The sequence below is a fragment of the Arthrobacter globiformis genome, assembly GCF_030817195.1.
GTDB lineage: Bacteria > Actinomycetota > Actinomycetes > Actinomycetales > Micrococcaceae > Arthrobacter > Arthrobacter globiformis_D.
Genome location: NZ_JAUSYZ010000001.1, coordinates 284956 through 342626 on the forward strand (window position 1 = coordinate 284956; position 57671 = coordinate 342626).

The window sequence follows — 57671 nt, forward strand, 5'->3', positions numbered from 1 at the left end:
GAGAAGGTCAGAGTGATCCTCCGGCGGCACCGGCTATCGGCTCGTGATGCCACCATCCCTCCCAAGGAGATGATGAGATAGTGCCGGCGGGGAACCTTTCATCGCGACGATGAATCACGCGCTCCTGATCGCAGTCGTTAAAGCCGACAGGGACGTCGAGGAACGTATTCAGGATGCTCAAAAAAACTCTCATGACTGCTGTCTCCCGGTGTGGGTTCGACGGTCTCCGATGATCGTCGATGGTTTTCACCTTGTTGTCGGGTCCGGGTCACTTCCCAGCCTCAGTACAGCAAGGCCTGTCTTGTGTGCACGCTGGTCAGCGGGTAAGCAAAGTAGAACTGACGAACAGAAGGGGTACGTGGTCGGATCCTGACATGACCAAAGTCTCCCTCCCTTAGTTAGATACCAAGGAATACGTCAGATAAACTAACTATCTTGATTCTAAGTTACTTATCACTAAGCTGCAATGGTTAATGCACGCCGGTTCGCCGCCGGCTTGGACACGAGCTCCGCCTGCCCTCGCTGTTCGTGCTGTTCGAAGCTGCGCTCGTAACGGCAGGATCACACCACGCTGCCGCCAGCCCCCGGAAGCTGAACTCGGTTCAAGCCTAAGCAACCGTTTCAGTTGCCGGTATCAGATGCGAGCCTGAACTGTTGGTTACCTGTCGTCTTGGACGCCAAACCATAAAGCCGTCCTTTCCGCGAAAATAGCCGGCGACCTGCGCCGCCCGCCAGATGAAGCCAAAGGACTAGACCGTCTTTAGTCCTGGCATCAACTTGGCCGGAAGATTCGCGTTGCGCCTCGCTTTGAACAAGAACAATGTCTCCAGATGTCCATCTGATGCTTGGCACTAAAGGGGTGGCGAGGATTGCTTCAGCTCACCCTGAACTTCGTTGATGTGATGCCCCGATGAAGCCCCTGGGCAGCGAAGGCGATTCATCTGCTGCTTCGCGCATTAGCCGGGAAGATGTCGGGGTTGGCGATGCCGATGTATTGGGTGGTGGTGTATTCGGCGATGCCTTCGGAGCCGCCTTCGCGTCCGAGCCCGGACTGCTTGACTCCGCCGAAGGGTGCTGCGGCGTTGGAGATGACGCCGGCGTTGAAGCCGACCATGCCGAAGTCGATTTGTTCGGCCACGCGCAGGAGGCGGTTGAAGTCGCGGCTGTAGAGGTAGGAGGCGAGGCCGTATTCACTGGCGTTCCCTAGCCGGATCGCGTCCTCCTCGGTGGTGAAGGTGGTGACGGGGGCGACGGGTCCGAAGATTTCCTGGCCGAGGATCGCCGCGTTGTTGGGGACGTTGTGAGGACGGTGGGCTGGTAGAAGTAGCCGGGCCCGTCCACGGGGGCACCGCCGGTGAGGGCGGTGGCTCCGGCGTCGACGGCGGCGGCCACGAGGGCGTGCACGTCGTCGCGGGCGCCGGCGTCGATCAGGGGGCCGACCTGGGTGCCGGGGTTGGTGCCGCGGCCGGTGGTCAGGGCGGCCATGGCGGCGGCGAACTTGGCGGTGAACTCTGTGGCGACGGTTTCCTGGACGAGGAACCGGTTGGCGGCGGTGCAGGCTTCGCCCATGTTCCGCATTTTGGCCGCCATGGCCCCTTCGACGGCCTTGTCGAGATCGGCGTCCTCGAACACGATGAACGGGGCGTTCCCGCCCAGTTCCATCGAGGTGCGCAACACGTTCTGCGCGGCGTCGGCCATCAGGCGCTTGCCGACCGGGGTGGAGCCGGTGAAGGAGACCTTCCGCAGCCGCGGGTCCTTGAGTAGCGGCCCGGAGATCCCGGAGGCGCTGGCGGATGAGACGACGTTGAGGACGCCGGCGGGCAGGCCGGCGTCGAGCATGGTCTGCGCGAACAGCTGCGCCGTCAATGGTGTGAGCTTGGCCGGTTTCAGAACCATGGTGCAGCCGGCCGCGACGGCGGGGGCGACCTTGCGGGTGGCCATCGCGAGCGGGAAGTTCCACGGCGTGATCAGCAGGCAGGGCCGACGGGTTTGTGCTGGACGAGGATCTTGTTCTTGCCCTCGGGGGTGGTGAGGTAGCGGCCGTAGTCGCGGACGGTTTCTTCGGAGAACCAGCGCAGGAACTCGGCGCCGTAGGTGACTTCGCCGCGGGCTTCGGCCAGCGGTTTGCCCATCTCCAGGGTCATCAGGAGCGCGAAGTCCTCGGCCCGCTCGGTGACCAGGTCAAAGGCCCGGCGCAGGATCTCCGCCCGCACCCTGGGCGCGGTCCGCGCCCAGGACGCCTGGGCGGCGTCGGCGGCGTCCAAAGCGGCAACGGCGTCGTCACTGGTGGCCGAGGCGAGGGTTGCGAGCACCCCACCTGTGGCGGGATCGTGCACATCGAATGTGCCGCCGTCGGATGACTCGCGCCACTGCCCTCCAATCAGCAGGCCCGTAGGGACGCTATTGAGCAGTTCAGGCTCGGTAAGTGTGGGGACAGTCAATTTTTTCCGTTCATTGAGCAGCACCGGCGATGCGGCGGGGATTAATGCCTGCGGCAGGGCCAAAGGCGACCTAGTAGGCCTTGACTCTTTGCTCGACCACTAGATGGATGAGCGCAAAGATACGGTCTTCATCGATAGCGTTCAGTGCCGCTGCAATTGCGGCTGGGATGTCATCATCGCGGTCGACTTTGATGCCGAACCCACCGAAGGCTTGCGCCATGAGCGCGAATTCAGGGTTCTTCAACTGGGTTCCGGACACTCGTTCCGGGTAGTGCCGTTCCTGGTGGGTGCGGATGGTTCCATATTCCTGATTGTCCATGACGATGACCAAGGGGGTGGCGCCGTATTGGGCGGCGGTGGCCAGTTCCTGGCCGTTCATGAGGAATTCGCCATCCCCTGCGATGGTCACGATGCGCCGGCCTGGGTATTCCAGGGATGCGGCGATGGCGGAGGGGACGGAGTAGCCCATGGAGCCGTTTCGGGCACTGATCATGGACGCGTAGCGCTGGGTGGGGAAGTAGCGGTGTGCCCAGTTGGTGTGCTCGCCGGCGCCGAGGGTGACTATCGCGTCATGGGGGAGGGTTGGCACGAGGTTGGCCATCAAGGTGTCCATTCGGGCATGGCCGAGGGTAGGCCTCGCTTGGGGGAGCGCGGCGAAGGATTCCTGCTCGGTGCGCATCCGTGCCGTCCAGGCTTTCCATTCGTCCTTGACTGGGAGTTCGATCTTTGCGAGGTCGCGGATGAACACGTCGGGCTTGGCGACGATCTGGTAGGAGACTGGCCCTGACCTGCCTCGGAGCGAGGGGTCGATCGTGACAAGAAAGTTCTTCTTGGCCCAGTCCTGCCGGCACAGGAAGCCGTCGGTGATGACATCACCTGGGACGGTACCGACAAAGATCAGCAGGTCCGTCTCTTCGAGCAGGTCATAAGTGGGACGAGGGCGACCGTAACCGATGGGACCGACGTAGGACGGGGAACTGAACGGAACAGTCCCTTGGGTCCGCCATTCCGCCGCTGCTGGAATATGGTGCTTTTCCAACCAGGCGGTGAGCTGTTCGGCACCCTCCTGGGTCCAGTCGTTTCCACCGGTGACGAACAGTGGCTTGGTCGATGCTGCCAGGGCCGAGGACAGGGCGTCGGAGTCCACTGTAGTCATGCCTCCGGTGGCCACAGGGATTGGCGGGTGAAGTTCGGCAGGGATCTGTTGCCTGATGACGTCCTCGGGCAGCCCGATAACGACGGGGCCGGGCCGGCCGTTCATGGCTGCGAACATGGCCTCGGCGACGATCTCGGAAGCGCGCTCTGCGTGATCCAGAACCATGACGCGCTTAGCTCCGGTATCGAACCAGGCTTTGATGTCGAATTCCTGGAAAGCTTCACGGTCCCGGCGTGCGAAAGGAATCAGACCCACGAACAGCACCATCGGCGTTGAATCCTGCCACGCCGTGTGCAGTCCGACATGTGCGTTGGCCGCACCCGGGCCTCGGGTCACCATGGCAATGCCAGGCATCTGGTTCATTTTGCCGTCAGCTTCGGCCATGTAGGTGGCCCCGCCCTCGTGGCGGCAGACGATGGTCTCGATCGTCGAGTCGTGAAGCCCGTCAAGTACATCCAGGAAGCTCTCGCCGGGGACAACGTGTGCCCGCCTGATGCCGTGTGCGACAAGCGAATCAACAATGACGTGTCCTGCTGATTTATGGGTTTGCCCGTCCTGGCTGACTGGGGGCGTTTCCACTGCCGCGGTCACTTACTCACCGCCTCGTTCTGGAGGACAGCGATTGCCCTCCCTGGGTGGCGTGCTGGTTGGCATGGGGGAAGTGGATTGGCCAATGTCGACTCCATCGTCATGCAGCTGATGCTGCTGCTCAATTTCACAAACGAAAATAATGTCTTCTGCTGGTACCTGACAGATGCACCAAGAAGCGCGGGTGCCAGCTCCAGCTGGTACCCGCGCTTCTTGGAGGAACACTTCTAGCGAGTGACTCCGTGCATCTCGGAGGTCGGCGGGTAGAAGGGAATCTCCGGCTTTTTCGCACCGATGATTACGCAGATCAGCGCGTCGTCTTCGCTGACAGTGCGAAGGCTCCGCGGCACGCCTGCAGGAACACGAATGAGGTCGCGGTAGCCCAAAACACGGCTGGCCTTCTTGGTGCCGTCCTCGACATCGTGGACGCTGAACTCCACCTGTCCCTCGAGGACAAAGAATACTTCTTCGACGTCAGGGTGAGTGTGCTCAGGTCCTACGCATCCGGCAGGCAGAACCATGTTGGAGAACGTGAAGTGTTCGGCCTGCAGGATGTTGTTGTCATCCGAGTGGTCCCCGGTCGCTCCGGAGCCGATGTAGCGGACCTGGCCACGCCGGAATTTGTCTCCCATTTTCGTCTGGAACTTCAGAGTGTCGAAGTCAACGACGCGGCTCTCACGGGACGCGATAGACGAATCGATGAGCTCTTCAAGATCTGTTGTCGGTGCACTTACGGTTTCGCTCATTGTTAAACCTCTCGGACTGGGGCGATGTAAACCAAGAACTGGTAGCAAGGCTAGGGAGCAAGTCCCTCAACTCTAACTATCTCAACACTAAGGTAGATTCCACCAAGTAACAAGACTTTGAGTGAAATTAGACTGAGTTAATTGATTGCTGGAAAGCTCAGTGTTAAGATGCACTATCCACATGTAAAGGACAGGGCCATGTCTGACGAAACAACTGAAGCTGACGCTATCGACCGCATCTTGGCGGATTGGCTGCGTGAACGGCCGGACTTGGACGCGAGCTCCATCGGCGTCCTCGGGCGGCTCATGCGGCTGGCCAATCAGATCCGCGCTGTCGAAAGTTCCTACTTTGATGAGTACGGGCTGACACTTGCGTCCTTCGACGTCCTGGCCAACCTGCGCCGCTCCGGGCCACCTCATCGGAAGACTGCCGGGGAGCTCGCAACCTCGTCCATGCTCACGACCGGTGGCATTACTTTCCGGTTGGACAGGATGGAGGAGCAAAACCTCATCGAGAGAGTTCGAACCCGCGAAGACCGCCGGGTTGTCTACGCCCAGCTCACCGCTCATGGCAAGGCAGTTATCGATGAGGCATTCGGCAAGCACCTGGACAAGCAACGTCAGATGTTGAGCGGCCTGACGTCGTCGGAACTCGACCAACTCGCAGCGTTGCTTAAGAAGACAGAGGCATCGGTGGTCGCATTTGATCTCAATGCGCTGGAAGCGGTTGGCCCAAACTCCTGAAACTCCCTTTTTCGTTGCGTCAGGGTTTGGTTGGTGGCATCCTTGGCCTTCACGGACGCCGCGTATGCCTGGAGGAGAGGGAACTGCGCGAAGGTCACTTTGCATTGGGCCTGAGGTGTAACGGAGCCTGATTTGCCGCTGCTCCTGGCGCGCTTCTGACCGGAAGGATCGCAGATGCGCAGGGGCGGCTTAACGCCCGACGCGACGCCGGGGTCAGCAGTTCGGTGCCGTTGCTGTGCTCATATCAGTCCGCCCCGGCCCCCGATAACGGATTCCAGAGATCGTAGTACCGCGAACGGCACTACTCCGCTCGTCCTCGGATTGTCCTCAGAAGGCTTGTTGCGGATTTCAAATCGGTATTCTCCGATGTTTCCAGAGGCTTCAATGACGTGGCTGGTGAGTTCCGCTGCGGGGTCTGCCCTTACTCTGACTGTCACAGCGTCCCAGTTGTTAACAGCGATAGCGACGGCGGCGCCGGCGTTTAGGGACTTCGGGAACAACATTGCCGCTTCAGCGGCCGATCCTTCATAAACGTCCAGTGGGCCACGGGCGTTGCGTATCTCCTCAACCAAAGCCTCGTTCATCCAAGGCTGGACAAGGGAGCCCGGCAACTTCGTCGTCGTAATCGTGACCTTGTCATAGCCATCCGCACGGGCACCTGAGGACAAAAGGTCAAGACCCCCGACTGCGCCGGATGTCAGGAAGAGCCGGCCTGGCCCGGCGGCGTGGAGCCGTTCTGCGAATTCTCTATCTGCCAGGGCGCCAATAGAGGTCACGAGCAGGTCAACACCTGCCCGGAGCACGTCCTCAGCGTGCTCGACGAGTGCTTCCTGACCTGCACATTCGACCAGTAAGTCGCAGCGTTCCAGAGCCTCCGCCAGGTCCAGCTGTTTCACCGGAACATTAGTGAGCGGGCTTCGGGAAATAATTCCTTCCAAGACAGCCCCTGCGACCCGTCCCGCACTGATCCCAGCGACGACGGGTACGCCGATGGCGCCGTAACCGATAACTCCGACCCGGCAGGTGGGTGTTGACTTCATGATGTCCTTCGAGTCTTGATTAGGTAGTTGGTTCCGCTCGCGCATGTGGTTTACGAAGCGCAGTGTGGAGCACATTCTCGCCACGTTCAAACGCACTTGTGTTCGCTCGAACACCACTCTGAACTGCGGGGCGATTTCACACGCTACTCAGCGCTTGGTGGGGGGAAGGTTGGTTTCCCTCCGAAAGCCGGAATTGCTGACGGTAGTCCGGCTTTCGGAGAGTCAGAACTGGAATAGACGTATCTAGCAAGCCCGTGTACCTAGGGCACCCTGGCACTAATCCCGCTGGTGAGCAGCCCCGACAAGCCTTGTGCTTCGATTTCCACCGTTAGCCCCGTCTTCGACGAGACGGCTAACCTCCACCAGGGTGGACGGTCAGCAGCATCGGGTCATCCATTTACAGCCCGTCTCCTCTGAGGATGGCGGCCTGCTTTTCTGCGTCGGCTTCGTAGACGCGCCTGATCCGTGCGACGCCGAGGTCGTGCTGGTAGAGGTGTTCGTCTTTGTCAGCGTCGCCGGCGAGTGCTTCGAGTACTTCCCGGTCCTGTTCCAGGACTGCCCAGTGTTTTTCTTCAAGGATCGTCTTGTACATGAACCGCCAGACGTCGCGCTCCCAGTCCGAGACGGTGCGGGTGCGCCAGTGGAAAATCGCCGAGTTGTTTGCATCAATGGGAGTGGCCATGCCGACGATGCCAAAAGTCCCGCCGGGTCCTGCGGACTCGGCATAGGGGATTTCCAGATCGACGTAGTCCATGGCCTCGCGGCAGTATTCGACCCAGTCGAAGTTCACGCCCCGCTGGTCCGTCTTTTCAAAGAAGAAGCCTCGGTCAGTTTCGCGGATTCGGAAGCGGGCGCTGGTGTCTCCACCGAACATGGAGTGTGAGTCGCGGTGGAGGAAAGCACCGTGCATCGGATCCAGGACGTTGTCCATGTAGAAGCGCCAGGGCCCCTTCCATTCGGCGAAGTTCGAGAACCAGGAAACGTCCGGATTGTCCAGGCGGTCCGGCAGCTTGAACTCCGTTACCTCGGAGTCAGCTGTCAGTGGCATGAACGCGAAGATGGTGTCGGCTGCTTCTGCAACTGCCAGCGAGGTGGTAACGGTTCGGCCCTCGAGGGCACATCCGGGCATGCCGGGAACGGAGACGACCATGCCGTCTCCATCGACCTGTACACCGTGATATTTGCAGGCAACACGGTCTCCGAGGTGCTGACCGACGGAGAGGGGGGCACTGCGGTGGGGGCAGCGGTCCTCGAGCATGCGAATACGTCCGGTGGCGTCGCGGAACAGCAGCCAGTCCACACCCAGGCGCTTAACCTTGACCATGTCCCCAACGCCGACGAAGCGGGAGGGGTAGATGGGGTACCAGCGGTCCCGCAGCCCCATGGCTGCCAGTTCTTTGGCATCGACTTCGTGGCGGACGCCGACGACGTTTTTTGTCTTGCTCTTCCCGCTGGCGGGACGTGCGGTTTGTGTTGTGGTTGTCATTTCTTATTCTCCCAGTCGTCGCATTTCGGCGCGGAAACGGGCTTCGTCCCACGGGTTGCCATCCGGAGCATTGAGACCAAGGCCATTCAGACCTGTAACCACCCCTGGCAGATCTTTTGTGCCGCCGGCGAACACCTCGCTCAGTGCCCCGGCGAGTTTCTTCTCGTAGGGAGTTGCAGGCCTGGTCAAAGCCTGGTTCGGTTCTAGGTACTGTTCAGGCATGGAAGTCCTCCTCGGGTTCGGCGAAGGTGTGCAGGCCTTCGGCGATGTTCATGAATGATGTGGCCCACTCGTTGAAAGAGTCAGCCCGTGTTCGGTGTGCGGGGACGGCGGTGTTTTCGATGATGACGAAGACGCCGTTGTCGATTCCTCCGGCGATGCTTTGCGGCTCGGCAATGTCGGTGTCTGCCTGCGGCACGGCGGCGATAACCAGCGATGGTGCCTGAACGAGCTGGAGCGAATGTGCATAGCCCTCGATGGAGGTGTCAACCTCCGGGTCTCCAAGAATCAGGCTTTTGACCAGCTCGGGATAACGGCCGGCGAGCACGATTGTGCCGTAGGCGGCACGGCCGGAGGCCACAAGGTGTACCGGGGTGACCCCGCCGTCCCGGAGCGCTGCCGCAGCAGCTGAGACCCACTCTTCAAGCTGGTCTTCCGTGACGGTGGCTCCTAGAAAGGCGCCGTCGAAGTTTTCCCAGCTTTGTGCATCGTAGGCAGCCACCTGCCGGCTGTACCAGTCCCCGGCTCCGGTGCCATTGTGAAGGCAGACGACCCGATGCCGGATTTGCCCTGTGTCCGGTTGTGGACTGTCCAAAATCAGTGGTTCTGTCAGTGCCATTTTTTCCTCGTCCCTCTAGTGGTTCCGGCTGGGGATATGCACCGGCGGCACAAACGGTCCCGGCGCCGGGTCCAGAGCTGTGACCTCGATTTCGATGACAGCCGGTCCCCGGACCGCCAACGCTTCTGCCAGGGCCTGATCGAATTGTCCGGAGCCGGGGACCCGCCAGAACGGCAGGTGCAGTGATTGGGCCAACAGGTCAAAGTCCGGTGTGTAAAGGTTCACGCCGGCTTCGGCGAAGCCGTTGGCTTTTTGCATGTTCCGAAGGACCCCGTAACCGCTGTCGTTGAAGACCAGCACCACGCACCAGGCGCCCGAACCGCCCAGCGAGGCAAGCTCACCGAGGTGGACCGCCAGTCCGCCGTCACCGACGATCACCGCCGTGGGGACCCCGGGCCGCGCGCAGGCGGCGCCGATGCCCATCGCCAGTCCCTGGCCGATGCCGCCGCCGAGCGGGAAAATGTTCGTTTCCCGCGAGTAGATTTCCAGCAGGCGGTTACCCCATTGGCTGGAGGGGATCGTCACGTCCCGGGCGATCACTGATTCGCGGTCAAGCCGCCGACGAAGGTTTTCGCAGATCTCGGCATACCCGCCGATGTATTCGGTCAGGGCGGCCCGGACGTTGCGTCGGGTCGCGCGCACCCGCTCGGTCCAGCCGGCCTCGGCACCGGGGGCGGGGAGTTTCGCGACGATCTGCTCGAGCAGAATCCGGGAATCACCCTCCAGCCCGACATCGGCCGGGTAGACGCGGCCGATGGCTGCAGGGTCGATATCAAGCTGGATGTGTGTCCTGGGCAGTGCCATGGAGTAGTGCTTCGTTTCGTTGGAACGGAAATGTGTTCCAACACTCAGCAGCACGTCCGCGTCTGCGAGGAGGGCCGCAGCCTCAGGCGTGGTAGCGAAGTTTCCGATCACCTGATCATCATCTTCGGGTACGACGCCTCTGCCTGAATTGCTGGTCAGCAGCCCTGCGCCGAGGCGGTGCAGCAGCTCAGCCAGGGCTGTACCGGCGCCCGCGGCTCCACCGCCTGCCCAGATGAGGGGCCTTTTGGCCTGCGAGAGCAGTTCAACGGCTTTGGCCACGGCTTCCTCGTCGATGGAGGCTTCGGGCTGGCTGGGGGTGTCCGCCGGGCGCTGCTCCTCGGGCAGGGCCAGGTACTGCAGGTCGATGGGCCATTCCAGGCTGGACGGTGTATGCGGGACGGTCAGCAGGTGCGCGATAGCTTCTTCCAGATCCGCTTCTGCATCTTTGGCGTTGAAGATGGTCCGTGCGTAACCCGATACTGACTGAAGCATCTGCAGCTGTCGTGGGACCTCATGGATCACTCCGCGGTTGCTTCCGAGGAATTCACTGTCAATTTGGCCGGTGATATGCAGCACGCGGCTGCCTGCCGTCAGTGCCTCCACCATGGACCCGGCAGCATTGCCGGCACCTGTTCCGGTGCTGGTCAGGGCAACTCCGAACTTGCCCGAAGCGCGTGCGTAAGCGTCAGCCGCGTTTACGGCCGCGCGCTTCGTGGCGGACGGCGACGAAGTTCAGTTCCCGATCCACGGCCTCGATGAGGGGAAGGTTGTGGATGCTGATCACCCCGAAGGCGGTGTCAATGCCGTGCCTGCGCATTACCCGGACGAGGATGTCACCGCCGGTTGGGTTTTGGGGCATTGTCGTTCCTTGTTCCATGGACATGTCTTATCTCTCTCGTAGATCAGGGCCGGGCGTGCCATTGAGCGTTAGCCCCGTGGCAGGCGCCTTACACATAGCGGCCTACACCGCCGCCGACGTCGATCGTGGCTCCTGTGGTGTAGCCGCTGAGCGGGGATAGAAGGGTGAGAATGTGGAAGGCGACTTCTTCGGCTGTGCCGAAGCGGCCCAGCTTTACCCCCCGGTCCTTGGTGATCTCGGCGCTCCACTCGGTGAAGTCCAGGCCGCTGCCTGATTGCTCGAATCGCCGGCGCCACTGGCCGGTGTCGACCAGGCCGAGCAGCACCGAGTTGACCCGGATACCGTCCGCGGCGAGATCTTCGGACAATGAGTGGCTCAGGTTCAACAACCCCGCACGCGCGGCTGAAGTAGCGGCCAGGCGCAGCTCAGGCTGGCGGGACAGGATCGCATTGACGTTGACCACTGAGCCGTGAGGTGACGCGGCCAGCGCAGCCCGCGCCGAGCGTACGATATTCAACACCCCGAAGATCTTGAGGTCGAATTCTTCGCGGAACTGCTCGTCGGACGTCTCATCCAACGTGGCCATGAGGGAGCGTCCGGCATTGCACACCAGCCCGTCAACGGCCCCGAAGCTTTCCAAAGTCCCGGCAACGAACGCGTCGGTGGCTTTGCGGTCGGTCACGTCGCAGGTGGCCAGGTGGATGGAGTTTTTATCAGCCCAGGCAAACTGATCGAAAGCCGCCGCGAGGCGCCCGGCATCACGGGCGCAGGCAGCTACCTTGGCGCCTTCTGCGAGCAGGTAACGGGCGGTGGCCAGGCCGACGCCGGAACTCGCTCCTGTCACAACGACGGTGCGGTCCTTTAATTGCAGATCCATCTGGTGGTCTCCTTGATCATCAGCCGGAGCCCGGCGTCCTGGGGGTAATTTTCGAGAATGGGCGATGTTGTGGGTGGTGTTAGGCGGCTCAGTGCCCCATGACAAAGCCGCCGTCCACGATGACGTTTTGGCCGGTGATGTACGCGGCCGCGTCCGAGAGCAGGAACTGGACGACCCCGGAGATATCCTCGGGCACCTGGTCCCTTTCCAACACCCTGGTCTCTTCGTAGAGCCGGTAGCGGGAGGCCGGCACGGACTCGGTTGCCTCGACCCTGGTAAGGCCCGGGGATACAGCATTTACACGGACCCCGGCCGCTCCCGCATCCCGGGCCATGGTCCGGGTCATTGCCAGGACTGCGCCTTTGGAGCTGACATAGTGGACCAGGCGCGGCGAGCCGTACAGTGCTGCGTCTGAAGCGACGTTGACGATGGCGGCAGTCTGCTTTTGTGCCAGCTGGGGATAGAGGTACTTGCTCACCAGCCAGGTACCGAAGGCGTTCACAGTCATGACCCGCTGGAAGAAGTCCTCTTCAAGGTCCCAGAAGGTGTCCCCGCCAACGCTGTCGGCAAGAGCTGCATTGTTGACCAGGCCGTCTGCCCCGCCCAGTTCCCGGACGGCATCGGCCAAAGCCGCAACGGAGTCCTTGTCCGCAATATCGGTGATGATTGCCGTGGCATCGAAGCCGCGTTCCCGCAGCGTGGCTGCTGCTCGTTCTGCAATGTCGGCGTTTTTCTCAGCGATAACGATGCGGTCGCCTCCGGCTGCCAGCCGTTCGGCGATACTGAATCCCAGTCCACGTCCAGAGCCGGTGACTACTATCAACCGTGTCACGGAAGCCTCTTCCAAAACTCTAGAATCGATGACGCCATCTCTGCCGGCTTCTCCTGCACTGCGGCATGGCCTGCACAGGGAATGATCTTGAAGGAAGCGTCTGTTATGGATTCGGCGAGGATCCTGGATTCATCAACGCCGGTGACTACATCGTCTTCACCGACCAGGACCAGTGATGGTACCTGCAGAGTCGGTAGCACATTCGATGTGTCGGTAGCTGCCATCATGGTCGCTGCGGCTTTGTAACCGGGCAGCCGGACCGCGGCCATTTCGGACCTGACCGCCGTGGCCGTCGCAGCATCCGCTGCTGGCGAGAGCAGTCTGGAAGCCCGCCGGTCGGCGAAGGCTTCTGGCCCCAGTTCGGTCAGTTCGGGGACGCGTGCAAGCATCCGGTCCGCTGACTCCCCGGTAACGGCCGAACCTCTGGTGCTGTCCGCTAGCACCAGGGAGCGGACAGCACCCGGTGCCTGCGCTGCCGCTCGGGTGGCGATAACTCCTCCCCACGAGGTCCCGATCAGGTGTGCGGGTCCAAGGGCGAGGGAAGCCAGAATCTGCAGGACGAGCCCGGGATGGTCGACCGGACCCAGCGGATCCGGGGACTCCCCGTACCCTGGCGCATCCCAGCAGAACGTGCGGTAGCCGGCCTCACTGAGCAGCTGTGCCAGCGCCCCGCACGATGAGGCATTACCCCCGATGCCGTGCATCAGGAAGACAGGCGCTCCTTCACCACGAACTACCAGCGATACGCCGTGGAGGGAAATACGGCTGCCCCGGCTTCGGGTGGCGGGAGCTGCCTCAGTGGGCAGCTGCATGACTTGCCGAATCTGCCGACGGAACAGTGAAGTAGTCGGCGCTGCCCGGGACAACGAGGGAGCGGTAGCCGTCATCGGGGATTCCGGCCATAGCAGTGCGAACGTTAACTGTGGGTGGCCCGGCCGTTCCCCACTGGTCCGACAGTTCCGGGGTCCGCTTCCACGTGCGGCACAGCCAGCTGTCTTCGTCAACCTGTGCCACTTCCGAGGTGTACTCACAAACCAGGCCTGCAGGGTCGGTGAAGTAGGAGAAAGTGTTATCCCCGGGACCGTGGCGTCCCGGGCCCCACTGCGGGGCAATACCGTGGGTTTTGAGGGACCCAATACCGCGCATGAAGTGGTCGATGCTCTGCATTTCGTACGCCACATGGTTGACTGCTGTCCATGGGGCCTGGTTGAAGGCGATGACATGGTGCTCAGAATTGCACCGAAGGAAGGACATCTGGTGCTCGGACCAGTCCGAGACCCGCATGCCCAGGACCTGGGTATAGAAGGCTGTAGCCCGGTCAATGTCAATCGTGTTCAACACGACATGGGCAATTTTGCGCGGGATTGCCCGGCGCCCGGAAGGCTCCTGGCTGACGACGGCGTGAACATCCGCGGACAGCTCTACGAGCCTGCCCTCGGGGTCAACCAGCTGCAGGCCGTATCCGCCGGCAGCGTCGTCCAGTGGGCCGGGTTCACGGAAGAGGGGAATACCCAAAGCAGCGAGCTTGAGGGCGGCCTGGTCCACGTCCTGGGGCGTAGCGAGGGCGAAGGCCACGCCGCCAAGCGCGTTCTGCTGGCCCTTTTCCAGCTTTAGAATGTGGTGCTCGGAGCCGGTTCCGCGGAGCCAGAAGCGGTCGCTGTCCTCCTCGACGGTGGAAAGGCCCCAGACCTCGTGGTAGAAATCCTTGGCACGCGCCGTTTCCGGCACTTTCAGGGATACCGACCGAAGAGATCGCAACTTACAGACAGGCTCTGCTGCAAAGAAATTCAAGGGGCTACCTTCTTACTTTTCGAGGGTTTAGAGATCAAGAATCAGTTCGGCCGAGCGGCAACGCGAGACGCAGACGAACATGGATTTGTTTGCAGCCTGCTCGGCCTGGGTGAGGAGAAAATCACGGTGCTCCACGTCGCCGCTGATGACGCGTGTTTCGCAGGTGCCGCAGATTCCTTCCGCGCAGGAGCTGGGAACGTCGATGCCCGCGTTGTTGAGGGCATCAAGCACAGACACGTCAGGCCCGACGGGGATCCGTTGGCCGGTGCTGTTGCACACCACGTCAAACGCTGATTCGCTCTCCACCGGGACGTCAACTTTTTCTGGTGCCTTGAACCGCTCGATTCGAAGCTGCGATTCGTCCTCCATGGCCCCGGCAACAGCCTTCAGCAGCGGTTCCGGACCACAGGCGTAAACCAGCGCATCCGGGCTCAGGTCTCCGACAGCGGCCGCCAGGTCAGGGTAGCTGCCGTTGGCTTCGTCATCGGCGTGGATGGTGATCCGGTCCTGGGGCAGGGTGCCGATCTCGGGAAGAAAGGCCATAGTGGCGCGGGACCGGCCTGTGTAGAGCAGCGACCAGTCCGCACCGGCTGCCTGCAGTTGCCGCGCCATGGAGATGATCGGGGTGATGCCGATTCCACCGGCGACCAGCACGTAGCGTCCGGCGTCTTCGAGCGCGAAGTTATTACGCGGGCCTTCTACGGTGAGGAGCGCGCCCACCGATAGGCCGTCATGGACGTGTTGGCTGCCGCCGCGTGAGTCGGGAGTCCGGAGCACAGCTACCGTCCAGCTCGTCGAATCCAGCGGATCGGAGCATAGCGAGTACTCGCGTATGAGCCCGTTGGGCAGGTGAAGGCTCAGATGGGAACCGGGCTGCCATTGGGGAAGCTGTGCTCCGGACGGGTCAGCAAAGGTAACGCTGGTTACCCCGTCCGATTCCCACGTTTTTTGCTGGACCCTCAGGGTCCGTGCGGTGGGCTCCCCGGTCGCTGCCCGGTCAGTGACCGGATTCTGCCGGGGTGATTCTTCCGGTCCCCGTGTGTTCAAAGTGACGGTAGTCATGATTCACTCCTGGCCCCGGTGGGCAATGGCTTCAATCTCCACCGTGGCACCGTACGGCAGCGCAGAAACTTCCACGAACGTCCTGGCCGGCCGGGGAGCGCTGAAGAGCTGCTCATAGTGGCTGTTGGCCTCTTCGCGCAAGGTCAGGTCCGTGACGAAGTAGGTGGTCTTGACGATGTCCTGCATCGACATGCCGATGGTCGCCAACCGTTCCGAGAGCCTGGTTGTAGCGGCCGCGATGGCCTCTGTTCGGCCACTGACGGGGATGTAGTTTTCGTCAACGGACAACGCCCCGGATACGAAGCCGAAACCCCCGGCCTGGTATGCCGGACTGTAGGGGTGAGCACTCACTGACTTGCCTTTCGTGGGGGATGGATTGGAAGATGCTGCGGATTTCATGCGCCGGCCCAAGGCAATGGGGCGCCGGAAAGATCGACGTATATGCTCTTTTGGCGCATGTAGGAGCGGATACCGTCCCTGCCTTTTTCGGTACCGAGCCCGCTTTCTTTGATGCCGCTGAAAGGGGTGGCGATGCTGAATTGCTTGTACGTGTTGATCCAGACGGTGCCCGCAGCAACGGCGCGCGCGATGCGCCAGGCCCGCCGGTAGTCCGCTGTCCAGATGCCGCAGGCCAGACCAAACACACTGTCGTTGGCCTGGGCCAGCAGGTCTGTTTCATCATCAAAGGGAAGCACCACAGCCACGGGACCGAAGATCTCCTCCTGGCAGATCAGGTCGGAGTTGGCCACGCCGGCAATGATGGTGGGCAGGTAATATGCGCCCTGCTGCAGTTCCGGCTCCGTTGGCCGTGTTCCGCCGCACAGGATTTGCGCTCCGGCTGCCTGCGCATCTTCAACCATTTTTTCAACGGAGTCCCTGTGGGCATGGGCAACAAGAGGTGCCACCTGTGTGCCAGGGTCGGTGCCTGGACCCACCCGCAGGGCTGTGGCTCCTTCGACCAGGCGTGCCAGCACGGTGTCATAGATGGCCCGCTGGATGAATACCCGCGAACCGGCGATGCAGCTTTGGCCGCTGGAGGAGAAGATTCCGTAAAGCACCCCGGCAACTGCTTGCTCGATGTCCGCGTCCGAAAAGATGATGGTTGGTGATTTTCCGCCCAGTTCCAGCGTGATTGGCATGATTTTCTCGGCTGCGATGCGGCCCAGCTGCCGCCCGGTGGAGGTGCCGCCGGTGAAGGAAACCTTGCCGACATCCCTGTGCCGTGCCAAAGCGTCACCGACCGTCCTTCCCGGGCCGGGAAGCACCGAAAGCAAGCCCGAAGGCAGTCCAGCCTCGTCACAGATCCGTGCCAGCAGCAGCGACACCCAGGGTGCCCAGACCGGCGGTTTAATGACGACGGCGTTGCCCGCGGCAAGGGCCGGAGCAACCTTTTGTGCGTCGCTGGCAATGGGGGAGTTCCAGGGCGTAATGGCAGCCACCACACCGACGTGCTCATAGGTGGAGATACTCAGGTAGTCACCCCGCGGCGGGGTCAGCGCATCCTCCATCGTCTCAAGGGCCGATGCGGTGAACCGGAACGTGGCCGCGGCGCTCATGGCCAACGCCCGGGTTTCCTTGAGCGTCTTTCCAGTGTCCAGGGTTTGAAGAACAGCGATACGGTCAGCGTTGGCTTCAATAGCCGAACCGATCCTGTGCAAAACAGCAGCGCGTTCGTGGGGCAGCTTGCGGGACCAGCCCGACTCCTCAATGGCCGCCAGGCCTGCCGCGACCGCCACATCAACATCGTCAACAGTGGCACCATGAAGCGTCGCGAAGACCTCAGAAGTAGCGGGATTAACGGACTCGATCAGTGCTCCCGCACCCCGGGCCCAGACCCCGCCAACATAAATCTCATCCAGAGTATCGATGCTTGGTTCAAAGGCGTGGGAGGTGACGGGCCCTTCAGAGTCCGTACCGGCCGGCCGGTCTACGATGCCCGCGCTGCTTTGCGTTGTCATCCTCAGGGTCCACCAATCTTTATAGTCACTCAGGCCGCCGCCGACGTTGTTCGCGGCTGTCCCGCAGTGGCGGAAGCAACCTGAATGTGAACTAGGTCATGCCAAAGATATAACAGTACTAAGATACTTTGTGTCAAGGCAGTGGGGTCTTGATCTTTAAGCGCTAAGGAGATAGAACTAACACAGTGCCATGATCTTCACCACACTTGAGCCCCTCGCCCGCCCCATCTACATGCATGGCGGACGGCCGGGAGAACAGTGTCGTGCGTGAACGAAGAAACCGTCATGACGTAGCCGGCGACGCTGGCGGCTCGTCCATGGCCTTGGCTCGTCGAGCCACCGATGACCGGTGGCATGCCCACCGCTTCGCGACTGTATTCGAAGCCCTCACAACCTTAAGGATGTCCAATGGACACGATGAGCGAACCTAAAAAGCAGGAAGAGACCAGACCGAACTGGTGGGTACTTTGTCTGGCATGCGCGGCCATAGTGCTCGATGGATACGACACGGTCGCACTGGGCGTTTCCATACCGGCGATTGCAAAGGACTGGGGAGTTGCACCCTCGCACTTCACTCCTGCCCTTGCGCTGACCAGCGCTGGAGTGGCTCTGGGGTATCTGGCGGTGGGGCGCCTCGTGGCCAAAATGGGCACCAGAAACGTCATTTTTTCGGCGGTCGTGGTGTTCACCCTGGGATCGTTGCTGACAGCGTGGTCGGATTCGATTCTGCAGCTGACGATTGTACGTTTCCTGACCGGCCTGGGACTGGGTGCCGTGCTGCCAGCCGCAGTCTCCCATGCGACCGCAGTCAATCCCGGTCGTTTGCGTCAATCGATTGCGGTGGCCGTGATGACGGGCATCTCGGTCGGGGCTCTCATCGCGGGGCTGGCCGGGAGCGCTATCGTGGGCGCATTCGGGTGGGAGTGGGTGTTCATTATCGGAGCTATCGCTTCTGCTGTACTTCTGCCGTTCCTGTGGTTCGGGCTGTCCGGCAGCTACGTATCGAGCACGCCCATCGACGCGGCCGAAGCCAAGCACCATGCGTCGGTTGCGCGCCTGTTCGATGCCTCTGTGCGCAGCAGAACGCTTCTCCTGTGGGCTTTTTCGTTCCTCATCTTTGCCGTGTTCTACGTATTCTCGTCGTGGTTGCCGACCCTGCTCACCAGCTACGGCTTCAGTACCGGTCTAGCACCGCTGGGGTCCGCGGCCCTGGGCATAGGAAGCATCGTCGGTGCCTGCGTACTAATCCTCGGATCTCGTCGATTCCGGATGACGTCGGTCCTGGCTGGAACCTCGGCAGCAGCGATCGTCTTCCTTGTCATCTCTGCCTTCCTCGGCCCGGACAAAGCGCTGCTGCTGCTGGTCTTCGGTGGCGTAGGCCTCGGACTTCAGGCCGGCATGATCGGCCAAGCCGCGGTGGCAGTGGCGCTGTACCCCCAAGCAACGGTGACCGCCGGCGTCGGCTGGGCGGCTTCAATGGGCCGACTCGGATCGGTTGTCGGCCCGATCTTCGGCGGCGTCCTCATCGGACTCGGCGTGGACACCAGCATCATCGTTCTCTCAGTATGCGTGCCCGTGATCATCGCTCTGGTGTTGGTGCTGCTTATAGGACGGATCACAGCAGCCAATGCGTCGGTTCCGATGTCAGCACACCCGGCGAAATCGCCCCTCACCGCGCCTCAGGCCTAGCGTAGACCCTGCCCTGCACTGCCCCTTCGACCAAACTGCAGGGGCAGTGCAGGCAGCAGAAGAGGCAATGGCAAAAGCCAGCACAGCTAACCATGTCTATATCGATGCTACCCATCCAAATCTCCCAGGAAGATGATGAGATCTTGCCCTGCGAGAAACCTTCAAGGCGACGGCGAACACCACTTCTGGTTCCGACGACGTCCGGCGGCCGCGGACTGGTTCTCATATCGTCGTTGCCTGAGCGTTTGGTCGCTTTCAGGGCCTCGTTTTAGGGCCGCATTCCCCTGCGGGGCGTGCAAACAAAGAATTCAGGCTGCTGGACTGGCGCCAACGGGACGACGAGCCAACGGCTGCCGTAGAACTCCACATAGGAGTCGGGAGGGCAGCTTGCATACGCTTCTTCGCGGGTCATTTCAAGTTCCATTCTGCGGTAGGCCGGCAATCGGTATTCTCATCTAAAGCCCATACCTCTTTATTCCAAGTATCTTAAGTCTAAGATACTTGGAAGCTAGTAGCAATAGTAAAAGGGCTACCAGAACAAGCGTGAACAGTTGCCTGGCCCCGCTGACCGATAATGGTGATTCCGTCAACCCGGCCGGCACGCTGAACCCGGAAAAGCGAACCTCCGTCCTACGGGAGGGCGGCAAGGAACCCGGCAGACCGGACACGCCGCCCCAGGACTTTCGCTGCGCATCTGCTTGGAGCCTTCCACAAACCGACCGACGCCTGGTTCGCTAGATCGCACGGGAAGAAGCGCCGCTAGGAGCAACGCCAAAGGCTATTGCCAGCCATGCCTCTAAGATCGGCTCTGGGTAGCCAAAGGGTAGGCAGCGGTCCCTGCGAGGATGCTGCAAGCCTCTTACAGTTGAATGCGTCTGGATGCTGCTTCCTAATCAGTCGGTCTCGGTTTAGCCGATCACAACGGTCAGCTCCAGCGGGACAGCGCGGCGGATCGCATCGTCAACGGGGGAGTGCTCGTCGGCCCATTGAACGATGTCGCGGAGAGCGGCCTCTTCGGTGTCATCGGCTGCTATGCGGACCACTGTGCGCAGAGCGAGGGGTCCAGCAGGAGTGTCCTTACCGATTCCCAGCAGACCGCGGTCATCAGATTCACTGTCAACATCAACTTCGAGCAGGTTCAGGCTCACTCCCTTTTCGGCGGCACGCATGGCGATGAGCGAGACCAAGCAGGCGGCGCTTGCCGAGCGCAGCATCCATCCAGGAGTAGGCGCCGAACCCTTCCCGCCAACTCCTGGCCCCATGTCCGTCACCAAGGACCAGCCGTGGGGGCCGTCAACCCGGACCCGGAGCCCATCTTCCAGCACGGCAGTGGCCGTTGAGTCGCGGGAGCGGGCCTTCTCCGGGCTTTCGCTCAAGTACTGCCGGGACCTGCTGATGGCGTGGGCTACTTCCGATTGCGACATCTCTGGCACTCCCTTTCCGCCGCGGACCGAATCGGGCAAGAATACACCTCTACGAGTCGGCCGTGGGTGTCTCATGACAGCGAAGTGCGAATCTCATGCGGCCATACTTCGGTAACAACGTCGTTCAGGTCCTGGCTCGGGCTGCTCACACAATAAGGTGTGGTCCGGGTTCAGCACGGTGAGATTCACCGGGGCGCGCCGAGAAGGCCCCAGGGCTGGGCAGTTCTGACTTCCGGAGCCCGGGGAGAAAACGCCGCGGCAAGGAAGCAGGAAACAGCCGCTACTGCAGGCACTCCCCCGGCCGTTTTGGAACGCCGATAATGGGGATTCCGTCAGCCTAGCAAGCAACTCTCGCGGGACTGCCCAAGTTGGACTTGGAGCATTCAGCGCTGATATGCGTGAAGTCTATTTGGTGTCCATCGTGTCAGCCCGTTGCACGGACCAAGGGACTTGTTGAGCCATTTCAGTATGGACGTCAACTGTAATCTGTCCCTAGTCACGAAATTTTGATGGGGGAATGATGCGGTTCGAACGTTCAGCAGGGATCTTTAAGGCAGGCGTCCTGATGGCCATTGGTGGTCCAGTCCTTGGTGCACTTGGAGCAGTCATCGCCGTACCAAACATCGCCGCCCTGTATACCGGGAACGTAAACCGAGGGGGATTGGTAATAGGTGCGATCATCGCTGCCGTTGGTTTACTCCTCGCGGTGGCTGGGTACATCATGATTCTTGTCGCGGTGCACCGCGCGCTGGTCAAGATTGATGCTCTTCCTGTCCGTCAGCAGCAGCGGACAGGGCAGGGATCCGCGCCTTCCACGTCGGGATACACCTACTGACCAGCGAAATATGGCCTCCAGCCAACCTGGTTAGTTGAAGCTGCGGCGTAAAACCCTGGATCAGGAGGAAGAGACCTCCACGATCTTGGCCTGGGCACACGCAAAAACAAACCGATAACCTCGGTCTTCCAGCAGCGCCACCGCAATCTTTTCGGTACGGACGTATCAAGCGGCAAATCCAGGAGACCTGCGAGGCCCACCTGTACCCCTGTGGCTGGCCCTTGCTTCACACCAACCGTCATATGCCATATGTAAATATAATCCGATGAACTTGAATTATTGCGCTTCGTACCGAAGCATCGTTGTTCCTCCTTCAGTTGCTGAAGTTATTCCGTCTCTGAACATTGTCAAGTAATCAACTTTGTTAACTTGTGCTTTATACGGCATTTCATCCCCGCCCTCTTCGGCCTGTGAAAGAACTTGGTTGACCACTGCGATCAGAGGATCCAACGAAAGAGACAACGCGACAGGGTGCGCAAGTAGTTGCTCGACCATCCTGGCCGTGAAACGGAACTGCTCCAATCCTGCAACCACAACAGCCAGTTCATAGCCCTCATCGCACTCCACCAGCCGCATGCTGATCGGGGTGCCATCAGCCGCAAAATCTCCTGCGAGAAGTGATAGGTCAACAAGGCGGATTACGATGAGTTCTTGCTCTAGGAGGGCAGCACGAACTTCGGCAGACACTGGATAGCTCACTGGTCCCATAAAGCCTGCTATCGGGTCCTGAATCATCTGAGTCAGGGGGTAAATGAGAGGGCTCGTCATGGACTGTGATTCTTGTAATTCGGTCGACAAATCACGTTGCGGCGTTCGCCGAGTGTCAAACGCGAGGAGAAGATCATGTTCCCCTAATTCGTGCACTGCGTACCCTGAGCGCCCTTCCCGAGCCTCTAATAAAAAGTCGCTAATGCTCGCCCACTCGGGCTGATGCATGTTGATGGGGACGGCAATCCGAGTCATTTCACCTGGTTCCTCTACAAAGCTTTTGGTCGGGTAGGTTTGAAGAACCTCTCCGCGTTTCCGTTGCCGGAAGAGTGGTCGAATCCCTGTTGCTGCCCACACAACGAAGCTGGTGGCCCAGGCTGCCTGCTGAGCGCCCGCAGAGCGTGCCCTTCGAGGAGCGTCTCGGCAAGCACATTTCCCACGACGCGCAGAAGATGGCGATGAGATCGGAATTCGCCGGCAACATCTGCGATCCGTTCGGACTTCATGATTTCCAAGGCCAGTCGAGCTGCCAGTCGACGACGTCGCCGGACTGGGGAATCCCGGTAAGTTCCTTCAGCAGGAACGCCGAGTTTCCCTTAGCTTCGATGAAGTCGGTACAGCATCTTCCATTGTTGCCCCTTTGATGGTCGCTATCGGGAGTGCTCTTACCGGCAGAGCGATGGAGGTCCTGGGATCGATTCTCCACTGTGTCGCCGCGAATAAGTTATAGAGGTTTAAGGGATCAGCCTGGAGACGGCGTAGCAGTACCTCCGTCAGGCTCAGCTGGCTCTGAATCCATTCCGCGAAGCTGGACAGCCAGAGCGAGCGGCCACTGGGGGATGGTCGTGCCCGAACCGACTGTCCATCCCGCTGGTCAAAGCTGGCAGGTTCATCCAGCGGGGAGTTATTCCATCCTCCCCGATTAACCTGAGAAGAATCTGAGTCCTTCCAAGGAAATTGCCTTAGAAGTTCCACCTTCGGGAGGACGAGACATATGGGCCGGTGCGGAATGGTCAGGGTGTTGCAAGGACCAGGCTCGAGAGTGCGTCGGTCACGTGCCTTTGATCATAACAATCATTGGGACAAGCAGGTTGACGGAATATCAACTATCAGCCCTCGTTTGAGGGGAGATGCAGAAAGCCAGCGACGCAACGACGGCTGAAGACGGCGAGCCTGCCCAGCCAGCCGCGCTGATAAAGATACCGGCCACCACCCCTGAGGCAATAGCGTCTTGGTGAGTTCGGTCGGACAAACGGTAGCGGATGGCATAGGGGGAGTACGGCCGAGTCGCGCTCAGGGATTATCCAAAAGCGAGGGTAATGATCAGGTTATTTTCGCTTATCGCGCTTGGCAGCTTCGGATAACGCGCTGCAACAAAACAAATCAGGCTCGGATCCATTTAGGTGCCGAGCCTGATTTTACGTCGAGGGGCTAATTCGCAGCCAGGTACTTCTCGACGATGTCGGCCTGGATTCGGCCACGAGTATTGACCTGGAGGCCGTTATCCATTGCCCACATCCGAATAGCTTTGGCATCAGTACCGGCACCGCTGGATTTGCGAGCTGCCGGACGGCTGCGACCGCTAGTAACTTTGCGGGCCGCACGCGTGTAGCGGCTTAGTGCGCTACGGAGTTCGTTAGCGTGGTCGGCGTTAAGGTCAATCTCATATTCCGTGCCGTCGACGGAGAAGTTTAGAGTCTCACTTGCTTCTGAGCCGTCGATATCGTCTTCAAGTACCACTACTGTTTTCCGCATGATAGTAGGTTATCAGCTTACTTAGCACCTACGAGAAGGCAGCCCCTTACAAGCCACCGCTGACCAGGGTGCTTGAAAACAAGACGATGACCAGGTGGTTGTTGTTGCGCTGATTCGGTTACGCTGGGCGCGCCTTGCGTAGAAGTGAAAATTCGCTCCTGCGGCGATGGGAGCCCGGCGGTTGTTAGCCGCCGGGTGCTCGCATGAGATCGGTACCTTCCTGCCCTCGGCGCCCTACACGCGAAGTCCTTGGACTACACCGGCGCATCAGCACTCATCGTGTTTGAACGTCGATAATGGACCTTTCGTCAACCTGAACGATAACGAGTCCGGCGACCGGGGTTTGCCAGTGCCCGCGGCGCGGGCAATTCGGCTGGTGCGGCAACTGTCGACCAGTCGCGGCCGGGCCATGCCGGTCTTTCGCTGGCTGCGAGCGGGACATTCACCCCTCGTGGATCGGACAGGAGTCAGTGCTCAAGGTCCTCCGGATCGAATTGGCTCAGCGGAGACCCTCCGAGGTCTGCCTGGTCGTTCCTGCCCCCGGCCTGTTCGCCGGTGGGCATTTCGCCGACTTCTGTGTCGGCGACAGCCTCCTCCAGGGTCGGCACGTCCTTGGCATGCTGGGTTTCGTCGTGCAGAGTCTGCTCGCTCAGGAAATCCTCTTCCTCTCCGGACACCGTATCGTCCTGCAAAAGAGGGTCCTCCTGTCCCCGGCCGGGGTTGGTCTCCGCCGTGCCAGGGTAACTGTCCGGCTCTCCGGAAACAGGGCGTTCCAAAGAGGAAGCAGCGCCTGGGCTCTGGTCAGGCAGGACGCCATCCCGGACGGTATAGGCTGCTTGGTCGGGAAGCTGCTCTTCAGTCATTTCTGGCGCCTTTCTTATCACCGGCTGTATAACAAGACAGCAAAGCAGGGGAGGCCAGGGACCGGCCGCGAACCTGACACCAGGATCTGGACGCACAATCTTCAGTCCGCAAGATCCCCAACCTTGCCGTGGGGCGATCTTCCCAGAGGGAGGTGCGCGGCCGGAAGCCCCAGTCATGATCCTGTGTCGTTCCAGCGATAAGGATTGATGCTGGGCCTGCCGGCTTTGTGGCTGTTGTACCCCTGCTGCCAGGCGTCCGGGATCGCCGAAACCAGGTCCGACAACAATGGGTAGTACGGGTGGTCAGGCCCGATGTAAATCATCTCTTCCCTCGCCCTGTCAATGATGACAAGGACGTCCTTCTCGCTCCTCATTGCCGCATGATTGCATGAAAGACCAACACCGGCCATAGTCCTCCGAGATTCGCGAGCAGTTCGGCCAGCCATGGGGCAGCTCCCCCCGCGTTTCCGGGGAGCTTAGGTTCCCCGTCGGGGGCGCGGAAGGTCGGGAAATGGTGCCGAACGCCGAGTGGCCCGCCGGACGCACACGGGCCACACCGTGCCAAAAATGACAAAACGATTTGTCGCCTGCCGTTGCTCACTGTATGGCGGCCGTCATAGCGACGTCAAAGTTGTAAAAGAATGCCAGGGTGACGCTTGACACACCCCTGCGGACGCCCCTAATCTGTTGCCAAGTCGATTTGGCAAAACGATTTTTCACCGACTTGAAAGATTTCTAATCCCCACAAACCCGTAGATTCCGTTCAAAAGAAAGGGAGTCGACAGCGATGTCCTCTCGAATCACGATTTCCCGGATCACCGCCATTGGCGGGCTGTCCACCGCGGTGCTTCTGGCAGCAACAGCCTGCGGGGCGGGGGGCCCGGCGGCAACGCCGGGTAGCGCCGGCACCAGCACAGTTAACGTCCTCGTCGAGGCCGGCGGCCACGCCGAACTGACAGGTGTCGCCGAACAGTGCAAGAAAGAAACAGGCGTTACCGCCAACTTCGTCGAGCTGCCTTATGACGGCATGTTCAACCGGCTCTCCAGTGAGTTCTCCTCCGGTAACGTCTCCTTCGACGTGGCCGCCCTTGACTCCGTATGGCTGCCCAGCTTCAAGGACGCGGTTCAGCCCATTGACGAGCTCTTCACCGACGAGGCGAAGAAGGACATCTTCCCTGCGCTCGTCAAGGAAGCGAACGTGGACGGGCACTTTATCGGCCTGCCTGCCTGGACCAACGCAGAGATCATCCTGTACCGCAAGGACCTGTTTGACGACGCCAAGAACAAGGCGGACTTCAAGACCAGGTATGGCTACGACCTCGCAGCCCCCACCACCTGGAAGCAGTACCAGGACATCTCCGAGTTCTTCACCAGGGACGGCATGTACGGAACGGACGTCAAGGGCGGGGTGGAAACAGAATGGCTGGCCCACGTCCTGCAGGCCGGCTCGCCCATGGTCCTGGACGGGGACAAGGTGGTCATCGACAATGCCGCGCACAAGGAGGCCCTGGACTTCTACGTCGGCCTGGCCAACTCCGCTCCGTCCGGTGCCGCTCAGGTGGACTGGGCCGCAGCGCAAAACCTCTTCAACCAGGGCAAGACCGCGATGACCCGTTTCTGGGCCCACGCTTACCGGCAGATCCCCAAGGATTCACCGGTCGCCGGCAAGGTCGGAGCGGCTCCCATGATCGCGGGATCCGCCGGCGTCGGTGCCGTTCCCGGGCCCTGGTACCTCACCGTGCCCAAGGCCACCAAGAACACGGATGCTGCCAAAAAGTTCGTCAAGTGCGCCTATGACTACAACGACAAGGGCATCGAATCCAGCCTGGGCCTGGCTTCCCGCATCTCCGCCTTCGAGAAGTACCAGGACAAGCCCGGCTACGAGAGCTTCAAGCCGCTGATCCAAACCCTCAACGGCAAGGCCACCGCCACCCGCCCGGCTACCGAGAAGTGGCAGCAGATCGTGGACACGGTACTGGTTCCGATGTTGCAGAAGGCCGTGGCCGGCGGTGACTCCGCCGCCCTCCTCGCTGACGCCAAAAAGCAGATCGAGGACCTCCTCAAATAAGACCCCTGGCCGGCACCTGAGTGACCGGTGCCGGCCACGGTCCCCAACCAGCGGAAGAGAAAACCGTGCGTATCTCCGATCGCCGCTTCGCATTGTTCCTGATGACACCAGCGGCGCTGTTCCTGGCAGTGTTTGTCGCCTTTCCGCTGTTCCGCCTCGTGGCGGACAGCTTCTTCAAGATTTCTCCGATTGCGGGCGGTCCCCGCGACTTCGTGGGTCTGGATAACTACTTCCGGGCCTTCGCCTCCGAAGCCTTCACGGGTGCCGGCTGGCGGACGCTGGCCTACACCCTGGTGGTGGTCACCCTCGAATTCGCCCTCGGCCTGGGCATGGCGCTGCTGTTCACCACCCTTGGACGCAGCTCCCAAATCTGGCGGACCGTGTTCATGTACCCGCTGATGATCGCCCCGATCGTGGCAGGCCTCCTCTGGAAGTTCCTGATGATCGACAACTTCGGACTCATCGGAACCCTCCTGCACCAGGCCGGCATCCTGTCCAACCCCAACCAGATCGGCTGGCTTTCAGATCCGAACATCGTGCTCTACTCCGTCGCCATTCCGGACATCTGGCTAACCACTTCGTTCATGTGCCTGGTGCTCTTCGCCGGGCTGCAGAATATCCCCGGGGACCTGATCGAGGCAGCACGCCTGGACGGCGCACGCGCGCCAGCCATGCTGTTCCGCATCATTCTGCCCCTCCTGCGGCCGGTCATCGCCGTCGCTCTGGTGGTCCGCGGAATCGATGCAGCCCGAGCCTTCGACACAATCCTCATCCAAACCAACGGCGGCCCACAATCCGCATCGGAAACCATGAGCCTGCTGATCTACCGCACCATGATCCGCTTTGGTGACCCCGGGCTGGCAAGCGCCATGGGCACCCTCTACCTGCTGGCCATGCTCGCCGTCGCGTTCGTCGCGGTGTCAACCATCTGGCGGCCAGGAAAGGACAACTGATGCGCGTCGCCGAACGAACCAGGCCCGACCACGGGAATGCAGCTGCAATGGCTGCCCAGCCTGTCCTGCAAACCTCCGCATGGGGCAGCGGCCGCCAGCGCCGGGGCGTAAACCGGGAAGGGCTGGAAGCAGGCCGGCGGGGCACCAGAACCCTACTTTGGATCCTCCTCGCGGCAGCGATGGTGCTCTACGGTTTCCCGTTCCTGTACCTGCTCTTCACATCCTTCAAGACCCCGATCGATACCATCGCGGTGCCCCCCACCATCCTCCCGCGGGAATGGACGCTGGAGAACTACGCCAACGCGCTGGGCCGCAACGGAGTCCTGGCCTCCTTCATCAACAGCATCCAGACGGCCATCATCAGCACGGTGCTTTCGCTCGTGCTGGCGGTACCGGCGGCCTACGGCATCACCCGGTACCAAACCCTCAGCGGCCGGATCTTTATCATGGCCGCCCTGGTTACCCGCATGGTGCCGCCAGTGGCGATCGGTATTCCGCTGGCTTCGATGATGGCAGCCGTTGGCCTTTCAGATACTCCCATCGCTCTGTCCATCGCCCACACCACCATCTCGCTGCCGCTCTCGATCTGGCTGATGTCCAGCTTCTTCGAATCGGTGCCGAAAGACCTGGAGGAAGCTGCGACTGTGGATGGTTGCAGCAGACTCGGAGCCTTGTGGCGGGTCGTGATCCCGGTGGTTTCCGGCGGCATCGCCGTCACCGCGATCTTCGCCTTCCTGGCCTCCTGGAACGAGTTCCTTTTCGCACTCCTGATGACGGCGATCCGCTCCCAGACAACGCCCGTGGTGATCGCGAACTTCCAGACCCAGTTCGGTCTGGACTGGGGATCCATGACGGCGCTGGCCGCCGTCTACTCCATCCCGGTCATCCTGCTGACCCTTCTCTTGCAGCGCAAGATCGTGGCGGGCATGACGCTCGGCGCCGTCAAGGGCTAGCCAAGGGAACCGACATTCCTCGGTAGCCTACTCATACCGGACACACCATAAGGACGTGGGAGACAGATGAGCAACAAGAACATCGGTATCAAGGATGTGGCCGTCGCCGCCGGCGTGTCCGTGACAACTGTCTCCCACGTCCTCAACGAGGTTTCCTACGCCCGAGTCAGGCCCGAAACCAGGGACAAGGTCAGGACCATTGCGGAGCAACTAGGCTATGGCCCCAACCGCCTTGCCCAGGCCCTTCGCACGCAAAGGACCGGCATGCTGGGTCTGGTCAGCGAGGATATCGCCACCACGCCCCACGCCGGCCGGATCATCCTCGGCGCTGACGAGGCCGCCAAAGCCCGAGGGTACAACCTCATGATCATTAACACCTCCGGCTCAGCCAGCCTGGAATCCCGGCACGCCGACGTCGAGGCCCTTCTGGAACGCCGGGTGGACGGAATCCTCTACGCCACCATGTACCACCGCAACGTGGAGCTGCCGGCCAACCTCGGCAGCGTGCCCTCCGTCCTGGTCGACTCCGTGGCCACCGGCGGAAACATCACAGCCGTGATCCCGGACGAAGAAGGTGGTGCACGCGCCGCCGTAGGCGCGCTCCTCGAAGCGGGCCACACCCGGGTGGGCTTCATTAATAACACCGATGATGTGCCCGCAACCCGTCAGCGGCTCCAGGCCTTCCGGGCCGCGCTGACTGAAGCAGGGCTCGACGGCGGCGCGGCACCTGTCGAGTCCGAGGTCTCGGAGGTGCAAGGCGGCTATGAAGCCGCCCGGCGGATCCTGGGACGCGAGGACCGTCCCACCGGCCTGTTCTGCTACAACGACCGGATGGCGATGGGAGCCTACCGCGCCGCGGCGGAGTTGGGGATCGCAATCCCCGCTGACCTTTCGATTGTTGGCTTCGATGACCAGGAACTGATCGCTTCCAACCTTCACCCGGGCCTCACCACCGTGGCCCTGCCTCACTACGAGATGGGTGCTTGGGCCACCGAGCACCTGATTGACGCCGTCGAGGGGAAGACCGACCTCACCCTCATGGCACTTCACCCGACCATTCTGAGCTGCCCCCTCGTGCGCCGCGATTCCATCGCGGCTCCGCAGTAATAGGCAGCCAGACCCTTCCACTTCCCAAGAGGAACGCCAGATATGTCCAGTTGCCTTGATGCCGCACGCCCGGAAACAGCTCCGGCAGAAACCTCCAGGTTCCGGCCTGCCATCCACTTCACGGCAAGGGATACCTGGCTGAACGATCCCAACGGCCTGGTTTTCTACGACGGCGTGTACCACCTCTTCTTCCAGAACAACCCCTACGGCAACGTCTGGGGCAACATGTCCTGGGGCCACGCCACCTCCCGCGATTTGCTGCACTGGACGGAACACCCTGTTGCCATTGCCTGCGACGAGACAGAGGACATCTTCTCAGGCAGTGTTGTAGTCGACCACGGCAACACGTCCGGTTTCGGCAAGGCGGACGCACCTGCCCTCGTAGCCATTTACACCAGTGCCTACAAAGCCGGGTCCGAACACAGCGGCACACAGGCCCAGTCATTGGCCTACAGCACAGACGCAGGAATGACGTGGCAAAAATACGAAGGAAACCCTGTCCTCACCAGAAACTCCGCGAACTTCCGCGATCCCAAAGTCTTCCGCTATCAGGGGGACCAAGGTGACTGCTGGGTCATGGTCGCCGTCGAAGCGCAGCACCAAAAGGTGGTCTTCTATCGTTCGGAAGACCTTAAATCCTGGGACCTTCTGAGCGACTTTGGCCCGGCCAACGCCGACGCCGGCGAATGGGAGTGCCCCGATCTCTTTCCCCTGGCGGTGGACGGGGACCCGGAAAACATCCGGTGGGTACTGATCGTCAACGTCAATCCGGGCGCTGTGGCAGGAGGCTCCGGCGGCCAGTACTTCGTGGGGAACTTCGACGGCGTCCGCTTCACCCCGGATCCCGGCTCCATCGTGGCACCCGAAGGGCTGGCCTCCCTCCCCGACACCGACGCAGGCTCTGCAGCCTTGCGGCAATGCCTGTGGCTGGACTGGGGACGCGACTGCTACGCATCCGTATCCTTTAGCAACGCCCCAGATGACCGACGCATCATCATTGGCTGGATGAACAACTGGGACTACGCCAACGAGCTGCCCACCTCCCCTTGGCGGTCCTCGATGACCCTCGCCCGCGAAGTGCGCCTCACAACAGTCAACGGCTCCGCCCGTCTGGTCCAGCAACCGGTCCTGGCCGACCCCTGCGCGGGAGAAGAGCTGCCTACTTCCAAGGGCCAAATGAACGCAGACACCCTCGAGCTGCGAAATTCAGCCCTCCGCTTGCCGGATGCGGTGCCCGGTAGCGCCCAAATCATTGACGCGGAGATACTGCCCGGAAGTGCGGAACGTTTTGATTTCCGACTCTTCGGAAGCAGTGACGGGAGCAGGGGCACCATTCTTAGCTACAACACAACCAGCGCCCAACTCGTCCTTGACCGCAGGCAATCAGGAAACACCTGTTTCCACGGGAAATTCGCTTCGGTCGAGTCAGCACCAGTTGACCTTGAAGACGGTGTGCTCAAACTCCTCATCGTCGTGGACCACTGCTCGGTCGAAGTATTCGTCCAGAGCGGCAAGGTGGTCCTGACTGATCTCGTCTTCCCCGAAACCGAAAACCGGGAGAACTGGCTGTCGGCCGAGGGAGGTTCAGCAACAATACTGAAGCTCGCGGTCTCAACACTCACCTAACCCGCGCCGAATCCAGCTATGCCGCCGCTATCGAGAAGCACTCGACTCATATATGTCTGCCCTGATCTACGGACTCCTCGTGCGCGAAGCAGATGGGCTGGCACCGTCGGTGCTGGAGTCGCTGGGCCGCATGGCATCCAAAGCAGCGGCCATCACAGTACGCCGCCCAGGCGCCCACCCTCCAACGTCAGAGGAACTACGGGCGGAACTCCCACAGCATCAACCGGTGGCCCAATGAAGCCCTGTATAGGCTCCCCGGTGTGTGCTGCCGGTATCTACACTGCATCTAACTTCCGGCATGCCTTGAAGCGACCTCGACGCCATTAACGGCCTGAGAAACCACAACACAAAAGGAAGAACCTGTGTCAAGCAACAACTGCTACGACGTGACTACGTGGCCCGTCGGCAATCCATCCGAGGACGTCGGTGAGGTAATCAACAGCATCATCGCTGACATCAAGGAACGGCAGACGGTCACCGATGCGGACAACGGAGGAAAGCCAGGCGCGGTGATCTACATTCCGCCCGGGGACTACCACCTTCGCACGCAGGTGGTAATCGACGTCAGCTTCCTCAGGATCCATGGCTCGGGACACGGCTTTACGTCGTCGAGCATCCGGTTCAACGTTCCCGAAGACGAATGGCCGGACTTGCACGAGCTGTGGCCAGGAGGAAGCCGCATTCTCGTCGACATTCCCCCCGCCGGAGACGGGGAGGAATCCAAGGGAGCCGCCTTCTACGTTGAGCGAAGCGGGAGCCCGCGTATCAGCTCGGTCGAGTTCTCCAATTTCTGCATCGACGGATTGCACTTCAACTCGGATGGCTCGGGCCTGCATCCGGAGAACACCTACGTCAACGGCAAGACCGGAATCTACGTCGCGAACGCCAACGACTCATTCCGCGTAACCGGCATGGGGTTCGTCTACCTTGAGAACGCTCTTACTATCTACAACGCGGACGCGCTTTCCGTTCACGACAACTTCATCGCTGAATGCGGAAGCTGCATCGAGCTGCGCGGGTGGGGACAGGCATCAAAGATCACCGACAACTTGGTCGGCGCAGGCTTCAAGGGTCACTCGATCTATGCCGAGAACCACGGCGGGCTGCTGATAACCGCGAACAACGTCTTCCCCCGTGGTGCGAGCAGCGTCCACCTCAACGGCGTCACGCGTTCAAGCGTCACCAACAACCGTTTGCATTCCTTCTACCCCGGGATGGTGATGCTCACTGCGAATAGTTCGGAAAACCTCGTGGCCACGAATCACTTCTTGCGTGACCATGAGCCCTGGACGCCCTTCCTGGAAGTCGACAACGGACTGAACGACCTCAACGGACTTCTCTGTGTCAGCGGCAGCAACAACTCTGTCATCGGCAACCATTTCTCCCAGATCATCGACTCACAGAGCATCCGACCGACAGGCGCGACGCCTGTCATCATCCGGCTGATGGCGGGGGTTGGCAACTTCGTCTCCAACAACCACGTGGTGGCGATGGACGTTCACACCAAGTCAAGTGACTCCTGCTTTTCGGCTCAGGTGGACGCTCTGTTGACGACCGAGGCTTCGGACGGCCTCGCCGTTACGGCCGTCATGGTCGATTCCGAATCAGCTCGGAATACCATCCTTGATTCCGGAAGTGACGCCCAAGTTATCGCGGATAGGGCTGTTAACGCCTTTAGGGCCACACCCACGGTCGGTTTCTAGGCGGCACATGCGATGGTGGCCCAGCATGGACCAAGTGTTCGACCGGGGGCTACCCCACAGCCCACGCCACAACCAGCAGCGTGCCCACGCACAGGATGGTGGTGCAGAGGATCACGTCGCGGGCCACGCTCATGCCCCGGCCGTAGGGGGAGGCGAAAAGGAAGACGTTCTGGGCGGTAGGGAGGGCTGCCATGATCACACTGGCCAGCAGGTGCTGGCCCTCCAGCCCGAAGACAAAGCGGCCCAGCAGCCACACAACGAGTGGCATGCCGGCGATCTTCAGGAACGTGGCCACCAGGGTCTCCGTCCGGCCGTCGTCTTTCTGCAGCGGCGCGCGGCCGGCCAGCGACAGGCCGAAGGCGAGCAGCACCATGGGGACAGCCCCGCCCGCCAGCATGTCGATGGGCTTCTGCAGCAGGTCCGGAGCGTTCCAGCCGGTCACGGCCAAAACGACGCCGAGCGCGGAGGCGATGATCATGGGGTTGGACAGCGGCTGGAGCAGCACTTTCCGCCACGAAATCCGGGCACCGGCGAAAATCCCCAGCAGCGTGAGGTAGAACGGGGCCATGACCAGGAGCTGCACCAGGAGCACCGGCGCCACGTGCTGGGCGGTGCCGACGGCGTACAGCGAGACTGGAATGCCGATGTTGTTGGCGTTGGCGTAGCTGCTGGCCATCGCGCCGACGGCGGTCTCCGCGGCGGGGCGCCGGAAGAACAGGAAGCTCAGCAGCCAGTAAAGAAGCCCCACCGCCGCTGCCGAAAGCAGCGCCAGAGGGGCATCGGTTCCGAGTGCCGCCCGGATGTCCGAGCCGGCCACTACGGTATACAGCAGGGCGGGGTTGGTGATGTAGAAGGCTGTGCGGGTCAGTGCGCCCTGCACCTCGGGTCCCAGAATGCGGAACCTGGCAGCGAGGTAACCGACGGCGATGACTGCCGAAACGATGAGTATTCCGGAGACGACGCCGCCCACTCTTGACCCTTCTATTCATGTGTATTCCGCACGGCCGGCTCCCGTTGCGCGAGGAGTCCCGGCCGTGCGGAAGATCTGCAACTCGAGTACTACCGGACCAGGCAGGGCCGCTTCGGGTCGAAGGACCAGCCGTCGATGTAGTACTGCATGCCGATGCTGTCGTCGCGGGCATCCAGTCCGTGCTCCAGGTACAGCTGGTGCGCCTTGTCCAGGGCATCGCGGTCCAGCTCGATGCCCAACCCGGGAGCAGCAGGCACCTCGATGGCGCCGCCCTTGATCTGCAGCGGGTTCTTCGTGAGGCCCTGCCCGTCCTGCCAGATCCAGTGCGTGTCCAGCGCGGTGATCTCGCCGGGGGCGGCCGCGCCGGTGTGCGTGAACATGGCCAGCGAGATGTCGAAGTGGTTGTTCGAGTGCGAGCCCCAGGTCAGGCCGAACTCGTTGCACAGCTGCGCCACCCGGACCGAGCCGTGCATGGTCCAGAAGTGCGGGTCCGCCAGCGGAATATCGACGGCGTTGCTGCGGATGGCGTGGGCCATCTCCCGCCAGTCCGTGGCGATCATGTTGGTGGCCGTCTTCAGCCCGGTGGCGCGGCGGAACTCGGCCATGACCTCGCGTCCGGAGAAGCGGCCCTCAGCGCCGCAGGGATCCTCGGCGTAGGCGACTACGCCCTGCATCCGCTTGCCCAGCCGGATGGCCTCCTCGAGCAGCCAGCCGCCGTTCGGGTCCAGGGTGACGCGGGCATCGGGGAAGCGCTTTGCCAACGCCGTGACCACGTCCACCTCGTCGTCGCCGGACAGCACGCCGCCCTTGAGCTTGAAGTCGCTGAAGCCGTAGCGCTCCTGCGCGGCCTCGGCCAGCGCCACAACGGCCCCGGGGGTCATGGCCTCCTGGCGGCGCAGTTCCTCCCAGCGGTCCGACGGCGCGTCCTCCACGAGGTACGGCAGTGCCGTCCGCTTGTGGTCACCGATGAAGAACAGGTATCCGAGCATTGGCACCGAGGTGCGTTGCTGCCCGTCGCCCAGCAGCTCGGCCACCGGGACGCCAAGGAACTGGCCGTGCAGGTCCAGCAGTGCGGATTCGACGGCGGTGACAGCGTGGACGGTGGTGCGCAGGTCAAAGGTCTGCAGGCCGCGGCCGCCGGCGTCGCGGTCGGCGAACTCGGCGGCGATCTCACGCAGCAGGGAGCGGTAGCGGCCCACCGGTTTGCCGGCGATCAGCGCACCGGCTTCCTCGATGGTGGCGCGGATCTTCTCGCCTCCCGGGACCTCACCGAGGCCGGTCCGGCCGTCGGAGTCGGTCACGATGACCACGTTCCGGGTGAAGAACGGCCCGTGGGCGCCGCTGAGGTTCATCAGCATGCTGTCGTAGCCCGCAACGGGGACTACCTCCACGCGCGCAATTGTCGGCTGGGCGGTCATGCGTTGACCTCCTCCTTCTCTGCAGCGGGGACCTGTTCAGCGGGGACCACATCACCGTTGATCCGGCGGTTGAGGTGCCAGGGGTTGGTGTCCTGGAGGGCTGCCGGGAGGAGTTCCTGGGGCAGGTTCTGGTAGGCGACGGGCCGGAGGAACCGGTTGATGGCCAGCGTACCCACGGACGTGGTGCGGGTGTCAGAGGTGGCGGGGAAGGGGCCGCCGTGGACCATGGCGTGGCCGACTTCGACGCCGGTGGGCCAGCCGTTCACGATGATGCGTCCCACCTTCTGCTCCAGCGCCGGAATCAGGCGTGCCGCCGTCGGGTAGTCCTCTTCGGTGAGCTGCAGCGAAGCGGTGAGCTGCCCCTCGATCCGGTTCGTGGCCTCCACCAGTTCCTCGGCAGAGGAGTAGCGGATCACCAGGCTGGCTGCGCCGAAGATTTCCGCGTGCAGCACCTCGTTGCTGATGAAGTTGCTGATGTCTGTGCCGAAGATGGCCGGCGCCGGGGCGTTCTGCGTGGGGCCGGGGGTTCCGGTGCCGACGACGGTCACGTTCTCGGCGGCGCCAAGCGCCTCCGTCCCGGAGTTCCAGGAGCCGGCGATGCCGGCGGTGAGCATTGTCTGGCCGGCGCAGGCGGAGACGGCGCGTCCGACGGCGGCAGCCAGTTTGTCGCCTGCCTCACCGGCGGGGGCGAACAGCAGGCCAGGGGAGGTGCAGAGCTGGCCGGAGCTGCCGGTGACGGCGGCGATGTACTGCTGGGCCAGCGCGTCAATCTGTTCGGCGGAGCCGTTCAGGGCGCCGGGGAAGACGAACACGGGGTTCAGCGAAGACATCTCGGCGTACACGGGGATGGGTTCCGGGCGTGCGGCCGCGGTGCGCATCAGCGCGATACCGGCGCTCTGCGAGCCGGTGAAGCCCACGGCCTTGATGGCAGGGTCGGCCACGAGGGCCTGGCCGATGCTGCTGCCCGGGCCGTAGATCAGGGAGAAGACGCCCGGGTGCAGGCCGAGGTCAGCAACTGCCTTGGCAATGGCCTGGCCCACCAGCTCGCTGGTGCCGGGGTGGGCGTTGTGCGCCTTGAACACCACGGGGCAGCCGGCGGCGAGGGCCGAGGCGGTGTCCCCTCCCGCCGTCGAGAAGGCCAGCGGGAAGTTGCTGGCACCGAAGACGGCGACAGGGCCCAGCGGGATCTGGCGCTGGCGGATGTCGGCGCGCGGCAGTGGCGTGCGGTCCGGCAGCGCCGGGTCGATGCGCACGCCGCGGAAGTCGCCCTGGCGGACAACGTTGGCGAAGAGCCGCAGCTGCCCGGTGGTGCGGGCCCGTTCGCCCTGCAGCCGGGCCGCCGGCAGGCCGGTTTCCTGGCCGGCGCGGACAATCAGTTCGTCGCCGATGGCTTCGATGTTGTCCGCGATGGCGTCCAGGAAGGCGGCGTGGGTTTCGGGGGCAAGTGCGCTGAAGGACCCGAAGGCATCGGCGGCCGCGGACGTGGCGGCCTTGAGCTGCTCCTCGGTGAGCAGGGTGTAGGCGGGCTCGAGCTGTTCGTTGGTGGCCGGGTTGAAGGCGAAGGTGGTCTTGCCTTCTCCGGCGACAGTCTGTCCGGCGATCAGGGAGTGTCCGGTGAGGGTCACGGTGGTTCCTCCTGGGTAAAAGTGGGTTTGGCTAAGCGGCCGGCAACTAGGAGACCTTGGCGATGAGCGCCTTGAGGTCGGCCAGGTCCTGCGGTGCCAGGTTCTGCAGCGGAGGACGGACGCCGCCGGCGGAGCGGCCGATCGCGTCGAGGCCGCCCTTGACGATGGAGACAGCGTAGCCCTTCACGCGGTCACGGATGTCCAGGTACGGAATGACGAAGTCGTTCAGCTTCTGGTTGACGGCCACGCGGTCGTTGTTGCGGACGTCCTGGTAGAAGTCGAGCGCGAACTGCGGAACGAAGTTGTACATGGCGCTGGAGTAGGTGCTCATGCCCAGCTGCAGGAGCGGCAGGGCGAAGGTCTCTGCCGTGGGGAGGCCGCCGAGGTAGAAGAGGCGGTCGCCGAGCTTGGCGTAGACGCGGGCATCGTGCTCGAGGTCGCCCACGCCGTCCTTGAAGCCGATCAGGTTCTCGTGCCGGTCGGCCAGGGTGGCCACGGTGGTGTCCTTGTAGATGGCGTTGGCGCGGTTGTAGATGATGACACCCAGCGACGTGGCGCCGCAGATGGCGCTGACGTGCTCGATCAGGCCGCCCTGGTCGGCTTCGGTCAGGTACGGCGGCAGCAGCAGGATGCCTTCGGCGCCGGCGGCCTCGGCAGCCTTGGCGTTTTCAATGGCCTGGGCCGTGGAACCGCCGGCGGAGGCCAGAACGGGAACGGTGCTGCCGACTTCCTCGACGGCGGCGCGGACCACGCGGGCCGACTCGGCCGGGGTGAGGGAGAAGCCCTCACCCGTGCCACCGGCGGCGAAGAGCCCGGCAACGGGGTAGCTGGCCTGCCACGCCAGGTGCTTGCGGTAGTTCTCCTCGTCGAACTGCAGCTCTGCATCGAAGGAGGTCACGGGGAAGGAGAGCAGGCCTTCCTTGAGGATGCTTGCGAGTTCCTGGGGTGAGTACTTTGCCACGGGATGTCCTTGGAGTCGGCGCCGCGGGGCGGCGGGTGGTGTGGTTCCATTTCAGACTAGGCAGCGCGTCGATGTCTGTCTAAGCCTATTTATGTATTGATTGATGCCCTCAGAGCATTGACAGTGAACGCGGGTCATTCACCAGCGCGGGGTGACCAATTCGTAGTCGGGGTAAAGGCTCTGCATGTAGCCGGTGTCGTCGCGGTTGAGCATGCCGGACTTCAGGTACTGCTCGTGGAGGCGGGCCAGGGCCTCGCGGTCCAGCTCCACGCCCAGTCCGGGTGCGGTGGGAACGCCGACAGCGCCGTTCCGGAAAACCAGGGGGCCGGGAACGATGACATCTTCCCCGGCGTCCTTCCACGGCCAGTGCGTATCACAGGCGTAATCCAGGTTGGGCGTGGCCGCAGCCAGATGAACCATGGCCGCCAGGCTGATGCCCAAGTGGGAGTTGGAGTGCATGGACAGCCCAAGGCCAAAGGTTTCCGATATGCCGGCCAGGGCCTGCGAGCGGCGCAGGCCGCCCCAGAAGTGGTGGTCCGAGAGTATGACGTCCACGGCGCCGGCCTCAACGGACGGAGGCACGTCGCCAAAGCTGACCACGCACATGTTGGTCGCGAGGGGCATGGACACGTTGCGGCGCACCTCGGCCATGCCGGCGAGGCCCGGCGTGGGATCCTCAAGATATTCCAGAATCCCGTCGAGGTCCTTGCCCACCCGGATGGACGTGTCCACGGTCCAGGCCGCGTTGGGATCGATGCGCAACGGCAGATCCGGGAATTCGGCGCGGAGTGCCCTGATGGCCTCCACTTCCTGCTCCGGAGGGAAGACGCCAGCCTTGAGCTTCAGGGCAGTGAACCCGTAGGCATCGACCATGCGCCGGGCCTGCCGGACGATTCCTTCCGGATCCAGTGCCGCTCCCCAGGAGTCATCCTCGTGGCCCGGGTGGCCCGCCCATTTGTAGAAGAGGTATCCGCTGAAGGGAATTTCGTCCCGGACTGCGCCTCCGAGCAGGTCGCTGACAGGGCGTCCGAGGACCTTTCCCTGGATATCGAGCGAAGCGACGTCGAAGGGGGACAACACCCGGTCAGGGGTGCTGGAGCCGGTCACCATTCCAGACATCCCGTGGCCGCCGACGGTGGTGTCCGCGTTGAGGGCTTTGATGACCCGCCTGGCGCATCTCGTTGATGTTGAAGACATCGGTCCCGGCCAGGGCCTCTGCGGCAAGTTGCAGCCGGCTCAGGTGCGGGGCATCCCCGTACGTCTCGCCCAGGCCCGAGAAACCGGTGTCGGTGGTGATCTCCACGATGGCCCGCAGGGCAAAGGGCTCGTGCACACCCACAGCGTTCAGCAGGGGCGGATCCCTGAATGCCACCGGCGTGATGGCGATGTCCTTAATGCGGTGTGGTCCGGAAGGGCTGAGGGGGTGGTTCACGGCTCTGGTAACTCCTGGCTTCATGGCCCGGTGGGTAAGGTTCACTGCCGGGCGGGGACTGCAATGGGTGGGTTAGGACTTTTCCCGGACTTTGACCGCAAGCACTGGCCGGTCCGCCTGGAGCAGGATCCGCTGCGACTGGCTCCCGAGGATGAACTTCCCTACCTGGGACCTTCTGCGGAGGCCAATGACAATCAGGGAAGCGTCGATTTCGTCGGCGATGTCAATAAATTCATCAGTCAGGTCATCAGTGTGGCCCGGCTGCCGGATGGTGGCCTCGACTCCTGCCACTTCGGCGCGCCGCAGCAGCTCGGCGACTTGTTCCACCGACGCGAGTGCGGCGTCCACGGGCGCTCCCTTGCGCGGTGAATTGAGGATGACGATGCTCTCGCGTCGTAGCTGGCCCTCGGCGATGCCTGCCTCAAGGGCTGCCTCGCCTTCGGGCGTGGGCAAGTAACCGATCAGAATGGTCATACTTTTTCCTTTTCATCGTGCAGGGCCTCGACGGCGGGTGCGGTGGCCCGGGTCTTCCTGAGGGCCTTCTGGAGCAGCGGCAGGAGCATCACCACAACGAAGACGAGCAGCAGGATTCCGGAGATGGGCCGGGTAATGAAGCCGGCGGCGTCGCCTCCGAAGACGAGGAGGGACCGCCTCAGGTTTTCCTCGAGGAGGGAACCGAGGACGAAGGCCAGCACCAGCGGGCCGGGCTCGAAGCCGAACTTCTTCATCAGGTAGCCGAGCAGGCCGAAGACGATGACCAGCCAGATATCAAAGATGCTGTTATTGATGGTGTAGACGCCGATCAGCGTGATGAGCACCGTGATCGGGGCGAGGATGGCAGCCCGGACCCGCAGGATCTTCACGAAGACACCGACCAGGGGGATGCTCATGATGAGCAGCAGGATGTTGCCGATGTACATCGAGTTGACCACGCCCCAGAAAAGTTCCGGATCGTTCTGGACGAGCTGGGGTCCAGGGGTGACGCCCTGGATCAGCAGTGCGCCGAAGATGATGGCCATGGTGGCGTTGGCGGGAATGCCAAGGGTCAGCAGCGGAATGAAGGAGGAGGTCGCGGCGGCGTTGTTGGCGCTTTCCGGTGCAGCGACACCTTCGACGGCGCCCCGGCCGAAGCGTTCAGGGTTCTTGGCCCGCTTCTTCTCCATGGCGTAGGCCGCGAGTGAGGCGATGGTGGCACCGCCGCCGGGAAGGATCCCGAGGAAGAAGCCCAGCAGGGAGCCCCTGCCGATTGCCCCGGACGATTCCTTCAGGTCCTTGCGGGAAGGCCAGACGTTCGCCACCTTGGCTGGCGCCTGGACCTTGTTGTGGCGCTCTTCCAGGTTGTACAGGATTTCACCCAGGCCGAAGATGCCCATGGCGATCGGCACAAAATCGAGGCCGTCGGCGAGGGACAGGTTGTCGAACGTGAAACGTGCCTCGCCGGTGAACGTGTCCCGGCCGACCGTTGCGAGCAGCAGCCCGAGGGATGCCGCGATGATGGATTTGAGCTTGCTGCCGTTGCTGACTGTGGCCACCAGCAGGATGCCCAGCATGGCCAGGGCGGTGTACTCGGGCGGCCCGAAGTCGAGGGCGAACCCGGCGACGACCGGTGCCAGCAGGGTCAGTCCTATGATCGCGACCGTGCCGCCGAAGAAGGAGCCGATGGCCGCGATGCCAAGCGCTGTGCCGGCCCGTCCCTGGCGGGCAAGGGCGAAGCCGTCAAAGACCGTCACTACTGAGGATGCTTCGCCGGGCAGCCGAAGCAGAACGGACGTGATGGTCCCGCCGTATTGGGCGCCGTAGAAGATGCCCGAGAGCATGATGATGGCCGTCACGGGTTCGACGCCGTAGGTCAGCGGAAGGAGTATGGCGATGGTGGCCGCGGGCCCCAGGCCCGGCAGGACACCGATAAGCATTCCGATGACCACGCCGATGAGGCAGTAGAGGAGGTTCATCGGTTCCAGCACGACGCCGAAACCATTGATGACCGGTGCAAGAAAGTCCATGAGATTCCCTAGAACAGATGTGGGATGGGCACGCTTAGCGCCACGACGAAGATCAGGTAGAAGGCCGCTGTCACGGCGAAGCTGAGCACGACGGACATCCGCCAGGTTTCCTTGCCCAGGAACCTCAACCAGACAAAGGTCAGCAGCAGGGTGGGGATTTCAAAGCCCGCCACTCCGACCACCAGGACGAATCCCACCAGGGTGGCTACTCCGGCTAGAACCTGCCAGCTTGACGATGAGAATGCCTCGGCGTCCAGCCGCTTGCGCCCGAAAACGAGGAGGGACACGGACATTGCGATCATGACGAGGCTGATGATGAACGGCCACAGTCCCGGTTCGGGTTTCTCGGGGCTGCCGAGCCCCATGCCCACCGACATGACCAGGCCAGCGACGCCCAGTGCTGCGGCGGCGACGGCGGCTGCCACGTTGGCGAGCGGACCGGCATGCGGGGGACGCTCCTCGTCCCATTCAGCGGCCAACTGTTCAGGTGTCAGCGGTTCCACGAGCTCGTCGGCGATAGCGGGAGAGGTGCCGTTTCCGGCGGCAGCGTGCTTGACGCTGCCGCCGGAAGGGCGTGCTTCATTTGATGCGGAAGTCACTTGCCGCTGCCAAGATCGACGCCGTACTTGGTGGTCAGTTCCTTATATTTGGCCGCGTTGGCAGACCAGTCCTTGGCGACCTGGTCGCCGTCGATCTCTGCCGGAGTGAAGAGGTTCTGCTTGTTGAAGGCCTTGTAGGCCTCGGATTCGAACGCCTTCTTGAAGGACTCACGCAGCTTCGTCACAACAGCTTCCGGGGTGCCCTTGGGTGCGGCTACCGCCCGGAACTGGGATACCGGAACGTCGTAGCCGGCTTCGACGGCGGTGGGGGTGTCGGGCAGGTACTGGTTGCGTTCCTTCGAGAAGACCACGATCGGGTTGAGTTTGCCGGCCTTGATCTGCGGCATGGCTTCGGCGAGCTGAATCGTGGCCAGGTCAACCTGGTTTCCCAGCAGCGCCGTCATGGCAGGGGAACCGCCGTCGAAAGGAACATCGGTGCCGTCGATCTTGGCCTGCTTGAACAGCAGTGCCTGGGCCAGCTGGCTTCCGGTTCCGACGCCGGTTGTGGCGAAGTTGAACTTCTTGCCTGCCTTGGTCAGGTCATCCATGGTCTTCATGCCCGAGCTCGCATTGGAAACCAGGACATAGTCATCCTGCGAGATGCCGGTGATGACCTCGTAGTCCTCGATCTTTACCGTCTCGCCGGCGGACACTGCCAGCGGGGTGATGGCGAACAGCGAGGCGTTCAGGATGACGAGCGTCTGTCCGTCCGCTTTTGCCGCGCCGACTTCCTTCGTGGCCAGTGCGCCGTTTGCGCCCGGCTTGTTGACTACGGGAATCGGAGCTCCGAGGGGGCCGCTGGCGTTCTCCGCCAGTGCACGGCCGATCAGGTCCGTGCTTCCGCCGGGATCGGCGCCGATGGTGAGGGTCACCGGGCCCGCCGGGAACTTGCTGGCATCCGCCGCCGGGCTGGTGCCCGCAACGTTGCCGCCGCACGCGGTCAATGCCAGCGCCAGGGCAAGGCCAGATCCTGTAGCCAGGATGGACCGACGTGTGAATGTCGACTTGATCAATGAATTCTCCTTTGAATATTCGCCGCTGGGGGAGCGGAAGTCCTGCCCGTGAGCTCCATCACTCCATAGGCTGCTCAAGAAGACTAAAGTGGCTTTGTGATGCCTGTCCAAGTTCATTTATGCATTAGGTGATACCCTGTGGGCATTATGTACTCCTTGGACCAGCTACGCGGCTTTGTGGCCGTCGCAGAAGAACTGCATTTCGGACGTGCGGCTGCCCGCCTGAACATGACGCAGCCGCCGTTGAGCCGGCAGATCCAGAAACTGGAAAAGGCCATTGGGGTGCTGCTGTTTGACCGCGACAACCGTGGTGTTGCGCTGACCGCCGCCGGGACGGCCTTCCTGGCCGACGCTCTCAAGCTGCTTGAGCTCGCCGATGCCGCTCCGAGCCTGGCCCGCCGGATCTCTGCGGGCTCCGCAGGCGCCGTCCGGATCGGCTTTACCGCCGCCTCCACGTTCGGGCTCCTGGGTGCCCTGCTGAACGAAATATCCGCCGCGCTGCCCGATGTGGACATTGACCTCAGGGAGATGGTCACGAAGGACCAGACGGCGGCGCTCATCAATGGCGACATCGACCTTGGGCTGGCTCGTCCGCCGTTCGATGACGAGCTGTTCGATTCCCGCCTGCTCTTCCGCGAACCGATCATGGTGGCAGTTCCGTCAGGGCACCCCTTGACGCAACTGAACCGGAAGCTGACAGCCGAAGACCTGCACGGGGAGGCTCTCATCATGCACTCGCCCACGCAGGCCAGGTATTTTTACGACCTCGTGATCAGTCTGGTCTCCTCGCACCGGACGTTCGTCCATACCGTCAGCCAGATTCTGACCATGATCTTCCTCGTCGCGGCGGGCCGCGGCGTTGCGCTTGTGCCCCAGTCGTCCACAGTTCTGGGTGTTGAAGGGGTGGAATACGTCGAACTGGGCGGTTTCGAGGTGGATCCTGTCGAGCTCCATGCAATTTGGATGCGCAACTCACGCAACCCGGCGCTGCACCGCGTACTGGAGGCCATTAACGATCAGGGCGACTAGCGCGTCAGGGTCACCCTGCGGTGACGTCGGACTCTTAACCTGCTTCAAAGGAATAACAGCGGCCACAGAGCCCTTGTTCTAAACGGGCGCCGACCACTGGCTGCCCCGTGAAAGGACATTTTGCCTACTGCCTTCATCCCGTTCACCATGTGCGCCACGGTCCGCGACGACCACCGGCGCTCCTTCCGCACCGACTTGGAACGCCTCACTTCCACCCACCGTGGTTGGGCGCCGCTGGACGTGCTTAAGTCCACCAACACCAAGGCTCTCCTCCGCGGGGCGGTCCCGCAGAGCGTTCACACCGCCACCGACGCGAGTCTCGCGCGCTACCTCCAGGACCGCCTTGCCGCCGACACGGACATCCACCTGGATCTCACCGTCAGCATCGAGCGGTAACAGAATCTTGTGTGGCCCCGGACCTTTTGGGTCCGGGGCTTTTCCATGCAGCGCGTATGCGCTGCATGTCAGTTTTGTGCCCGCTGCCGGTACTGACGAGGCGTTTCGCCGGTGTCGTTGAGGAAATGCCGGTTGAAATTGGACAGGTTGGAGAAGCCGACTTCGTAGCAGATGTCGGAGATGGCGCTGTCGCTGTGCTCCAGCAGGCGCCGTGCGTGGGCAAGGCGGAGTTTGCGGACCAGGTCGCTGAAGTTCTGGCCCGTGGAGCGTTTGAAGTATTTCGAGAATGTCGGTTCGGTCATGCCAACCAAAGCTGCCGCTTCGGACATCTTGATGTTGCCGGCATGGTTGCTGAAGACATACTCGAGGACGATGTCGACGACGGCCGCGGCCTGGCCGTCCAGCTGCGGCCGGAACCATTCCTCGGCAAGGTAACGCCGTTCTTCCTGCGGCGCCCGCACCAGAATCGTGAAAAGTTCCAGGAGATGGTGAAGCCGCTCCAGTCCTTCGGTTTCGCCCATGGCTTCGATGGATGCGGCGGCGGCCCGGGCCGAACGGCCCAGGAACTCGATCCCGCGCGCGGACTGATCCAGCAGGGGCTTAACCTCCTCCATCTCAGGAACGGTCACGGCGGCTTGTTGAATCCACTTCCCGTCGAACTGGATCACGGCGTCGCGCCGTTCGAGCACTTCTCCGGGCTCCAGGTCGCTGACCCAGTCATGCGGCAATCCTGACCCGACCAGCGAGACGTGGCCCGCCTCAAAGGTGCCGATGTGGTCGCCGACTATGAACTTTCCCGTGCCTTTGCGGATCAGGTGTATTTCGTATTCCGGGTGATAGTTCCAGCGTGCGAGCGGGCTGGGGTAGTCGTGCTCGTGCCACCGGACGGAGTGGCTGGGGTCCGGCGGGATGACTTCCCGGTTGGCGCGCATGCCCAGCAGCCGCTCTGCGAGCCTGGCCGTTGCGCCGTCGGTAGGGGCTGTCATTGCGGTTCTCCGTGTCATGGGATGTTTATGAAATATGGACACCGCAGGTCAGTGCCTTCGCCTACATTACCGCCAACGCAGGCCGTCGACATGGAAAATTTGTATCAGAATTCAGCAACCAGGGCGCTAGTTGTGCCGCGTCCCACAGACCTAAAGTTGAGGAACACCAGCGCGGCACATCGGGTTCCCCGATCAAATGCCCGCTCCAGTCCGGTACTTCGACACAGCAGTCGGGGTGCAGTGGCTGCGCACCCCCTTGAAGAACAAAGGAGTCCTCAATGCGCTCAAAAATGCGCGCTGCCTCACTTGCCGCCGGCGCCCTGTGCCTCGCACTTTCTGCCTCGGCCTGCTCCGGGGCCGGCGGCGGAACGGCTGCCGGTGACCAGAACAGCATCAATGTCCTGATGGTGAACAATCCGCAGATGGAAGACCTGCAAAGGCTGACTGCAGCTAATTTCACCAAGGAAACCGGCATCAAGGTCAACTACACGATCCTGCCGGAGAATGACGTGCGGGCGAAGATCAGCCAGGAATTCTCCAGCCAGGCCGGCCAGTACGATGTCGCTTCCCTGTCGAACTACGAGATTCCGTTCTACTCCGAAAACAAGTGGCTCGCGCCCCTGGACAATGTAGCCAAGGACGCTGAATTCAACCAGGCAGACATTCTGCCCGCTTACACTGCTTCCCTGACTGGCAAGGATGGCAAGCTGTACGGCGAGCCGTTCTACGGTGAGTCCTCCTTCCTGATGTACCGCAAGGACATTTTCGAGGCTAAAGGCCTGACCATGCCGGAGAAGCCCACCTGGGACCAGGTCGCTGATTTGGCCGCGAAGGCCGACGGTGCGGCTGCGGGCATGAAGGGCATCTGCCTCCGCGGCCAGCCTGGCTGGGGCCAGGTTTTCGCGCCGCTGACCACCGTGGTCAACACCTTCGGCGGCACCTGGTTCGACAAGGACTGGAACGCGAAGGTCAACGCTCCCGAATTCACTGCGGCGACCGACTTCTACACCAAGCTGGTGCGCGAGCACGGTGAAGCGGGTGCCGCGCAGGCCGGGTTCACCGAGTGCCTGAACAACATGAGCCAGAGCAAGGTGGCCATGTGGTACGACGCCACCTCTGCTGCCGGCGCCCTGGAGGCCGCGAACTCCCCGGTGAAGGGCAAGATCGGCTACGCCCAGGCCCCGGTGAAGAACACGAAGTCCTCCGGCTGGCTGTGGACCTGGTCCTGGGGCGTACAGGCCGCCTCGAAGAAGCAGGACGCTGCGGGGAAGTTCATCGCCTGGGCCAGCTCGAAGAAGTATGAGGAACTGGTGGCATCAAAGCTCGGCTGGGCCAAGGTCCCCTCGGGCAAGCGCATCTCCACGTACGAGAACACCGACTTCCAGAAGGCAGCCCCGTTCTTCAAGGCGGAACGCTCCGCCATCGAAAACGCGGATCCGAAGAATCCAGGCGTGCAGGAGCGTCCGGTGGTCGGCATCCAGTTCGTCGGGATCCCCGAATTCGCTGACCTCGGCACCACGGTCTCCCAGGGTGTCAGCTCCGCAATCGCAGGGCAGGGATCGGTAACTGAGGCGCTGGCCAAGGGCCAGGAAGCCGCCCAGAAAATCGGCGACAAGTACAAGAAGTAACCCACCCACCAACCGGTTCCGTGGCCCGCCCCGGCCGGCCACGGAACCGCAGGAGACCATCATGACAACAGCAACAGCGCGCATTTCCCGTACCGGGCACAGCGCAACGAAACCTTCCAAGAACGCCAGATCCCGTGAACGCGCTCTGGCCTGGGCACGGCGTGCGCCGCTGCTGCCGGCCCTCATCTTCCTGATCATCGTCACCCAGCTGCCGTTCGTTGTGACCCTGATCATCTCGTTCCTGAACTGGAACAGCCTCCGCCCGGACCAGACCGGGTTCGCCGGCCTGAGCAACTACATCGAAGTCCTCACCAACGCCGACCTGCGCCAGGCCATCTTCACCACCATCATCCTCACCGTTTCCGTCGTCCTGGCCAGCCTGGTCATCGGCCTCGGACTCGCACTGCTGCTGGACAAGAAGTTCATCGGCCGCGGACTGGCCCGCACCCTCCTGATCGCACCGTTCCTCGTGGTGCCCGTGGCCGCCGCCCTGATCTGGAAGCACGCCCTGCTCAACCCGACGTACGGGCTGATCAACGGGATCCTGACCTGGGTCTGGTCCCTGTTCGGCAGCGACACCCCGCCGCAGCCGGACCTCCTGTCCCAGGCGCCGCTGATGGCCGTCATCGTCTCCCTGGTCTGGCAGTGGACGCCCTTCATGATGCTCATCCTGCTGGCCGGCCTGCAGTCGCGTCCCATGGACACCGTTGAAGCAGCACAGATGGACGGCGCCAGCCCGTGGGATATCTTCCGCCACCTCACCCTCCCGCACCTGCGCCAGTACCTGGAACTCGGCGGCCTGCTCGGAGCCATCTACATTGTGCAGAACTTCGATGCCGTCTTCACCCTCACCTCCGGCGGCCTGGACACCGCCAACCTGCCCTACGCGATCTACCAGACGTTCTACTTCGCCAACGAATACGGGCTGGCGTCCGCCGCCGGCGTTGTGGTGGTCATCGGCACCATCATCGTGGCGACCTTCGCCCTCCGCACCGTTTTCTCGCTCTTCAAGAAGGAGGCAGCACGATGAGCACCCTCACCCCCGCCGCACCCCAAAACACACCCCCCGGGCCCACAGCCCTGAACGCCGGGTCCCGCAGCCGCATATTCGGTAGGTTCGGCGGCAAGTCCCGCATGGATCCCACCCGAAACAACACGGCCGCCGGCATCGCGGCCTGGCTGCTGGCCCTGCTGTTCGCCGCCCCGGTCCTGTGGATGATCCTGACGTCCTTCCACTCGGAAACGGACGCCGCCACAAACCCGCCCTCCGTCGCGGCGAACCTCACCCTGGATGCCTACAAGGAGTTCTTCGGCGCCAGCTCCGGCGTCAGCCCCTGGCCGCCGCTGATCAACTCAGCCACCGCCTCGATCCTCTCCACCGTGCTGGTCCTGGTCCTGGCCATCCCCGCGGCCTATGCGCTGTCCATCCGACCCGTGAAGAAGTGGACCGACGTGATGTTCTTCTTCCTCTCCACGAAGATGATGCCGGTGGTGGCCGCGATCCTGCCCCTATACCTGTTCGCCAAGACCACCGGCGCGCTGGACAACATCTGGTTCCTGATCCTGATGTACACCTCCATGAACCTGCCCATCGCCGTCTGGATGATGCGCTCCTTCCTCGCCGAAGTGCCCGTCGAAATGCTTGAGGCGGCACAGATCGACGGCGCAAACCTGCTCCTCACCCTTCGGAAGATCATTGCTCCCGTGGCCATGCCCGGCATCGCCGCCACCGCCCTAATCTGCTTCATCTTCAGCTGGAACGAACTGCTCCTGGCCCGGGTACTCACCGGCGTCGTCGCCGGAACAGCGCCGGTGTTCCTCACGGGCTTCGTCTCCAGCCAGGGCCTGTTCCTCGCCAAGGTCTGCGCGGCCGCCGTCGTCATTTCGCTCCCGGTGCTGTTCGCCGGCTTCGCCGCCCAGGACAAACTCGTCCAGGGCCTCTCGCTGGGCGCCGTGAAATAACAGCGCGGTGAAATATCAGGCCGTGGAATAACAGCGCCGCCAAGTAGCCGGCCATCCCCACTTCGATTCCCAGAGGATTACTTCGATGACAACACCCACCGCGCAGTCCCGCACCCGCACGGACCGCCGAACTGCCAACCTCCATGCGCGCCTCCATCCTGAAGCGCCAGGGCGACATGGCACTGGAAACCCTTCCCGTCCCCGGCCTTGAGCCCGACCAGGTCCTGGTGCAGGTCGCCGCCGTCGGCGTCTGCGGCAGCGACGTCCACTACTACGAACACGGGAGGATCGGGGACTATGTGGTGGATCACCCGCTAATCCTTGGCCACGAGCTCTCCGGCCGGATCGCCGCCGTCGGAACCGCCGTCGACCCTGACCGCGTCGGCAAGCGCGTCGCCGTCGAACCCCAACGCCCCTGCCGCACGTGCAAGCAGTGCAAAGCCGGACGCTACAACCTCTGCCCGGACATCGAGTTTTACGCGACCCCGCCGATCGATGGCGCCTTCGCGGAATACGTGACCATCCAGAACGACTTCGCCTACGACATCCCGGAAAGCGTCAGCGACGAGGCAGCTGCCCTCATCGAGCCGCTGTCGGTGGGGCTGTGGGCCTGCGAACGTGCCGAAATCCGCCCCGGGAGCCGCGTCCTGATCGCGGGAGCCGGCCCCATCGGCATCATCGCTGCCCAGGCCGCCCGCGCCTTCGGTGCCACGGAAATCTACATCAGCGACATCGCCGAGGACCGCCTGGCCTTCGCCCTGGAACACGGCGCCACCCACGCGCTGAACGCGAAGACAGACACTGTGGAAGGGCTCGACGTCGATGCCTTTATTGACGCTTCCGGCGCACCGCAGGCGGTCCGTTCCGGGATTAAGGCCGTGGGACCGGCCGGGAGGGTCATCCTGGTGGGGCTCGGGGCCGACGACGTCGAACTCCCCGTCTCGTACATCCAGAACCGTGAGATCTGGCTCTCCGGCGTGTTCCGCTACACCAACACCTGGCCCCTGGCGATCCAGCTGGTCGCCGACGGCAAAGTGGACCTGGACGTCCTGGTCACCGGCAAGTTCACCCTCGTCGAATCCGAGGAAGCACTCAAAGCCGGCAAACAGCCGGGCCAGCTCAAGGCCGTCGTCTATCCCGGCCGCTAAGCGGATCCCTGCACCGCCCCCGCCCAGCATCAACCACGTTCAGCACCCACCTGCCAGGAAGCAGCCATGTCACCACACGAGAACGGTCCGGAGCCAGACGTCTCTGATGACGCAGCCCTGATCACGGTCATCGGTGAGTCACTCGTTGACATCATCGATGACCAGCGATGGGGAATCACCGCTCCGCAGATGCACCCGGGCGGCAGCCCCCTCAACGTTGCCGTCGGCTGCGCCCGCCTGGACCTCCGCACCAAACTCGTCACGCACTTCGCCGAGGACCGTTACGGGCGCATGATCGCTGACCATCTGGACAGCAACGGCGTCGGGAGTATCGTCGGCGGCTCCGAGCCGACCTCAACCGCCCTGGCGTCCCTGGACGCTGCCGGGGCGGCGCAATACACGTTCTCCATCAGCTGGGACATTAACGGTGCGTCCATGCCTGCCCTGGCAACCGCGGAGAGCTCGCTCCATGTCCACACCGGGTCCATTGCGACGGCCCTGCCCCCGGGCAACAAGTCGGTACGGGGACTGGTCGACGCAGCACGCCCGCACGCCACCATCAGCTTTGACCCCAACTGCCGGCCGGCCATCAGCCCGGACGTGGCCGCGGCACGGGAACAGGCCGAGGACTTTGTGGCCGCCAGTGACATCGTCAAAGCCAGTGACGAGGACCTGCTGTGGCTTTACCCAAACAGGACGCTGGAGGAGTCGATGGCGGCGTGGCTGGACCGCGGACCGTCGCTGGTGGCATTGACCCGCGGCGCCAACGGCCCGGTGCTCATGACAGGGCAGGGACGCGTGGAGATGCCGGGGGAGCCCATCGCGGTGGAAGACACCGTCGGGGCAGGGGATTCCTTCATGGCCGGACTGATCTCCGGACTCGCCCAGATGGACATGCTGGGGGCGGCCGGCAGGCCACACCTGCGTAACCTGTCCCTGGATGACCTGCACGCCCTGGCCGCCTATGCGAACAGGGCCGCGGCGATCACCTGTTCCCGCCAAGGGGCCAACCCGCCGACGTCGGCAGAGCTGGGTCCCCTGACCCGCTCCGTCTCCGCCCAGAAGGCGTGACCATGCAAACACGGAGCAACAGTTCCCTTCCCGGGAGGCCTGCCCCGGTGGCCGTACCGTCCTACGATCGGACGAAGCTCACCGCCGGCATCGTCCACTTCGGCGTCGGCGGATTCCATCGCGCCCATCAGGCCATGTACCTGGACCGGCTGATGAATGCCGGACAAGCGCACGACTGGGCCATCTGCGGGGTCGGGGTCTTGCCGGCGGACGCCCGCATGAAGCAGGTCATGGACAGCCAGGACTGCCTTTACACCCTGGTGGTGAAAAATCCTGACGGAAGCCGGGAGGCGCGGATCATTGGCTCGATCATCGAGTATCTCTTCGCCCCCGAGGACCCGGAGGCGGTCACCGAGAAGATGGCCTCCGAGGCCATCCGCATCGTCTCGCTCACCGTGACCGAAGGCGGCTATAACTTCCACCACGTCACCGGCGACTTCGACGCCGATAACCGCGACGTCCTCCATGACCTCCAGCCCGGCGCCGCGCCCAGGACGACCTTTGGGCTCATCACCGAGGCGCTCGCCAGGCGGCGGGCACGCGGGCTCGCTCCGTTCACCGTGATGTCCTGCGACAACATCCAGGGCAACGGCGACGTCGCCCGCAAGATGTTCACGGCCTTTGCAAACCTCAAAGACCCGGGGTTGGGCGCCTGGGTCGCGGAAAGTGTCCCCTTTCCCAACAGCATGGTGGACCGGATAACCCCGGTCACAACCGATGACGACCGGGCCGCTATTGCCGGGGAATTCGGCGTAGGCGACGCGTGGCCTGTGGTGTGCGAGCCGTTCGAGCAATGGGTCCTCGAAGACCATTTCAGCCTCGGTCGCCCTCCGTTTGAAGACGCCGGTGTCCAGTTGGTGGACGACGTCGAACCCTACGAACTGATGAAGCTGCGGCTGCTGAATGCCAGCCATCAGGGCATGTGCTATTTCGGCTACCTGGCTGGCTACCGTTACGCCCACGAAGCCGCCCAGGACCCGTTGTTCGCCCGGTTCCTGCTTGATTACATGGACAGGGAAGCCACGCCCACACTCCAGCCCGTGCCCGGCATCGATCTCGGATCTTACAAGCGAACACTGATTGAGCGGTTCTCCAACCAACATGTCAGGGACACTCTCGCCCGACTGTGCGCCGAAAGCTCCGATCGGATCCCCAAATGGCTGCTACCGGTGATCCGCGTCAACCTGGACAACGGCGGAGAGATCCACCGCTCCGCGGCGATTGTCGCCAGCTGGGCCCGCTACGACGAAGGCACGGACGAGCAAGGAAACTCCATCGACGTCGTCGACCGGCTCAAAGAACCCCTGATGGCCGCCGCGGCGCGCCAGCGTGAGGAACCGCTGGCGTTCATCTCCAGCCGGGAGGTCTTCGGCGACCTTGTCGACAACGAGCGCTTCGTGGACGCGTACACGCGGGTTCTCGGTGCGCTCCATTCCGACGGGGCCGCGGCAGCCCTGCGATCCCTTGCAGCCCGCTCCTAGAAGACCGAACGTCCAGATCGAAAATGCCTGGTGCCGCCGGCCCGGCCCGTTCAGGGCGATCGCGTCCCACGATGCGCCATGTCGCCGCACTGGCCGGTGTGGGAACCAAGACGGTGTCCCGTGTTGTGAACGGAGAACCGAACGTCTCCGAGGCGACCATTGAACGCGTCCGTCATGCGATAGAGAGGTTGCACTACCAGCCCAATCTGGATGCCGCGAACCTCAAGCGGGCAAACGGCAGGACACTGACGCTAGGGTTTTTGGTTGGAAACCTGGCCGATCCGTTCTCGGCTGCCGTTCTCCGAGCAATTGAGGAAAAGGCATGGGAACGGAAGACTGCCGTAATCTCGGCCAGCCATGATTACAACCCCGAAAGGGAGCTGCAAATCATAAAGAACTTCGTGGGCCGACGTGTCGACGGGATCATCCTGCGACCAGCCAACGGAAGGCATTCATTCCGTGCCCTGGAAGCGGCCCAGGGCATTCCGGTCGTCTTCTTGGGCGCACTGCCCAGCGGAGCGCCTGCAGATGCGGTGACCACCGACAACGCCGCCGGCGCTGCGCAGGCCGCGGACCATCTCCTCAGACTCGGCCACCGCCGGACCGCATACTGCGGAGCCGTCGCCGCAAGCGCAGGTGATGTCGCCGCCGAAGAACGGTACCTCGGATTCATGGAGAAACTCGGCCAAGCGGGCATCGCGGCCCGCGACATACCCGTTCTCCAGAACCTACAGGACGCTGAAACTGCTCGAAACGAGATTGCCCAGCTCATCCAGAGCGGTCCCCGGCCCACCGCGATTTTCACGGCCGGTTCGGCAGGAACGGCCGGGGCGATCAAGGCGTTGCGCGAGAACGGCGCGAACAACTCAATCGCGCTCGTCGGTTTTGACGACTTTCCTCTTGCTGACCTGGTCGACCCGGGAATTACAGTGATCGCCCAGGACGTGGAAGGAATCGGGCGAATTGCGGCAGAAACATTGTTTGCACGGGTGGACGGCTTCTCCGGGGAACCCGCAACGCACCTCATCCCGGCAACGCTGAAAGAGCGCGGCAGCGGGGAAATCCGTTCGCGGTCTGCAAGCAGGCGACCATACGTTTCGGCAGGCATAAGCTAATACCAGAAGGTCGCTTCCAGCACCGGAGAGTTCATCGTGGACACTGAAACCGCCGAGGTGATCGGTCATGACGTCACCACCATCACCTGTGTGTGCGGCAATACCGTCAGCAAGGCCGGATTGATACAGGCCAATTCACAAGGCGTCCCCGTTTACGCCGGAGGAAACACCTCCGTTCCCGCGGAGCTGGCGGAATGGCCTGCGGATGAGGACCTCTACACCCTCTGTCCCTCATGCGGCCGCGTGTACCGTGACTCGATAGTCGAAGAGACAGGGACCGCACCCGTTGCTTTCCGGGTGGACGTCACCGCCGGCCCAATCGCAGCGGCAATCCGGGCCCACTGGGACCTCAGCACCTAGGCTCGGCCGGCGCTGCTCTCCCCGGTGCCATGGGAGCTTGGATTGCTGGAGGGTTGGCGCCGACCTGCCGCCGTCTGAGTGTTGGGTTTCCTTACAGGTTCCTTGGCCGGCTATGAGAACCGCTGATGGCAATAGTCGATATTCCGGCGGCTGCCGACATACGGTGGGCTAAGCGGACAAATGTGAATAGTCTCAAGGCGCCGGGGTACGGGAAGACTGAAGAACACCCCGGGAGGTGCCACGCAGGAACCACCGATAAAGGAGCAATCTGTGCGGGAAGCAAGCTTCAACAAGAGCGTTTCAGTAACCGACGATTTGGCCGGCGAGCCTGACGGGCTCGATTCGGCCCCGGCTGATACGGCGGCCGCGGAAGCGACCGAAGCGCCGGAAGCCTCAGCAGCCGAGGTGCCCCCGACTGAGTCAGCGCCGGAAGCGCCCGAAGCAACCGAAGCGGCTGACATCACCTATGACGAGCAGTTCTATCCCGCCCGTCCCAAAGCGCTGAGGCCGATCGCCCGCCGTCGCCAGTTCTTTGCCGACCGCCCCTCGCTCGAGTTCGACGGGCGCAATGCCGCCTATGTCGAGTGGCTGCGGAACCAGGCGATGCTGGGCGACGCGAACGTGATGGCGCGGCAGCTCTCCGGACAGGCCAGCATGTGGCAGAACTCCTATGCCCATCCGAACCCGCGGGCCGCAGTGGAACGCGCGCCCGTCTGGTTTACCGCCTACCCCCTGTCCTTCATCACCCGCCCGGGCCAGTCCTTCCTCTCCGCCCTGGGTGATCCTGAACTGTGGGACGCCTTCCGGGAGATCGGGATCCGGGGCCTGCACACCGGTCCCGTCAAGCTCGCCGGCGGCATTCGGGGCTGGTCCCAGACGCCGAGCGTGGACGGGCACTTCGACCGCATCAGCATGGCGATCGACCCGGTGTTTGGCACCGAGGAAGAATTCCGCAAGATGTGCGAGGTCGCCGCGGACCATGACGGCACCGTGATCGATGACATCGTTCCCGGCCACACAGGCAAGGGTGCCGACTTCCGTCTGGCCGAGATGAACTTCCGGGACTATCCCGGCATCTATCACATGATCGACATCCCGGAAGAGGACTGGCACCTGCTGCCGGACGTTCCCGAAGGCGAAGACTCGGTAAACATCAGCCCCGACGCCGAGCAGGCACTGCAGAAGGCCGGGTACATCATCGGCAGGCTGCAGCGGGTGATCTTCTACGAGCCGGGCGTGAAGGAGACCAACTGGAGTGCCACGCGGCCCATCGTGGACACGGCCGGGAAAACCCGGCGCTGGGTCTATCTGCACTACTTCAAGGCCGGACAGCCGTCCATCAACTGGCTGGACCCGACCTTTGCGGGAATGCGGCTGGTGGTGGGGGACGCACTGCACTCTCTGCTCGACCTGGGCACGGGTGCCCTGCGGCTGGACGCGAACGGGTTCCTGGGTGTTGAGAAAAGCGCCGAGGAGCAGCCGGGCTGGTCCGAGGGGCACCCGCTGTCCGAGGCCGCAAACCAGCTCATCGGATCCATGATCCGCAAGGTCGGCGGGTTCTCCTTCCAGGAACTGAACCTGACCATCGACGACATCAAGGCCACCTCAGAGGCCGGTCCGGATCTTTCCTACGACTTCGTGACCAGGCCGGCATACCACTACGCCCTGGTGACGGCCGACACGGAATTCCTGCGCCTGACACTGCGGCTCGCCATGGAAATCGGCGTCGACCAGGCATCACTGGTCCACGCCCTCCAGAACCACGACGAACTGACCTACGAACTGGTCCATTTCGCCGCCGGCCACAAGGACGACGTGTTCGAACTCAACGGCCAGGAACTCACCGGGGCCGAAGTCGCCGAGCACGTCCAGCAGACCCTGCGGGAACGGCTGACAGGGCCGGAGACCCCGTACAACGCCCTGTTCACCACCAACGGCATCGCCTGCACGACGGCCAGCTTCATCATGGCCGCCCTGGGCATCCAGGACCCGGAGAACCTGACTGACGAACAGCAGGCCCAGGTCCTGGACGTGCACATCCTGCTGTCCATGTACAACGCCCTGCAGCCGGGTGTCTTCGCCCTGTCCGGCTGGGACCTGACCGGCGTCGCCGCCCTGGACCGCCACAAAGTCCGGGAACTCACCGCGCAGGGCGACACCCGCTGGATCAACCGCGGCGCCCACGACATCATGGGCACCAGCCCCGAGGCGGAGGCATCCTCTGCCGGCATGCCCCGTGCCCGCAGCCTCTACGGCCCGCTGCCCGACCAGCTCAAGGACCCGGCGTCCTACGCCCGGCGCCTGCAGAAGATCCTTGCCGTGCGGGAACAGAGCGGGATCGCCACCAGCACCCTGCTGGACGTGCCGGAAGTTTCCCATCGCGGCCTGCTGGTCATGGTCAACAGGCTGGGCAGCGGGGACCTGCAGGCGACCGTGCTCAACTTCTCCGGGCAGGACATCGCAGGAAGCATCCAGTCCACGCACCTGGTTCCCGGCAGCAGCGTCCATGACCTCTTCAGCGGCGAGGCCGTTGGGCAGGTCGACGACCTGCACAGCTTCTTCCTGGAATTGGGTGCCTACCAGGGCACGGCGCTGCTCCTGTAGGAGGGCGAGAAGGAGGACGACGGCGACGCCCAGTGAGCGGGCCCGGCACCTACGGTGCCGGCACCGCCACCGGCACCGGGCCCACCGAGCCGCGCCGCACCAGCGCGGCCTGGAACTCCGGTGCCGGTGCCAATGGCGGCCGGCCCTCGATCTGCCTGATCAGGGCGCTCGCCGCCGCCGCGCCCATTTCGTAGACGGGCTGCGCCACCACCGTCAGGGGTGGCGTGGTCAGGCGGGTCCAGGCGAAGTCGTCGTACATCAGGAACGACACGTCGTCGGGGATTCGGAGCCCCATCTCCTGGATGGATTCCACCACGCTGAGGGCAATCAGGCCATCGGAAGCCACGACGGCGGTGGCCGCGTCAGCGCCCAGCAGCACCTCTCGTGTGAGGCCCCGGATAGAGCCGGCATCGCCGGCGTTGAGCCGCACAAGGTCCTCAGGGAACTCGCATCCCGCGTCTGCAAAGGCCCGGCGCATCCCCTCGATGCGGTCCGAAATCTGCGACGAATCCAGCCGCATCTCCATGGAATACCCGGCGTCGGTGCGCAGTGTTGAGATGAAGGCGACCCTGCGGTGCCCGGCGTCCAGGAGGTACCGGGTCGATTCGTATGAGATGGCGGCCATGTCGACGGCGACAGTCTCCAGCGCGAGGCCGTCGGCCGAGCGGTCCAGCAACACCAGCGGCCGGCCCGATTCGTGGACCCGCCGCAGGTGCTCCGTCTCCACCGACGAGGCCGGCGCGACGATCAGGCCGTCGACCCGCTTGTCGAGCAGTACGCGGACGGCGTCCACTTCGGCCGCGGTGTTCTCGTCCGTGTTGATCAGGATGACGTTGAACCCGCTCTTCTTGGCGGTGTCCGTGATCCCCCTGGTGGCCAGGCCGAAATGCGGGTTTTCGATGTCGCCCACCACGACGCCGATGGTGTGCGATTTCCCGGTGTTCATGCTGCGCGCCAGCTCGTT

Annotated in this window: 53 protein-coding genes and 2 pseudogenes (1 of these 55 running past the window's edge); 22 read left to right on the forward strand and 33 right to left on the reverse strand. The window is 62.8% G+C overall.

Annotated elements, in window-relative coordinates; genetic code table 11:
- Nucleotides 1-937: 937 nt before the first annotated feature.
- The 3 genes and pseudogenes from QF036_RS01350 to QF036_RS01360 form a co-directional block, all read right to left on the reverse strand.
- Nucleotides 938-2441: pseudogene (locus tag QF036_RS01350) on the reverse strand (NAD-dependent succinate-semialdehyde dehydrogenase).
- Nucleotides 2442-2511: 70 nt separating this feature from the next.
- Complete coding sequence (locus QF036_RS01355; protein WP_307098517.1) at nt 2512-4188, reverse strand: thiamine pyrophosphate-dependent enzyme; 1677 nt, start codon at nt 4186-4188, stop codon at nt 2512-2514.
- A gap of 224 nt (nt 4189-4412) precedes the next feature.
- Entirely contained in the window at nt 4413-4931 is a 519-nt protein-coding gene (locus tag QF036_RS01360) for a cupin domain-containing protein (protein ID WP_307098520.1), read from the reverse strand.
- A gap of 198 nt (nt 4932-5129) precedes the next feature.
- On the opposite strand from QF036_RS01360, the gene QF036_RS01365 reads away from it, so the two are divergent.
- Nucleotides 5130-5675: a MarR family winged helix-turn-helix transcriptional regulator gene (locus QF036_RS01365; protein ID WP_307098522.1), complete on the forward strand. Its 546-nt coding sequence runs from the start codon at nt 5130-5132 to the stop codon at nt 5673-5675.
- 239 nt (nt 5676-5914) lie between these two features.
- Here QF036_RS01365 and QF036_RS01370 read toward each other — a convergent pair whose 3' ends face one another.
- The 13 genes from QF036_RS01370 to QF036_RS01430 form a co-directional block, all read right to left on the reverse strand.
- On the reverse strand, nt 5915-6760 hold the full coding sequence (locus QF036_RS01370) for an aspartate dehydrogenase domain-containing protein (protein WP_307098524.1): 846 nt from the start codon (nt 6758-6760) through the stop codon (nt 5915-5917).
- 352 nt (nt 6761-7112) lie between these two features.
- Complete coding sequence (locus QF036_RS01375; protein ID WP_307098525.1) at nt 7113-8201, reverse strand: Rieske 2Fe-2S domain-containing protein; 1089 nt, start codon at nt 8199-8201, stop codon at nt 7113-7115.
- A 3-nt stretch (nt 8202-8204) separates the two neighbouring features.
- A complete protein-coding gene (locus QF036_RS01380; protein WP_307098526.1) occupies nt 8205-8423 on the reverse strand; it encodes a recombinase-like helix-turn-helix domain-containing protein in 219 nt (72 codons plus the stop codon).
- Nucleotides 8416-8922, reverse strand: a complete 507-nt coding sequence (locus tag QF036_RS01385) for an alpha/beta fold hydrolase (RefSeq protein WP_307098529.1) — start codon at nt 8920-8922, stop codon at nt 8416-8418. Before QF036_RS01385 ends, QF036_RS01380 begins: the two co-directional genes overlap by 8 nt.
- Nucleotides 8923-9054: 132 nt before the next feature.
- Nucleotides 9055-10491, reverse strand: a complete 1437-nt coding sequence (locus QF036_RS01390; RefSeq protein ID WP_307105722.1) for a thiamine pyrophosphate-binding protein — start codon at nt 10489-10491, stop codon at nt 9055-9057.
- 37 nt (nt 10492-10528) lie between these two features.
- Nucleotides 10529-10702 carry a thiamine pyrophosphate-binding protein gene (locus QF036_RS01395; protein ID WP_307098531.1) on the reverse strand — a complete coding sequence of 58 codons (174 nt, stop codon included), beginning with the start codon at nt 10700-10702 and terminating at the stop codon, nt 10529-10531.
- Between the two features lie 88 nt (nt 10703-10790).
- Nucleotides 10791-11579 carry an SDR family oxidoreductase gene (locus tag QF036_RS01400; protein WP_307098533.1) on the reverse strand — a complete coding sequence of 263 codons (789 nt, stop codon included), beginning with the start codon at nt 11577-11579 and terminating at the stop codon, nt 10791-10793.
- Between the two features lie 88 nt (nt 11580-11667).
- Nucleotides 11668-12411: an SDR family oxidoreductase gene (locus tag QF036_RS01405; protein ID WP_307098534.1), complete on the reverse strand. Its 744-nt coding sequence runs from the start codon at nt 12409-12411 to the stop codon at nt 11668-11670.
- Nucleotides 12408-13223 carry an alpha/beta fold hydrolase gene (locus QF036_RS01410; protein ID WP_307098536.1) on the reverse strand — a complete coding sequence of 272 codons (816 nt, stop codon included), beginning with the start codon at nt 13221-13223 and terminating at the stop codon, nt 12408-12410. The genes QF036_RS01405 and QF036_RS01410 overlap by 4 nt, the downstream gene beginning before the upstream one ends.
- Nucleotides 13207-14139 (reverse strand): VOC family protein, encoded by a 933-nt coding sequence (locus tag QF036_RS01415; RefSeq protein WP_444875976.1) that lies wholly within the window; start codon nt 14137-14139, stop codon nt 13207-13209. Before QF036_RS01415 ends, QF036_RS01410 begins: the two co-directional genes overlap by 17 nt.
- A 90-nt stretch (nt 14140-14229) precedes the next feature.
- A complete protein-coding gene (locus QF036_RS01420; protein ID WP_307098540.1) occupies nt 14230-15264 on the reverse strand; it encodes a PDR/VanB family oxidoreductase in 1035 nt (344 codons plus the stop codon).
- A 3-nt stretch (nt 15265-15267) separates the two neighbouring features.
- The gene (locus tag QF036_RS01425) at nt 15268-15615 is read right to left on the reverse strand and encodes a RidA family protein (RefSeq protein ID WP_307098542.1); all 348 of its coding nucleotides are present in this window, start codon (nt 15613-15615) and stop codon (nt 15268-15270) included.
- A gap of 44 nt (nt 15616-15659) precedes the next feature.
- Entirely contained in the window at nt 15660-17222 is a 1563-nt protein-coding gene (locus tag QF036_RS01430; protein WP_373460051.1) for an aldehyde dehydrogenase, read from the reverse strand.
- 408 nt (nt 17223-17630) lie between these two features.
- Here QF036_RS01430 and QF036_RS01435 point away from each other — a divergent pair, with 408 nt between their 5' ends.
- A complete protein-coding gene (locus QF036_RS01435; protein WP_307098544.1) occupies nt 17631-18911 on the forward strand; it encodes an MFS transporter in 1281 nt (426 codons plus the stop codon).
- 908 nt (nt 18912-19819) lie between these two features.
- On the opposite strand, the gene QF036_RS01440 is transcribed toward QF036_RS01435, so the two are convergent.
- A complete protein-coding gene (locus tag QF036_RS01440; RefSeq protein WP_307098545.1) occupies nt 19820-20335 on the reverse strand; it encodes an OsmC family protein in 516 nt (171 codons plus the stop codon).
- 517 nt (nt 20336-20852) lie between these two features.
- Between QF036_RS01440 and QF036_RS01445 the strand changes: the two genes are divergently transcribed.
- Nucleotides 20853-21170 (forward strand): hypothetical protein, encoded by a 318-nt coding sequence (locus QF036_RS01445; protein ID WP_307098547.1) that lies wholly within the window; start codon nt 20853-20855, stop codon nt 21168-21170.
- 276 nt (nt 21171-21446) lie between these two features.
- On the opposite strand, the gene QF036_RS01450 is transcribed toward QF036_RS01445, so the two are convergent.
- Nucleotides 21447-22133 carry a hypothetical protein gene (locus QF036_RS01450; protein WP_307098549.1) on the reverse strand — a complete coding sequence of 229 codons (687 nt, stop codon included), beginning with the start codon at nt 22131-22133 and terminating at the stop codon, nt 21447-21449.
- A gap of 74 nt (nt 22134-22207) precedes the next feature.
- Between QF036_RS01450 and QF036_RS01455 the strand changes: the two genes are divergently transcribed.
- Nucleotides 22208-22522 (forward strand): hypothetical protein, encoded by a 315-nt coding sequence (locus QF036_RS01455; RefSeq protein WP_307098551.1) that lies wholly within the window; start codon nt 22208-22210, stop codon nt 22520-22522.
- A gap of 787 nt (nt 22523-23309) precedes the next feature.
- Here the strand turns inward: QF036_RS01455 and QF036_RS01460 are convergent.
- The 3 genes from QF036_RS01460 to QF036_RS01470 all read right to left on the reverse strand — a co-directional run bounded on the left by QF036_RS01460 (nt 23310) and on the right by QF036_RS01470 (nt 24870).
- Nucleotides 23310-23633 carry a histone-like nucleoid-structuring protein Lsr2 gene (locus tag QF036_RS01460; protein ID WP_307098552.1) on the reverse strand — a complete coding sequence of 108 codons (324 nt, stop codon included), beginning with the start codon at nt 23631-23633 and terminating at the stop codon, nt 23310-23312.
- A gap of 467 nt (nt 23634-24100) precedes the next feature.
- A complete protein-coding gene (locus QF036_RS01465; protein WP_307098554.1) occupies nt 24101-24496 on the reverse strand; it encodes a hypothetical protein in 396 nt (131 codons plus the stop codon).
- A 173-nt stretch (nt 24497-24669) separates the two neighbouring features.
- A complete protein-coding gene (locus tag QF036_RS01470) occupies nt 24670-24870 on the reverse strand; it encodes a hypothetical protein (protein WP_307098556.1) in 201 nt (66 codons plus the stop codon).
- Nucleotides 24871-25283: 413 nt separating this feature from the next.
- Here QF036_RS01470 and QF036_RS01475 point away from each other — a divergent pair, with 413 nt between their 5' ends.
- The 7 genes and pseudogenes from QF036_RS01475 to QF036_RS01505 all read left to right on the forward strand — a co-directional run bounded on the left by QF036_RS01475 (nt 25284) and on the right by QF036_RS01505 (nt 32906).
- Complete coding sequence (locus tag QF036_RS01475; RefSeq protein ID WP_307098558.1) at nt 25284-26564, forward strand: ABC transporter substrate-binding protein; 1281 nt, start codon at nt 25284-25286, stop codon at nt 26562-26564.
- 65 nt (nt 26565-26629) lie between these two features.
- Nucleotides 26630-27517, forward strand: a complete 888-nt coding sequence (locus QF036_RS01480; RefSeq protein ID WP_102971488.1) for a carbohydrate ABC transporter permease — start codon at nt 26630-26632, stop codon at nt 27515-27517.
- A 47-nt stretch (nt 27518-27564) separates the two neighbouring features.
- Nucleotides 27565-28470 (forward strand): carbohydrate ABC transporter permease, encoded by a 906-nt coding sequence (locus QF036_RS01485; protein WP_307098561.1) that lies wholly within the window; start codon nt 27565-27567, stop codon nt 28468-28470.
- A 66-nt stretch (nt 28471-28536) separates the two neighbouring features.
- Nucleotides 28537-29577 (forward strand): LacI family DNA-binding transcriptional regulator, encoded by a 1041-nt coding sequence (locus tag QF036_RS01490; RefSeq protein ID WP_307098563.1) that lies wholly within the window; start codon nt 28537-28539, stop codon nt 29575-29577.
- A 42-nt stretch (nt 29578-29619) separates the two neighbouring features.
- Entirely contained in the window at nt 29620-31203 is a 1584-nt protein-coding gene (locus QF036_RS01495; protein ID WP_307098566.1) for a glycoside hydrolase family 32 protein, read from the forward strand.
- 43 nt (nt 31204-31246) lie between these two features.
- Nucleotides 31247-31441, forward strand: a pseudogene (locus tag QF036_RS01500) (carbohydrate kinase); the annotation flags it as partial.
- A 124-nt stretch (nt 31442-31565) separates the two neighbouring features.
- A complete protein-coding gene (locus QF036_RS01505; RefSeq protein WP_307098568.1) occupies nt 31566-32906 on the forward strand; it encodes a NosD domain-containing protein in 1341 nt (446 codons plus the stop codon).
- 49 nt (nt 32907-32955) lie between these two features.
- Here QF036_RS01505 and QF036_RS01510 read toward each other — a convergent pair whose 3' ends face one another.
- The 10 genes from QF036_RS01510 to QF036_RS01555 all read right to left on the reverse strand — a co-directional run bounded on the left by QF036_RS01510 (nt 32956) and on the right by QF036_RS01555 (nt 42927).
- Complete coding sequence (locus tag QF036_RS01510; RefSeq protein ID WP_307098570.1) at nt 32956-33876, reverse strand: AEC family transporter; 921 nt, start codon at nt 33874-33876, stop codon at nt 32956-32958.
- An 89-nt stretch (nt 33877-33965) separates the two neighbouring features.
- Nucleotides 33966-35294 carry an enolase C-terminal domain-like protein gene (locus QF036_RS01515; RefSeq protein WP_307098571.1) on the reverse strand — a complete coding sequence of 443 codons (1329 nt, stop codon included), beginning with the start codon at nt 35292-35294 and terminating at the stop codon, nt 33966-33968.
- A complete protein-coding gene (locus QF036_RS01520) occupies nt 35291-36919 on the reverse strand; it encodes an aldehyde dehydrogenase (NADP(+)) (protein ID WP_307098573.1) in 1629 nt (542 codons plus the stop codon). The genes QF036_RS01515 and QF036_RS01520 overlap by 4 nt, the downstream gene beginning before the upstream one ends.
- A gap of 46 nt (nt 36920-36965) precedes the next feature.
- Nucleotides 36966-37880 carry a 5-dehydro-4-deoxyglucarate dehydratase gene (kdgD, locus tag QF036_RS01525; protein WP_307098575.1) on the reverse strand — a complete coding sequence of 305 codons (915 nt, stop codon included), beginning with the start codon at nt 37878-37880 and terminating at the stop codon, nt 36966-36968.
- A 138-nt stretch (nt 37881-38018) separates the two neighbouring features.
- Entirely contained in the window at nt 38019-38987 is a 969-nt protein-coding gene (locus QF036_RS01530) for an enolase C-terminal domain-like protein (protein ID WP_307098577.1), read from the reverse strand.
- On the reverse strand, nt 38965-39312 hold the full coding sequence (locus QF036_RS01535) for a hypothetical protein (protein ID WP_307098579.1): 348 nt from the start codon (nt 39310-39312) through the stop codon (nt 38965-38967). The genes QF036_RS01530 and QF036_RS01535 overlap by 23 nt, the downstream gene beginning before the upstream one ends.
- Before the next feature lie 72 nt (nt 39313-39384).
- On the reverse strand, nt 39385-39786 hold the full coding sequence (locus QF036_RS01540) for a universal stress protein (protein ID WP_307098581.1): 402 nt from the start codon (nt 39784-39786) through the stop codon (nt 39385-39387).
- Nucleotides 39783-41315, reverse strand: coding sequence for a tripartite tricarboxylate transporter permease (locus QF036_RS01545; RefSeq protein WP_307098583.1), 1533 nt, complete (start codon nt 41313-41315; stop codon nt 39783-39785). The genes QF036_RS01540 and QF036_RS01545 overlap by 4 nt, the downstream gene beginning before the upstream one ends.
- A gap of 8 nt (nt 41316-41323) precedes the next feature.
- Nucleotides 41324-41914 carry a tripartite tricarboxylate transporter TctB family protein gene (locus QF036_RS01550; protein WP_307098584.1) on the reverse strand — a complete coding sequence of 197 codons (591 nt, stop codon included), beginning with the start codon at nt 41912-41914 and terminating at the stop codon, nt 41324-41326.
- Nucleotides 41911-42927, reverse strand: a complete 1017-nt coding sequence (locus QF036_RS01555) for a Bug family tripartite tricarboxylate transporter substrate binding protein (RefSeq protein ID WP_307098586.1) — start codon at nt 42925-42927, stop codon at nt 41911-41913. The genes QF036_RS01550 and QF036_RS01555 overlap by 4 nt, the downstream gene beginning before the upstream one ends.
- 147 nt (nt 42928-43074) lie before the next feature.
- Here QF036_RS01555 and QF036_RS01560 point away from each other — a divergent pair, with 147 nt between their 5' ends.
- Nucleotides 43075-43956, forward strand: a complete 882-nt coding sequence (locus QF036_RS01560; protein ID WP_307105725.1) for a LysR family transcriptional regulator — start codon at nt 43075-43077, stop codon at nt 43954-43956.
- Nucleotides 43957-44076: 120 nt separating this feature from the next.
- Nucleotides 44077-44352: a hypothetical protein gene (locus QF036_RS01565; RefSeq protein ID WP_307098588.1), complete on the forward strand. Its 276-nt coding sequence runs from the start codon at nt 44077-44079 to the stop codon at nt 44350-44352.
- A 68-nt stretch (nt 44353-44420) separates the two neighbouring features.
- On the opposite strand, the gene QF036_RS01570 is transcribed toward QF036_RS01565, so the two are convergent.
- Nucleotides 44421-45338, reverse strand: a complete 918-nt coding sequence (locus QF036_RS01570) for an AraC family transcriptional regulator (protein ID WP_307098589.1) — start codon at nt 45336-45338, stop codon at nt 44421-44423.
- A 278-nt stretch (nt 45339-45616) separates the two neighbouring features.
- Between QF036_RS01570 and QF036_RS01575 the strand changes: the two genes are divergently transcribed.
- The 9 genes from QF036_RS01575 to treS all read left to right on the forward strand — a co-directional run bounded on the left by QF036_RS01575 (nt 45617) and on the right by treS (nt 56707).
- Nucleotides 45617-46966, forward strand: a complete 1350-nt coding sequence (locus tag QF036_RS01575) for an ABC transporter substrate-binding protein (protein ID WP_307098591.1) — start codon at nt 45617-45619, stop codon at nt 46964-46966.
- Nucleotides 46967-47027: 61 nt separating this feature from the next.
- Nucleotides 47028-47996, forward strand: coding sequence for a carbohydrate ABC transporter permease (locus QF036_RS01580; RefSeq protein WP_307098594.1), 969 nt, complete (start codon nt 47028-47030; stop codon nt 47994-47996).
- On the forward strand, nt 47993-48928 hold the full coding sequence (locus tag QF036_RS01585; protein WP_307098596.1) for a carbohydrate ABC transporter permease: 936 nt from the start codon (nt 47993-47995) through the stop codon (nt 48926-48928). The genes QF036_RS01580 and QF036_RS01585 overlap by 4 nt, the downstream gene beginning before the upstream one ends.
- A 143-nt stretch (nt 48929-49071) precedes the next feature.
- On the forward strand, nt 49072-50076 hold the full coding sequence (locus tag QF036_RS01590; RefSeq protein WP_307098598.1) for an NAD(P)-dependent alcohol dehydrogenase: 1005 nt from the start codon (nt 49072-49074) through the stop codon (nt 50074-50076).
- Between the two features lie 66 nt (nt 50077-50142).
- Nucleotides 50143-51147, forward strand: coding sequence for a carbohydrate kinase family protein (locus tag QF036_RS01595; protein WP_307098600.1), 1005 nt, complete (start codon nt 50143-50145; stop codon nt 51145-51147).
- Nucleotides 51148-51149: 2 nt separating this feature from the next.
- Nucleotides 51150-52628 carry a mannitol dehydrogenase family protein gene (locus QF036_RS01600; protein WP_307098601.1) on the forward strand — a complete coding sequence of 493 codons (1479 nt, stop codon included), beginning with the start codon at nt 51150-51152 and terminating at the stop codon, nt 52626-52628.
- 71 nt (nt 52629-52699) lie between these two features.
- Nucleotides 52700-53743, forward strand: coding sequence for a LacI family DNA-binding transcriptional regulator (locus tag QF036_RS01605; protein WP_307098603.1), 1044 nt, complete (start codon nt 52700-52702; stop codon nt 53741-53743).
- A 36-nt stretch (nt 53744-53779) separates the two neighbouring features.
- A complete protein-coding gene (locus tag QF036_RS01610) occupies nt 53780-54103 on the forward strand; it encodes a hypothetical protein (protein WP_307098605.1) in 324 nt (107 codons plus the stop codon).
- 405 nt (nt 54104-54508) lie between these two features.
- Entirely contained in the window at nt 54509-56707 is a 2199-nt protein-coding gene (gene treS, locus QF036_RS01615; protein WP_307105727.1) for a maltose alpha-D-glucosyltransferase, read from the forward strand.
- 49 nt (nt 56708-56756) lie between these two features.
- Here the strand turns inward: treS and QF036_RS01620 are convergent, their stop codons facing one another.
- Nucleotides 56757-57671, reverse strand: partial view of a LacI family DNA-binding transcriptional regulator gene (locus QF036_RS01620; protein WP_307098607.1) — the 3' portion only. The gene runs 168 nt beyond the window's last position; 915 of the gene's 1083 nt are visible here — the last part of the coding sequence; its start codon lies beyond the right edge, outside the window — the gene reads right to left on this strand; it ends in the stop codon at nt 56757-56759.

What these genes read in the sequence shown, in the direction of transcription:
- QF036_RS01360 (WP_307098520.1), bottom strand. Translation starts at nt 4,931, where the DNA reads ATGAGCGAAACCGTAAGTGCACCGACAACAGATCTTGAAGAGCTCATC.
- QF036_RS01365 (WP_307098522.1), top strand. Translation starts at nt 5,130, where the DNA reads ATGTCTGACGAAACAACTGAAGCTGACGCTATCGACCGCATCTTGGCG.
- QF036_RS01370 (WP_307098524.1), bottom strand. Translation starts at nt 6,760, where the DNA reads ATGCGCGAGCGGAACCAACTACCTAATCAAGACTCGAAGGACATCATG.
- QF036_RS01375 (WP_307098525.1), bottom strand. Translation starts at nt 8,201, where the DNA reads ATGACAACCACAACACAAACCGCACGTCCCGCCAGCGGGAAGAGCAAG.
- QF036_RS01380 (WP_307098526.1), bottom strand. Translation starts at nt 8,423, where the DNA reads ATGCCTGAACAGTACCTAGAACCGAACCAGGCTTTGACCAGGCCTGCA.
- QF036_RS01395 (WP_307098531.1), bottom strand. Translation starts at nt 10,702, where the DNA reads ATGCCCCAAAACCCAACCGGCGGTGACATCCTCGTCCGGGTAATGCGC.
- QF036_RS01400 (WP_307098533.1), bottom strand. Translation starts at nt 11,579, where the DNA reads ATGGATCTGCAATTAAAGGACCGCACCGTCGTTGTGACAGGAGCGAGT.
- QF036_RS01410 (WP_307098536.1), bottom strand. Translation starts at nt 13,223, where the DNA reads ATGCAGCTGCCCACTGAGGCAGCTCCCGCCACCCGAAGCCGGGGCAGC.
- QF036_RS01420 (WP_307098540.1), bottom strand. Translation starts at nt 15,264, where the DNA reads ATGACTACCGTCACTTTGAACACACGGGGACCGGAAGAATCACCCCGG.
- QF036_RS01430 (WP_373460051.1), bottom strand. Translation starts at nt 17,222, where the DNA reads ATGACAACGCAAAGCAGCGCGGGCATCGTAGACCGGCCGGCCGGTACG.
- QF036_RS01435 (WP_307098544.1), top strand. Translation starts at nt 17,631, where the DNA reads ATGGACACGATGAGCGAACCTAAAAAGCAGGAAGAGACCAGACCGAAC.
- QF036_RS01440 (WP_307098545.1), bottom strand. Translation starts at nt 20,335, where the DNA reads ATGTCGCAATCGGAAGTAGCCCACGCCATCAGCAGGTCCCGGCAGTAC.
- QF036_RS01445 (WP_307098547.1), top strand. Translation starts at nt 20,853, where the DNA reads ATGATGCGGTTCGAACGTTCAGCAGGGATCTTTAAGGCAGGCGTCCTG.
- QF036_RS01450 (WP_307098549.1), bottom strand. Translation starts at nt 22,133, where the DNA reads ATGACTCGGATTGCCGTCCCCATCAACATGCATCAGCCCGAGTGGGCG.
- QF036_RS01460 (WP_307098552.1), bottom strand. Translation starts at nt 23,633, where the DNA reads ATGCGGAAAACAGTAGTGGTACTTGAAGACGATATCGACGGCTCAGAA.
- QF036_RS01465 (WP_307098554.1), bottom strand. Translation starts at nt 24,496, where the DNA reads ATGACTGAAGAGCAGCTTCCCGACCAAGCAGCCTATACCGTCCGGGAT.
- QF036_RS01470 (WP_307098556.1), bottom strand. Translation starts at nt 24,870, where the DNA reads ATGAGGAGCGAGAAGGACGTCCTTGTCATCATTGACAGGGCGAGGGAA.
- QF036_RS01475 (WP_307098558.1), top strand. Translation starts at nt 25,284, where the DNA reads ATGTCCTCTCGAATCACGATTTCCCGGATCACCGCCATTGGCGGGCTG.
- QF036_RS01485 (WP_307098561.1), top strand. Translation starts at nt 27,565, where the DNA reads ATGGCTGCCCAGCCTGTCCTGCAAACCTCCGCATGGGGCAGCGGCCGC.
- QF036_RS01490 (WP_307098563.1), top strand. Translation starts at nt 28,537, where the DNA reads ATGAGCAACAAGAACATCGGTATCAAGGATGTGGCCGTCGCCGCCGGC.
- QF036_RS01495 (WP_307098566.1), top strand. Translation starts at nt 29,620, where the DNA reads ATGTCCAGTTGCCTTGATGCCGCACGCCCGGAAACAGCTCCGGCAGAA.
- QF036_RS01515 (WP_307098571.1), bottom strand. Translation starts at nt 35,294, where the DNA reads ATGACCGCCCAGCCGACAATTGCGCGCGTGGAGGTAGTCCCCGTTGCG.
- QF036_RS01540 (WP_307098581.1), bottom strand. Translation starts at nt 39,786, where the DNA reads ATGACCATTCTGATCGGTTACTTGCCCACGCCCGAAGGCGAGGCAGCC.
- QF036_RS01545 (WP_307098583.1), bottom strand. Translation starts at nt 41,315, where the DNA reads ATGGACTTTCTTGCACCGGTCATCAATGGTTTCGGCGTCGTGCTGGAA.
- QF036_RS01560 (WP_307105725.1), top strand. Translation starts at nt 43,075, where the DNA reads ATGTACTCCTTGGACCAGCTACGCGGCTTTGTGGCCGTCGCAGAAGAA.
- QF036_RS01570 (WP_307098589.1), bottom strand. Translation starts at nt 45,338, where the DNA reads ATGACAGCCCCTACCGACGGCGCAACGGCCAGGCTCGCAGAGCGGCTG.
- QF036_RS01575 (WP_307098591.1), top strand. Translation starts at nt 45,617, where the DNA reads ATGCGCTCAAAAATGCGCGCTGCCTCACTTGCCGCCGGCGCCCTGTGC.
- QF036_RS01580 (WP_307098594.1), top strand. Translation starts at nt 47,028, where the DNA reads ATGACAACAGCAACAGCGCGCATTTCCCGTACCGGGCACAGCGCAACG.
- QF036_RS01585 (WP_307098596.1), top strand. Translation starts at nt 47,993, where the DNA reads ATGAGCACCCTCACCCCCGCCGCACCCCAAAACACACCCCCCGGGCCC.
- QF036_RS01590 (WP_307098598.1), top strand. Translation starts at nt 49,072, where the DNA reads ATGCGCGCCTCCATCCTGAAGCGCCAGGGCGACATGGCACTGGAAACC.
- QF036_RS01595 (WP_307098600.1), top strand. Translation starts at nt 50,143, where the DNA reads ATGTCACCACACGAGAACGGTCCGGAGCCAGACGTCTCTGATGACGCA.
- QF036_RS01600 (WP_307098601.1), top strand. Translation starts at nt 51,150, where the DNA reads ATGCAAACACGGAGCAACAGTTCCCTTCCCGGGAGGCCTGCCCCGGTG.
- QF036_RS01605 (WP_307098603.1), top strand. Translation starts at nt 52,700, where the DNA reads ATGCGCCATGTCGCCGCACTGGCCGGTGTGGGAACCAAGACGGTGTCC.